Below are 57671 nucleotides of genomic sequence, written 5' to 3'. Positions count from 1 at the left end.
CGCGACCGGTGGGGGAACTGCGCGCGACCTTCGAGCGCGCGGGCCTGCTCGACCCGGGGGTGACCCCGGTGGCCTACTCCGGCCACGGCATCGCCGCGACCGGTGCGGCGTACGCGCTGGTGCTGGCGGGTCGCAACGACGTCGCCGTCCATGACGGTTCGATGGCGGCGTGGGCGGCGGACGACGCGCTGCCGTTGGTCACCGGTGACTCCCCCGGCGGCGACGCCTGACGGGACCGCCGGGTCGGCGTCCTCCCCGGATGCGTCGAGACCCGCGCTCCCCCCGACGAGGCGAACGCGTGGTCGCACCATGCCCGCCCCGGTGCCGCCCGGCATTGGACGCACGGGGGCTTCCGGCCGCACGGGCCCCGGTCGCGGCGGGAGCGCGGACGGCGCTCCCGCCGGGACCGGTCCCGAACACGAGCGCGCGGGACACGGGGCACTCGGTGTGAGGCGGGCCACGAACCGAACCGTACTCGGGAGTAGAGTCACCTCGTACCCAGCACCGACTCGGGCCGGGGTCCCCGGCCCTCACGGGAGGACGCATGCGCATCTCGATGCCGCTCCAGTACGCGGGCGATCCCAAGGCCGCCGTCGACCAGATCATCGAACTGGAGAAGGTCGGCCTGGACACCGTCTGGGTCGCCGAGGTCTACGGCTTCGACGCCCCCACGCTCATGGGCTACATCGCCGCCCGGACCGAGACCGTCCAGATCGGTTCGGCCATCCTGCCCCTGTACAGCCGCACACCGACCCTCATCGCGATGACCGCGGCCGGGCTGGACGACCTGTCCGGCGGACGGGCGATCCTGGGGCTGGGCGCCAGCGGACCGCAGGTCATCGAGGGCTTCCACGGCGTCCCCTACGTCAAGCCGTTGGCCCGCACCCGCGAGACCATCGAGATCTGCCGCAAGGTGTGGAGGCGCGAGGAGCGCCTCACCCACGACGGCGCGGTCTTCCAGCTGCCGCTGCCCGCGGAGAGGGGCACCGGGCTGGGCAAGCCGCTCAAGATCATCAACCACCCCGTGCGCTCGGAGATCCCCGTCTACGTGGCCTCCCTCGGCGTCAAGAACGTGGCGATGACCGCGGAGATCGCCGACGGCTGGCTGCCGCACCTGTTCATCCCCGAGAAGGCCCACACCGTGTGGGGCGAGGCCCTGGCCGAGGGTCGGGCCAAGCGGGACGCCTCCCTGGGCGAACTGGAGGTCTCCGCCGGTGGCCTGCTCGCCATCGGGGAGGGCGAGGACACCAAGAGGCTGCTCGACCTCGTGCGGCCGATGATCGCCCTGTACGTGGGCGGGATGGGCGCCAAGGGCAAGAACTTCTACAACACGGTCGCCCGACGCTACGGCTATGAGGAGGCCGCCGAGAAGATCCAGGACCTCTATCTGGCCGGGAAGAAGGACGAGGCGGCGGCCTCCGTACCGGAGGAGTTCGTGGAACTCACCAACATGGTCGGCCCCGAGTCCTACGTCCGCGAACGCGTGGAGGCGTTCCGGGCCGCCGGGGTCACCCGCCTCAACGTGATCCCCGTGGGCGAGGACCCCGTCGCCCTCATCGAGAAGGTCAAGGGCTGGGCCTCGTCGACGTGACCCGACCCTGAAGGGCCCCGCGGGCGTTGACGCGCCCACGCCGGGCGCCGGGTCGGGGTACCCCGGCCCGGCGCCCGGCCACGGACGGCCGACGTCCGTGTCGCGACGGTTCCCGGAATCCGTCGGCTCCTCCCGGCCCGGCGGCCCCGCTCACGGTCCGGTGATCCGGATGCCCGCGTGGGTCTTGTAGCGGCGGTTGATCGCGATGAGGTTCGCGGTGAGCGCCTCCACCTGGTGGGCGTTGCGCAGCCGCCCGCCGTAGACGCCCCGGACACCCGGGATGCGCTCGGCCAGGGCCCGCACCGTGTCGGTGGCGCCCCGGTCCTCGCCCAGCACCAGCACGTCCAGGTCCACGCTCTCGACCTGCGGGTCCAGCAGGAGGACGGCGGACACGTGGTGGAACGCGGCGACCACGGTGCTGTCGGGCAGCACGGCGGCGGCCTGCTCGGCGGCGCTGCCCTCGGGCACGTCCAGCGCGAACGGACCGCGCTTGTCGAAGCCCAGCGGGTTGACGCAGTCCACGACGATCTTTCCGGACAGCGGACCGGCCAGATCCTCCAGCAGCTCCTTGTGACCGTCCCAGGGCACGGCGACGATGACGATGTCACCCTCGGCCGCGGCGGCGGCGTTGTCCAGCCCTCGGACGTCGATCGGAGTGGATTCGGCCTCCACCAGCTCGCGGGCCGTCTTCTCCGCGCGTTCGGTGTTGCGCGAACCCAGGTACACGGTGTGCCCGGCCAGGGCGAACCGGCGGGCCAGTCCGCGGCCCTGGTCACCGGTGCCGCCCAGGACGGAGACGGTCCGTCCCGTGATGTCGGTGCTGTCGGGTGTGCTCACTTCGGTCATGGGCCGATCCTGCCAGAACGCGATTCGGAACCGGTCGAGCACCCCGTCACCAACGGTCCTCCTCCTCGTCGGAGTCCCACGCGTCGTTGCGCTCGGCCGCGATGCCCAGCGCCCGCGCGGCGGTCGCCTCGTCCGGGTAGGGGCCCATCCGCTCCCGGTTGGGGCAGCCCGCGCCGTGCTCGACGGTGTTGTGCTTGAGGCAGTACCACCAGGCATCGTTCTGTACGTCGGCCACCGCGTTCACCTTTCGTCGGTCCTCATCGGGCACCTACCCGCGGCACGGATGTTCCTCACACCGGGAGGGGTCCTCGGAGGGCACCGGCGGGTGGGCGCCACGAACTACAATCCGTGTTCATGACTACTCCGCTGGTTCCCGGGCGCATCTCGCCACAACGTTCGGTCCCCTCCCACATCGTCCGACCGGAGTACGTCGGGCGGAAGCACCCCGTGGAGGGTGTCCTGGGCGACGTGCAGACCCCGGAGACCATCGAGAGGATGCGCGCCACCGGCCGGATCGCCGCGCAGGCCCTGGAGGAGGTCGGCAAGCACATCCACCCGGGAGTGACCACCGACGAGCTGGACCGGGTCGGGCACGAGTTCCTGCTCGACCACGGCGCGTACCCGAGCACGCTGGGGTACAAGGGTTACCCCAAGTCACTGTGCTCCTCGCTCAACGAGGTGATCTGCCACGGCATCCCCGACGACAGGCCCATCGCCGACGGCGACATCGTCAACATCGACATCACCGCGTACAAGGACGGCGTGCACGGCGACACCAACGCCACCTTCCTCGCCGGGAACGTCTCCGAGGAGCACCGCCTGCTGGTGGAGCGCACCCACGAGGCCACGATGCGCGCCGTCAAGGCCTGCCGTCCGGGACGGCGGATCAACGTGATCGGCCGGGTCATCGAGTCCTACGCCAAGCGGTTCGGCTACGGGGTGGTCCGCGACTTCACCGGTCACGGCGTCGGGCCGGAGTTCCACTCGGGCCTGGTGGTGCCGCACTACGACGACCCGCGCGCGGACACCGTCATGGTGCCGGGGATGACGTTCACGATCGAACCGATGATCACCCTGGGCGGCGTCGACTACGACATGTGGGACGACGGCTGGACCGCGGTGACGGCCGACCGCGCGTGGACCGCCCAGTTCGAGCACACCCTGGTCATCACCGACACCGGCGCGGAGATCCTCACCCTGCCGTAGCCGGGGCGGACGCTCCCGTGCCGGGGCGGGCCGGGGAGACCCGCGCCCCGGGCGGGACCGCACACCGGCGAGCGCCGAGGAGGAGGCCCCACCCGGCGATCGACGTGATCCGTTCAGGGCACCAGGACGACTTTCCCGGTGCCCTGTCGTGTTCGCGGGAGCCGGTGGGCCCGCGCGGCCCGGTCCAGGGGGGACCGGGGTCCCGCCGGGGCGCACCGCCCGCCGGGCCGCCGCCCGATCTGCGGGCGGGCACGGCCACGTCTGGCGCGGTCCGGACCGCGACGGCTAGGGTCGGACCGGTGAAGATCCTCATCTCCGCGGACATGGAGGGCGCCACCGGCGTCACCTGGCCCGCCGACTGCGAACCCGGCACCGAGCAGTGGCGGCGCTGCCGCGCGATGTTCACGAGCGACGTCAACGCCGCGATCGCCGGCCTGTTCGACGGCGGCGCCACCGAGGTCCTGGTCAACGAGGCCCACGCCACCATGCGCAACCTGCTGCTGGAGGAGCTGGACGAACGCGCCGGCATGATCACCGGTCGGCACAAGGAACTGTCGATGGTCGAGGGCGTCCAGCACGGTGACTGCGACGGGGCGGTGTTCCTGGGCTACCACTGCGGTGCCGGGGAGGAGGGGGTCCTCGCTCACACCTACCTGCCCAACGCCGTCACCGGCGTGTGGCTGAACGGCGAGCCCGCGAGCGAGGGCCGGCTCAACGCCGCCGTGGTCGCCGAGTACGGCACCCCCGTCATCCTGGTCACCGGCGACGACCGCGCCTGTGAGGACGCCGAGACCTACGCGCCGTTCGCCCGGACGGTGGCGGTCAAGGAGTACGTCAGCCGGTACGCCGCACGCTGCCGCCCGCCCGCGCGCACCGCCGAGGAGATCCGGCTGGCCGCCTCGAAGGCGACGATGCTCGCCGGTCGTCTGGATCCGGCCGAGCCCTCCCCCAAGGCCGTGGAGATCGAGGTGGACGCCGCCCACCTCGCCCAGGACGCCGCCCTCGTCCCGGGCGTCAGCCGGATCGGTGCGCGTCGCGTCCGCTACACCTCACCGGACGCCTACGAGATGATCCGCTGCTTCAAGACCGTGACGACGATGATCGCCCGGTCGATGGAGAAGGACTACGGCTGACCGCCCCCTCCCCCGCCCTCCTGGCGCGAGGAGGATCCTTCCCGTTCGTCCGAAACCGAAGACGGAACCCCGTCGGAGCAGGTAGAACTGTGGCGGAACCCGTGTCGCGTCCGGCCGTCGCCCCCGCCCGTCCGTCCCCGCGCGTCGACCCGCACCCCGCAGAAAGGCCGCACCGTGGGCCCCATCGCCCCCCTCACCGACACCGCCCGGGCCGGTGAGGACGCCGTCCTCCTCACCCGGGAGCTGATCCGCAGGGACTCCACCAACCGCGGCGGGGGTCAGGGGGACGAACGGGCCGCGGCCGAGTACGCGGCCGAGGCGCTGACCGACGCCGGACTCGCCCCGGTGGTGCTGGAGTCGAAGGAGCGGCGGTCCAATGTGGTGGTCCGGGTACCGGGCACCGACCCCGACGCACCCGCCCTGCTCGTCCACGGCCACCTGGACGTGGTGCCGGCCGACGCCGCCGCCTGGACGGTGCCCCCGTTCTCCGGGGAGATCGCCGACTGCCCGGTCACCGGACTGCCCGCCCTGTGGGGGCGCGGCGCCGTGGACATGAAGAACACCATCGGCATGGTCACCGCCGTCGTCCGGGAGTGGGCCCGCACCGGGGCGCGTCCGCGCCGCGACATCGTGCTGGCGTTCGTCGCCGACGAGGAGGACAGTTCCGCACACGGCGCCGAGTTCCTGGTGCGTCGGCGTCCCGACCTGTTCGAGGGCTGCACCGAGGCCATCGGCGAGGGCGGCGGTGAGACCGTCCACGCCCGCACCGCCACGGGCGGCACGGCGCGGCTGTACCCCGTGGGCGCCGCCGAGCGGGGCAGCGCCTGGCTGACCCTGCGCGCCGAGGGCACCGCCGGGCACGGATCGCGTCCGCCCCGGGACAACGCCGTCGCCGCGTTGGCCGAGGCGATCGTGCGGATCTCCGGGCACCGCTGGCCGCTGCACCCGACCCCGGTCACGCGGGCGGCCGTCGACGGGATCGCCGCGGCGCTGGGGGTGGAGCGCGGCCCCGACGACACCGGCACCGACGAGGCGATGGAGACGTTGCTGGCCCGGCTGGGCACGGCCGCCCCGCTGGTCTCCCCCGCCGTGCGCAACAGCGCCGCGCCCACGATGCTCTCCGCCGGGTACAAGGTCAACGTCGTGCCGGGTGAGGCCACCGCCGGGGTGGACGGTCGCGTGTTGCCCGGGGCGGAGAAGGCTTTCGAGGAGACCATGGACGAGCTCACCGGGGACCGGGTGAGCTGGGAGTACGCGCACTCCTCGCCACCGGTGTCCGCCCCGGTGGACGCACCCGTGTTCGAGACGCTGCGGGCCGCCCTGCTGGCCCAGGACCCGGACGCGCACGTGGTCCCGGTGTGCCTGGGAGGCGGGACCGACGCCAAGGTGTTCTCGCGGTTGGGGATCGACTGCTACGGCTTCTCACCGCTGTGGCAGCCGGAGGGGATGGACTACGCCGGGCTGTTGCACGGGGTGGACGAACGGGTGCCGCTGGAAGGGCTGCGGTTCGGCGTCCGGGCCTTGGACGTGTTCCTGCGGGCCTGAACGACCGAGCGTCGTAGGTGGCGGGCGTGCGCCACGGTGGCGGGCGCCGGTGGGCGATGACCGATGTCCGGAGGGGGACGTGTGACGGAATCGATGACGGTGAACGATGAGGGCGTGGTGGCGGGGGTCAGGCCGCCGCGGCTGCGGGCGGGCGACCGGGTGCGGCTGGTGGCACCGTGCAGCCCGGTCCCGGAGCCGATGCTGGAGTCGGCCGCGGAGGAACTGCGCCGGTGGGGGCTGGTCGTGGAGTTCGGGGCGCACGTGCGCGACCGACATCCGGTGCTGCCCTACCTGGCGGGAGCGGACGCCGACCGGGCCGCCGACCTCCAGGACGCCTGGTGCGACCCGGACGTGGCCGCGGTGTTCTGCGTACGGGGCGGCGACGGGGCGCACCGGACCCTGGACCTGCTCGACTTCGCCGCGCTGCGCGCGGCCGTGCCCAAGGCCCTGATCGGTTTCAGCGACGTCACGGCCCTGCACGAGGCGTTCTCGGTGGAGCTGGGTGTGGCGACGGTGCACGGGCCGGTGATCGGCACCAAGTACTTCGTGGGCGACCCGGTGGCGCAGGAGGAGCTGCGGTCGACCCTGTTCGAGCCGGAGCGCCGCACGGTGCTGACCTCGCCGGGGGCGCACGCCCTGGTGCCCGGACGCGCCGAGGGTGTGCTCTTCGGAGGGAACCTGAGCCTGCTCAACGACGGTCTGGGGACACCGCACAGCCGGGCGTCGGCGGCCGGGGGCATCCTCGTGCTGGAGGACATCGGCGAGGACGTGGCGCGGCTCGACCGGATGGTCACCCACCTGCTGCGCACGGGGTGGACGACCGGTCTGGCCGGGGTGGTCCTGGGCACCTGGACGGACTGCCCGCCGGGCCCGGGGGTGATCGCCGACCTGATGCGCGAACGGCTCACCCCGCTCGGGGTGCCGGTGCTGTGGGGACTGGAGACGGGGCACTGCGCCGCCCAGCTGACGGTCCCGCTGGGGATCCCGGCCCTGTTGGACGCCGAGAACGGCGTCCTGGAGCTGGCGGTCCCCGGCCTGGCATGACCCGGGTGCCGGCGGGGGCACGGTCCGGGCCGGCGGTGGCGCGGTCGGGTTCGGCGAGGTCGCGGGTGGTGGCCGGGGCACGGACGAGGATCGGGCGGCGGCGCGCGGCGTACCGGCTGACGTGCTCCTCGACCGCCACCGTCCGGGCGAGCGGCGCGTAGGTCTCGGCGTCCTGGCCATCCCGGTCGTCGCCGGTGACCGGGATGGCGGGGGCGCCGCACCCGGCGACCACGGCCCTTCCCCGCGTTCGGCCGGTCGTACCGGTACGACCGTAGGACCTCGGAGGGGGAGTCTAGACTCGACGCCATGGTGAGAGAGCCGCTGACCCAGAGCCAGATCGAACGCGGACGCCTGCTGGGCGGTCTCCTGCGGCGGGCCCGCGCCGACCGCACCATGGTCGACGTGGCCCGACAGGCCGGGATCTCGGTGGAGACGCTGCGCAAGATCGAGGGCGGGCGCATCCCCACCCCGGCGTTCTTCACCGTCGCCGCGATCGCCGCCGCCCTCGACCTGTCCCTGGACGACCTGTTCCGCCGGGTCGACGAGGCCGCCGCGACCCCCGTGGGGGCCTGAGGTTAGGTTGGGATGACACGGCCTTCCCGGGCGTGTTCCCGACCCCTCCGGCCGTGCGGGTGGTAGGCACGAGGGGGCCGCGTCGACGAGGACCAGCAGGGGGAGAAGATGAGCGAACAGGCGTTGCGGGTGGACGAGGCCGAGCTGCGGGGCCTCGTGGACGGCCGGTGGGCGCACGTGCGCGAACGCGCCCGTGATGTGATCCGGGGCGAGCTGTACGCCCCTGTGTACGGCCTGTCCGTGGAGGAGCACCGCGAGCGCACCCTCGCTCAGCTCTCGGCCTTGGCCAAGACCGACATGCCCTCCTACGGGTTCCCCGCCTCGGTGGGCGGCAAGGACGACGTGGGGGCCTCGGTGGTGGCCTTCGAGATGCTCGTCGCGGACCTGTCCCTGATGGTGAAGATGGGCGTGCAGTGGGGGCTGTTCGGCGGGGCGATCCGTGCCCTGGGCACCGAGCGCCACCACACCGAGTACCTGCCCCGGGTGATGTCGATGGAGCTGCCCGGCTGCTTCGCGATGACCGAGACCGGCCACGGTTCGGACGTGCAGCAGCTGCGCACCACCGCCACCTATCACCCGGTCACCGAGGAGTTCGTGGTCCACACGCCCGACGAGGCGGCGCGCAAGGACTACATCGGCAACGCGGCCAGGGATGGTCGGATGGCGGTGGTGTTCGCCCAGTTGCGCGCCGATGGCGAGGACCACGGGGTGCACGCCCTGTTGGTGCCGATCCGCGACGAGGACGGGAACCCGATGCCGGGGGTCCGGATCGAGGACTGCGGGCCCAAGGCCGGGCTCAACGGTGTGGACAACGGCCGGTTGTGGTTCGACGGTGTGCGGGTGCCGCGCGTCAACCTGCTCAACCGGTACGGCACCGTGGCGCCCGACGGCACCTACTCCAGTCCCATCCAGAACCCCGGTCGTCGGTTCTTCACGATGCTCGGCACCCTCGTCCGAGGCCGGATCAGCGTGGCCGGGGGCGCGGGGAGCGCCACCAAGGCGGCGTTGACCATCGCGCTGCGCTACGCCGACACCCGGCGCCAGTTCACCCGTCCGGGCATCGACGGCGCGCCCGAGCAGGAGGTGCGCATCCTCGACTACCTGGCGCACCAACGTAAGCTGCTGCCCGCCCTGGCCCGCACCTACGCGTTGCACTTCGCCCAGGAGGAGCTGGTCACCAGGTTGCACGAGCTGTCGCGGGCACCGCGACGGGACGAGCACGCCCAGCGGGAACTGGAGTCGCGTGCCGCCGGGTTGAAGGCCATCGCCACCTGGCACGCGACCGAGACCATCCAGACCTGTCGGGAGGCGTGCGGAGGGGCCGGGTACCTGGCGGAGAACCGGATTCCGCAGTTGAAGGCCGACTCCGACATCTTCACCACGTTCGAGGGCGACAACACGGTCCTGTTGCAGCAGCTCACCAAGGGCCTGCTGACCAACTTCCAGGACTCGTTCGGCGACCTCGACACGATGGGGCTGGCCCGGTTCATGGCGGGCAGGGTGTTCGAGACGGTGATCGAGCGCACCGCGGCGATCCCGTTGATCGACCGGCTCATCGCGGCCTCTCCCGGACGCGGGGACGAGGCCGACCTGTACAACCGGGGCTGGCAGCTGGAGCTGCTGGAGGACCGGGAGAAGCACGTCATCGAAGGGCTGGCGGGGCGGTTGCGCCGGTCCGGTAAGGACGGCGACGCCTTCGAGGTGTTCAACCGGGCCCAGGACCACGTGCTGGCCGCGGGGCGGGCGCACATGGACCGGGTGGTGCTGGAGGCGTTCGTGGCGGGTATCGACCGCTGCGGCGACAAGTCGACGGCCAAGCTGCTGAACCGGCTGTGCGACCTGTACGTGATGTCGGTGATCGAGGAGGACCGGGCCTGGTTCCTGGAGCACGAGCGGTTGTCGACGGGTCGGTCCAAGGCGGTGACGCGGGCGGTGGACGACCTGTGCCGGGGGCTGCGGCCGTACGCGGTGCGGTTGGTCAACGCGTTCGGGCTGCGCGACGAGTGGCTGGGGGCGCCGATCGCGCTGGGCGCCGAGCACGCCCGGCAGGGCGACCCGGCCCCGGACCGGGGGTGACCCCCGGGTGCGGTCTCGATGCCGGGGCCGCACCCGCGCCGTGCTAGTCAAAGTTTAATAGAGACGCGGAGTCGAACGGGGAGGGTGGGGCATGTCGGCCATTCGGCTGCTGGTCCTGGGGGTGGTCCGCCTGCACGGGCGTGCGCACGGCTACCAGGTGCGCAACGACCTGGAGTTCTGGGGCGCGCACGAGTGGTCCAACGCCAAACCGGGGTCGATCTACCACGCGCTGAAACAGATGGCCAAGCAGGGACTGCTCATCGCGCACGACGTGGCCCCCTCCACGGTGGGCGGCCCGCCCCGCACCGAGTACGAGATCACCCCCCGGGGGGCCGAGGAGTACTTCGCCCTGTTGCGACGGTCGTTGTCCGAGCACGACGCACGCCGGGACATGCTCTCGGCCGGACTGGGCTTCATGGCGGACCTGCCCCGCGAGGAGGTGCTCGACCTGCTGAGCAAGCGGGAGGAGGGCCTCAGGACCTGGCAGGACTCGGTCTCCACGCACTACCTCCCCGAGGAGCACGCCGAACAGATGGGCCACATCGGGGAGATCATGGAGATGTGGCTGCACATGGCCAAGGCCGAGACCCTGTGGACGCGACGGCTCATGGAGCGCATCGAGTCGGGCGCCCACACGTTCGCCGGCGAGGCGGGCGAGCCGTTCGCGGAGGTGTTCGCCGAGGACCACCCCGACCTCATGGCCGCCTGGCGCATCGGCGAATCCTGAGCCCCACGGGCCCGAGGCCGCCGAAGCTCCGAGACCGAACGATCGGGGGAACGCGGCGTACCGGGACGGACGCCCAGGACGGCGACCGCCCCCGGCCTCGGAGACCGGACTCCCCGGAAGGGACGGCCCACCGGCACGGACGACCGGAACGGGGCGGACCCCGCCCCGCGTCGACCCGGTGTCACGGGGCGAGCGGACCGCGTGACGGCCCCCGTGCGACCTCCGGCGCAGCCGGAGACCGATCGCCGGAACACCTTTCCGCGCGCCGGAACGGGTCCGGAGTGGACGCGGACGGTAGTCCATGAGGGCCCCTCCTTCCCGGCGCGGGAACGAGGCGCCGGGAAGGGCCGCCCGGGATCAGCGGGACAGGGAGCGGAACCGGCCGGCCGCCATCGGGCAGGCGACCACGAGCAGCAGGACCGGCCACAGCACCGCCAGGAACAGGGCGTGCTCCGCCGCCCACGAGGTGCCCGCGACCCCCGGGTTCCCGAACAGGTCGCGCACCGCCGTGGCGGTGGCCGACATCGGGTTCCACTCGGCCACCGCGCCCAGCCATCCGGGCATGGACTCGGGCGAGGCGAAGGCGCTGGAGGTGAAGGCCACCGGCCAGACCAGGATCTGCACCGCCATCACCAGTTCCGGGCGGCCCACGACCAGTCCGAGCCAGATACCGCAGGCCAGCATCGCCGCGCGCAACAGGAGGAGCAGGCCCACCGCGCCCAGCGCGGCGCTCAGGGTGCCGTGCCAGCGCCAGCCGAGGGCGAACCCGACGGCGAGCACGATGAGCAGGGCCGCGACGGATTCGAGCAGATCGGCGACGCCGCGGCCGACCAGCACGGCGGTGGGCGCCATGGGCAGGGATCGGAACCGGTCCAGGACACCGCGTCCCAGGTCACGGGTGATCGCCGTCATCGTGCCCTCCAGGCCGAAGGCCATGGTGAGCACGAGCAGACCGGGGACCAGGAACTCGGTGTAGTCCCCTCCGCCGGCGACGGTCATGCTCCCGCCGAGGAAGAGCGCGAACATCACCAACATCATCACGGGGAAGAACAGGGCGAGGAGCACCCCGGCGGGGTTGCGGGCCCAGCGGGCGAACTCGCGCCGGGTCATCGTCCAGGAGTCGATCACCCACCGGGCCGCGTCGCCGGACGTTTCCTCGTGCGCCCGGTCCTCCCGTACATCGGTCATCCGTGCCATCTCCCTCTCCCATCGTCGTCGCCGACCCGGGCCCAGCCCGGGTGGTCGCCCTTCCTCCCCCGCCCGAGCCCGAACGGGGCATCGGTCGCGGACCCGCGGCCGGACCCGGGGCGCGCTCCTCCCCGCAGGGTCTCGGGAGGTCCGTCCGGGCCCGCTCCACCGCCCCGGGCGCGGCTCCCGCCCCAGGCCGGCACGGACCAGGCGGGCACAGCCCGAACGGGCACGGCCCAAGCCGACACGGACCGGACGGGCACGGCCCAAGCCGGCACGGACCGGACGGGCACGGACCGGACGGGCACGGACCGCAACGCCCTCCCGGGGGTCACCCGGAGCCCTGAGGAGCGCCCACCGGGCCGGCGGAGACATCCCCCGCGGCGCCGGTACCGGAGTTCGCCGAGGCGTCGGGATCCGGAAGGACGCCGGCAGCGCCGTCGGCATCGGTGCCGGTGGTCCCGGTGAGGTGGAGGAAGACCTCGTCCAGGGTGGGGCGACGGAGGGCCAGGTCGTCGGCCTCGATGCCCGCCCCGTCCAAGGCGCGGACGGCACGGGCCAGGGCGCCGCGCCGATCGGCGACGGGAACGCTGACACGACCGGAACGAGTATCGACCCCCGGCGAATGGTCAAATTTGATCAGTTGGCCGAAGGCGGCACCCCGGGGATGGCCGAAGAGCCTCGCCAGCAGTTCGGCGGCCTCGGCGAGGCGGGCCGGATCGGTGACGATGACGTCCAGGCGGTCGCCGCCGACCATCGTCTTGAGCCGATCGGCCGTACCCTCGGCGATCACCCGACCGCCGTCGATCACGCTGATGAGATCGGCCAACCGATCGGCCTCCTCCAGGTACTGGGTGGTGAGGAGGACCGTCGTGCCACCGCCGACCAGGGAGTGCACCGACTCCCACACCTCGGTGCGCCCGCGCGGGTCCAGGCCGGTGGTGGGCTCGTCGAGGAACAGCACCCCGGGGTCGACGATGAGCGACGCGGCCAGGTCCAACCGGCGCCGCATGCCGCCGCTGTAGCCGGACACGGGTCGGCCACCGGCGTCGCCCAGCCCGAACCGCTCCAGGAGTTCGTCGGCGCGGGCGCCCGCACGACGGCCGCCCAGGTGGTGCAGGCGGCCGAACAGTTCGAGGTTCTGGCGACCGGACAACTCCTCGTCCAGGGCGGCGTGCTGCCCCAGCAGGCCGATGCGACGGCGAACGTCGCGTGGACGTGCGGCAACGTCGATCCCGTCGACCTCCACGCGCCCCTCCTGGACCCGGAGCAGGGTGGCCAGGGTCCGCACCAACGTGCTCTTGCCCGCCCCGTTGGGGCCGAGGATGGCGTGCACCGTGCCGCGCGCCACCGTCATGTCGAGGCCGTCCAGCGCCCTCTTCACCCCGTAGGACTTACACAGTCCCGCCACCAGGACGGCGGGATCCTCCCGTTCCACCATGACACCTCCCACTCATTGATCAAGCTTGACTACTGGAGGAGGGTCGTTCCCCGGAAGCTCATTGGTCAAACTTGATGAGTCAATTCTTCCGACAGGACACGACACCACTCCGCTCATCGTTCGCCACCCGCCAGACTCGCCGGCGGACAGCCACGCACGCCGGAAACACCGACGGAGACCGGCCACCCACACCCATCACTCGCCGCCCCGGGCAGACCCGGCGGCGGACACGCGTCTCCGCCCCGGGGAACACCGGCGGAGACCGGCCTCCGCGCACCCCCTCGGCGGACGCGGCCGTGACGGGCACCGGGGGGTCAGAACCCCCTGGAGGCACACGTCAGCGGGATCGTCCGGAGAGCCAGTGCTCCAGTTCCTCGGCGTTGCGCAGCTCGCCCTCCACCCGCCGACGCTCCTCGACGGTGAGGTCGATGGCTTCGAGCGCCTCGGTCCACTCGGCCCGGCGCTCGTGCTCGTCCAACGCCACCGAGAGCTCGATGAGGGCGGCCAGCGCCATCGCCCGTTCCACCGCGGGGGCGTCGTCCCCGTGTCGGCGCAGCGCGGAGCGGAGGTAACGCCACGCGGCCCGGTCGTCGAGCTTGATGTCGCGGAGGACGCGGGCCCCGTCCAGCGCGCGGGCCAGACCCTCCAGCTCGGCCGAGCCGCCGTACTCCCACTCCTCGGATTCGTCGCGCTGGATGAAGATGATCGAGTTGCCCGAGGGGTCCACCACCGTGAAACGACTCGCCCCCGAGCGGTAGCGGGTGATCCGGGGCGCCCCCTTGGTCGGAACCCGACCCTCGGCCGACCTCATCCGGGCCGACAGGACGGCGTGATAGGCCGCCACGTCGTCCACCATGACCAGGCAGCCGCCCCCGTCCTCCCTCGACGGGTCGAATCCCCTGGGCGCCCGGCCGTAGTGCAGGTGGACACCGCCCCACCGGAAGGCGAGGTAGAGGTAGGGCCGGTCCTGCTCGTAGGTCACCTCGAACCCGAGGGAGCGGAAGAAGCCCAGGGTCTCCTCCGCCGACGCGCACGGCAGCAGCGGCACCATCGTCTCGTTCGCCCGCACGCCGGCTCCGGCACCCGCGGCCTCCCCGCCTCCCGGGCCGGTCGTCCCGGCTCCCACCGCCCGCCCCTCGCCTTCCGAAGGCCCCACCGCGCCCCGCGCCCCCGACTCGACCGTTCCGGCCGACGGGTCGGTCCTCGGGCCGGACCGGGGCCCCGACGCCCGGACGGCCTCGGCGCCCTCGGTCGGCCCCGAACCGGCGGCCTCGTGGTGCGTTCCGGTGTACGTCATCGCCACCTCCGCCTTCATTAATCAAGTTTGATCAGTATCCGAGGCTATCCTCCTCGTGAGATCTGGTCAAAATTGATCAGTCAGGCCCGCCGCACCTTCGGGTCTTCCGCTCGCGCATGTGACCCACATAACATGAAGACAATTCACGTTAGGCAGGTGACACGTGCGCCCACCCCCCGCGCCCCCGCCCTCCGAACATCCCCCGTCACGGCCCACCCCGATGGTCGAGGCACTCGCCGAGCCCACCACCCCCGTCGGCGCGCCGTGGGTGGCCGGGATCAGCCTGGCCAACCTCGGCATGTGGATGGCGTTCTTCGGCCCCCTCCAGGTACTCCTCCCCGAGCAGGTCGGGGCGATCGTCCCGGAGGACAAGGAGACCGCCCTGGCCTGGGTCACCGGTATCGGCGCGCTCGTGGCCACCCTCGGCACGCCCCTGGCCGGGGCCCTGTCCGATCGCACCACCGGCCCGCTGGGACGCCGCCGCCCCTGGGTCCTGCTCGGCGCGGTCCTGGGCGGGATCGGTCTCACCGTGCTGGGCCGCCAGGACACCGTCACCGGCGTGCTCGTGGGCTGGTCGTTCGTGCAGGCGGCCCTGTCACTGCTCAACGCGACCCTGCTGGCGGCCATCCCCGACCGGGTCCCCGTCCGTCAACGCGGCGCGGTCTCCGGCTGGGTCGGCATCCCCCAGTCGGCGGGCGTGGTGATCGCCGTGGTGCTGGTGACCGTGGTCGTCACCCGCGTCGCCCCCGGCTACACGCTCATCGGCGTCCTTCTCATCGCCTGCGTTCTGCCGTTCGCCCTGACCGCCCCGGACCCGCCACTGCCGCACGAGGCCCGACCGCCCTGGCGCGAGTTCGTCCGCGGGTTCCGGGTCCCCCTGCGCGATCACCCGGACTTCGGCTGGGCCTGGCTGACCCGGTTCCTCATGCAGACCGGCAACGCGATGTTCACGCTCTACCTGCTGTACTTCCTGCGTGACGGGATCGGTTACGAGGACCTCTTCCCCGGTTCGTCCGCCACCGACGGTCTCCTGCTGCTGATCCTGGTCTACACGGGGGCGGTCGTGGCCACCACGGTGCTGGCGGGCGTGCTCTCCGACCGGTGGGGGCGGCGGCGCGGCCCCGTGTGCCTGTCGGGGATCGTGTGCGCGATCCCGGCGTTCCTGGTGGCGGCGTTCCCGTCGTGGCCGATGCTGATCGCGGGGGCGGTGGTGCTGGGTGTCGGGTTCGGCATCTACCTGTCGGTGGACAACGCCCTGGTCACCCAGGTCCTCCCGGCCGCGGAAGGGCGGGCCAAGGACCTGGGGATCGTCAACATCGCCAGCGCCGGCCCGCAGGTGATCGCCCCCGCCCTGGCCGGCCCCATCGTGGTGCACCTGGGCGGTTACCCGGTGCTGTACACCGTCTGCGGGCTGCTCACCCTGCTCGGCGCCCTCCTGGTGTGGCGCATCAGGGGTGTGGCCTGACCCGCTCCCACCCGCTCCCACCCGCTCCCACCCGAGAAGACGCCCTCCCGCCCCGGGAGGGCACGACACGTGCACGAAGGGATCCGTATGTCGTCACCGTTCCTGTGGGGTACGGCCTCGGCCGCGTTCCAGGTGGAGGGCGCCCTGTCCGAGGACGGTCGCGCCCCGTCCGTATGGGACGTCTTCGCCGCCCGCCCCGGGGCGATCCGCGACGGGCACAGCCCCGCCGCGGCCTGCGATCACTATCACCGCTGGTCCGAGGACGTGGACCTGCTCGATCGCCTGGGCGTGAACGCCTACCGGTTCTCGATCGCCTGGCCCCGGGTGGTGCCGCGCGGGTCGGGGGCGGTGAACAAGGCGGGCCTGGACTTCTACGACCGTTTGGTGGACGCCCTGGTGGAACGGGGCATCACACCTCTCCCCACCCTGTTCCACTGGGACCTGCCCCAGGCGCTGGAGGACGCGGGCGGGTGGCTCGCCCGGGACACCTCGAAGGCGTTCGCCGACTACACGGCCGTCGTCGCCGACCGGCTGGGCGACCGGGTGGGGCGGTGGATCACCCTCAACGAACCGGTGGTCCACATGGCCTACGGCCACGCGTTCGGGATCCACGCCCCGGGTCGGACCCTGGACGTACCGGAGGTGCTGCGGGTCGCCCACCACCTGCTGCTCGCCCACGGCCTGGCCGCCGCCGAACTGCGCTCGCGCGGTCTGGAGGCGCTGTTGACCAACAACCTCTCCCCCGTGCGGGCGCCCGAGCACGCCACCGACGCCGATCTGGCGGCCGGGGCGGCCTACGACGCCCTGCACAACCGGTTGTTCACCGACCCGGTGCTCACGGGCGCCCACCCGGACCTGTCGGCGTTCGGCGTCCCGGAGGTGCCGGGGGTGCGCGAAGGCGACCTGGACCTCATCAGCGGCAGCGTGGACGGCATCGGCGTCAACTACTACAACCCGAGCCTGGTCCTGGCCCCCGAGGAGGGCTCCGGTCTGCCGTTCGCCCTGGGGGAGATCACGGGGGTGCCGACCACGGCGTTCGGGTGGCCGGTGGTCCCGGAGGGGCTCACCGAGACCCTGGTGGGGCTGACGGACCGCTACGGGAGCGCGCTGCCGCCGTTGTACGTCACGGAGAACGGGTGCTCGTGCCGCGACGAGGTCGAGGACGGCCGGGTGACCGACCCCGAGCGGATCGCCTACCTGGAAGGGCACATCGCCGCCGTGGACGCGGCCCGGGAGCGGGGCGCGGACGTGCGCGGTTACTTCGTGTGGACGCTCACCGACAACTTCGAGTGGGCGGAGGGCTACCACCAGCGTTTCGGTCTGGTGCACGTGGACCACGCCACCCAGACGCGCACGCCCAAGGACTCCTTCGCCCGCTACCGCGACATCATCGCCGCCCGCACCGCCGTCCCCTGAGGGTTCATTCGGTGACGGCGTCCAGGGGTCCGCTGTCGAACCGTTCGGGGGCCTGCTCGCCGCGTCGGCGAGCGGGCTCCCACCACCACCAGTGCGAATCGGGCACCCAGGAGGGGACCTCCTCCTCGGCGGTCGAGACGGCGGTTTCGGCGACCGCCTCCAGGGCGTCGTCGATGCGGGCGACCGCCTCCAGGTCCTCCTCGCGCAGGAACTCACGCCAGGGCACGAACTCCTCGGCGAGGATCTGGAGCATGGAACGGCGCCAGCAGGCGGGCCGATAGCCCTCGTAGCGGCCGTTCTCGGCGGCGGTCTGACTGCGCACGACGTACAGGCCGAGACGGTCGGGGTTGTTGCCGCCCACCAGCAGTTCGGTCAGGGTGGCGATGAACTCGCGGCCCGCCGGGGACCGGCGCTCGGCGCGGTTCGTCGCCCGGTAGAGGTCGAACAGGGCGGCGAAGGCGTCGTCCATCAACGCGTCCCGGTCCCTGCGACGCGCGGCGCTCTCGGCGAAGGCGTCCAACGCTCTCCTGGCCAGGGTGGAGATGTCCCTGCCCATGTCCGGAACCACCTGTTCCACCGCCTTCTCCTGTTGTGGGGGTCACGCTCGCACGGCCGGTGCGGTCGGGCTTTCGATCATAGACACCGTTCGCGGGCGACCGCCATCGGCCGGGGCTCCGGCCGCCGTCCTCATCCGGTCAGGACCGCGTCGAGCATCCCGGCCCATTGGCGGACGATGCGGCGGCGACGTGCGCTGTCGTCGGTGAGCAGGTTGGCCAGACCCAGGCCCCGGGCCAGGTCCAGGGTGGCCTGGACGGCCTCGCGCACCCCGGGTCGGGACTCGTCGGCCCCCAGCAGGCCCACGGCGGCCCGGTGCAACTCGCGTCCCACCCGTTCCTCCATGGGAAGGATGCTCTCGCGCAGCGCCGGATCGTTGGCGGCGGCGGCCCACAACTGGAGGGCGGCGCGGAAGTCCTCCCCGGTGAAGGCGTCCACGGCCATCTGCACCACGGCCTCGGTACGGCCGGGGCCTTCGGGGACGGTGGCGATGCGGCGGCGCAGCTCCTCTCCCCGGCTGTCGAGGACGTGCCGCATGACCGCCAGGTACAGGTCCTCGCGGGTCGGGAAGTGGTGCTGCGCGGCACCCCGGGAGACCCCGGCGGTCTCGGCGACCGCGCCGACGGTGGCCCCGGCCACGCCGCTCTCGGCCAGGCGGGTCACGGCCGCCTCCAACAGCCGGGCCCGGGTGGCCCGACTGCGCTCCTGTCTGGGTTCGCGCTCCGCTGCGGTCCCCACCCGTCGCTCCCTCGCTGTGTGGCCGCGCGGGCGCCCGGGGTCCGGGTGTCCGCGCGCTCCGATCAGTACGACCTGGGCAGGCCCAGGGACTGCTGCGCCACGTAGTTGAGGATCATCTCCCGACTGACCGGGGCGATCCGGGCCAGGCGGGCGCTCGCGATCGCCGCTCCCAGCCCGTACTCACCGGCCAGCCCGTTGCCGCCGAGGGTCTGCACGGCCTGGTCGACGGCCCGCACACACGCCTCGGCGGCGGCGTACTTGGCCATGTTGGCCGCCTCGCCCGCCCCGGCGTCGTCGCCGGAATCGTAACGGAACGCGGCGTGCTGGGTCATCAGCCGGGCCTGTTCCAGTTCGATCTTGACCTGGGCGAGGGGGTGGGCCAGTCCCTGGTGGGCTCCGATGGGGGTGTCCCGCCAGACCCTGCGCTCCTTGGCGTAGGCGACGGCCTTGTCGAGGGCGTGTCTGGCGCTGCCGGAGGCCAGGGAGGCGGCCATGATGCGTTCGGGGTTGAGTCCGGCGAAGAGTTGCAGGAGTCCGGCGTCGGGGTCGCCGACCAGCGCGTCGGCGGGCAGGCGGACGTCGTCCAGGAAGAGCTGGTACTGGTGGTCGGGGCTGAGCAGGTCCATCTCGATGCGCCGCGCCTCGAACCCGGGGGTGTCGGTGGGCACGATGAACAGGGCCGCGGACAGTCGGCCGGTGTCCTGGTCCTGGACGCGGCCCACCACCAGGACGGCGTCGGCGACGTCCACCCCGGAGATGAAGGTCTTGCGGCCGTCGAGGACCCAGTGGTCCCCGTCACGGCGGCCGGTGGTGGTGATGCGGTGGGAGTTGGACCCGGCGTCGGGTTCGGTGATGGCGAAGGCCATGATGGTCTCGCCGGTGGCCAGTCCGGGCAGCCATCGCTTCTGCTGCGCGGGGGTGCCGAACCGGGACAGGACGGTGCCGCAGATGGCCGGGGAGACGACCATCATGAGGGTGGGACAGCCGGCGGCGCCGAACTCCTCCAGGACGGCGGCCAGGTCGCCGATGCCTCCTCCGCCGCCGCCGTGCTCCTCGGGGAGGTTGACCCCGAGGTAGCCGAGCCTCCCGGCCTCCCGCCACAGCTCGGTGAGGTAGGCGCCCTCCTTCGCCTTGGCCCTGTAGTAGGCGGATCCGTAGTCGCGCGCGAACGCGGAGACCGCGGCGCGCAGTGCTCCGCGCTCGTCGGATTCGTTGAAGGTCGTGGCCCCGGTCGTCAACTGCTCCGCCCTTCGTAGTCGAGTACGGCGAGGGGTGTTCCGGCGGACACGCGCCGGCCCGCCGCGACCGGGATCTCCCGGACGGCACCGGCGGCGGGTGCGGTGATGCGGTGCTCCATCTTCATGGCCTCCATCCGCAGGAGGGTCTGGCCCGCGCGGACCTTCTCCCCCACGGTGACGTCGACGGAGGTGACGGTGCCCGGCATGGGCGCGGGCAGCGCGCCGGGGTCGACCGCGACCTCGGGTGCGGGCAGGGGGTCGACGGGGGTGAGGGCGACGGATCCGTTCGGTGTGTCGATGTGGACCCGGCCGCCGGCGAAGTGGACGGTGTGGGCGCGGCGCAGTCCGTCGACCTCCAGGACGACCCGGTCCGCGGCGACCGACCGGACGCGGGTGCCGGGTCGCTCGGGGAGGGGCGCGCCGCGCACGGTGCGGTGGGACGCGGAGATCTCACGCCCGTCGTCGGTGGTGTAGCGGCGCACGTGCGGCCCGGAGGGGAGGTTGCGCCAGTGCGCGGGGATCCCCGGCGGAACGGCCGTTCCGGTCCGGGCGGCCTCGGCGGAGGCCAGGGCTGCCGCCAGGGCGGCGAGTTCCTCGGTGTCGGGGGCGGCCAGGGGGGCGGCGAGCGCGGTGAGGCGGTCGCCGGTGAGGAACCCGGTGTGCAGGTCCCAGGGCCGGTCTGCGGCGTCGACGAATCCGGGGTGACGCAGGGTGCGCACGAGCAGGTCGCGGTTGGTGCCCACGCCGTGCAGGCGGGCCCCGGTGAGGGCGGCGGCCAGCCGGCGCAGGGCGTCGCGGCGGTCGCGGCCGTGCGCGACGACCTTGGCGAGCAGGGGATCGAAGTCGGTGCCGACCTCGTCCCCGGCCTCGACTCCGGCGTCCAGGCGCACTCCGAACCCGGTGGGAGGGGCGAAGCGGGCGGTGGCGGCGGGGACGTCGAAGGCGGTGAGCACACCGGTGCGGGGCCGCCAGCCGCCGCGCGGGTCCTCGGCGTACAGGCGGGCCTCGACGGCGTGGCCGACGGGCGGGGGCGGGTCCGCGGCGGGCAGCCGGTCCCCCTCGGCGACGCGGATCTGCCATTCGACCAGGTCGAGTCCGGTGACGCATTCGGTGACGGGGTGCTCGACCTGGAGTCGGGTGTTCATCTCCAGGAAGACGGGGACCCCGAAGGCGGTGGGGTCGTCCTCGGCGGGCGGGTGGACGGGGACGAGGAACTCGGCGGTGCCCGCGCCGACGTAGCCGATGGCCGCGGCCATCCGTCGGGCCGCCTCGTGGAGGTCGCGGCGCAGGTCCCCGGGCAGGCCGGGGGCGGGGGTCTCCTCGATGACCTTCTGGTGGCGGCGTTGCGCCGAGCAGTCGCGTTCGCCGAGGGCCCACACGGTGCCGTGGGCGTCGGCGAGGATCTGCACCTCGATGTGGCGACCGCGTTCCACGTACGGCTCGCAGAACACGGTGGGGTCGCCGAACGCGGACGCGGCCTCGGTGCGGGCGTCGGCCGCCGCCGCGGGCAGGTCGGCGAGGTCGTGGACCACGCGCATGCCCCGGCCGCCGCCTCCGGCGGAGGCCTTGACCAGGACGGGCAGGTCCTCGACGCGCACGTCCTCGGGGTTCAGGGCGTCGGCGACGGGCACTCCGGCGGCGCGGGCGATCTCCTTGGCGCGGGTCTTGGCGCCCATCCGTTCGATGGCGTCGGCGGAGGGTCCCACCCAGGTCAGTCCGGCCTCGACGACGGCGCGGGCCAGGGCGGGGTTCTCCGACAGGAACCCGTAGCCGGGGTGGACCGCGTCGGCACCGGCGGCGCGGGCGGCGGCGACGATCGCGGCGGGGTCGAGGTAGGCGTCCACGGGTCCGCCTCCCGGGGGGACGGGCAGGGGGACGGCGGTGTCGGCCTCGACGACGTGCGGGGCCGTCTCCTCACGGGGGGCGTGCACGGCGACGGTGCCGATGCCCAGGGCACGGCAGGTGTGGATGACGCGGCGGGCGATCTCGCCGCGGTTGGCGACGAGGAGGGTGGTCACGGGTGGGGTGTTCACGGGTGCCCTCACATTCGGAAGACGCCGAAACGGTCGGTGCCGCGCACCGGGGCGTTGTGGGCGAAGGACAGGCACAGTCCCAGGACGGTGCGGGTGTCGCGGGGGTCGATGACGCCGTCGTCGTAGACCCGTCCGGACAGGAACAGGGGCAGGGACTCGGCCTCGATCCGGTCTTCGACCATCTGCCGGACAAGGGTGTCCTGTTCCTCGTCGTAGGGCCGCCCCTTCCGGGCCGCGGACTGCCGGGCGACGATGGAGAGCACCTCGGCGAGCTGCTTCGGGCCCATGACGGCGGAGCGGGCGCTGGGCCAGGCGAACAGGAACCGGGGATCGTAGGCACGGCCGCACATGCCGTAGTGGCCGGCCCCGTAGGAGGCGCCGACGAGCACCGAGAAGTGGGGGACCGTGCTGTTGGAGACGGCGTTGATCATCATCGAGCCGTGCTTGATGATGCCGCTCTGTTCGTACTCGCGGCCGACCATGTAGCCGGTGGTGTTGTGCAGGAAGATCAGGGGGGTGTCGGCGCGGTTGGCGAGCTGGATGAACTGGGTGGCCTTGTGCGCCTCGGCGCCGAACAGCACCCCGTGGTCGTTGGCGAGCACGCCGACGGGGTATCCGTGCAGGTCGGCCCAGCCGGTGACGAGTCCGGTGCCGTAGGAGGGCTTGAACTCGTCGAACTCCGAGCCGTCGACGACGCGGGCGATGATCTCGCGGGGGTCGACGGGGATCTTCAGGTCGGGCGGCATGACGCCGATGAGTTCCTCGCCCGGGTGGAGGGGCTCGCGGGCGGCGGCGGGCGGCGGCCCGGCCTTGCGGTGGCCGAGCCGGGCGACGATGCGGCGGCCGATGCGCAGGGCGTCGTGCTCGTCCTCGGCGAGGTGGTCGGCCAGGCCGGAGACCTCCGCGTGCATGCGGGCCCCGCCCAGGGACTCGTCGTCGCTCTCCTCGCCGGTGGCGGCCTTGACCAGGGGCGGTCCACCGAGGAACACCTTGGCGCGGTCGCGGACCATGACGACGTGGTCGCTCATGCCGGGGATGTAGGCGCCGCCCGCGGTGGAGTTGCCGAACACGAGCGCGATGGTGGGGATGCCGTCGGCGGACAGGCGGGTGAGGTCGCGGAAGGTGCGCCCGCCGGGGATGAAGATCTCCTTCTGGGAGGGCAGGTCCGCGCCGCCGGACTCGACGAGGCTGATCATCGGCATGCGGTTCTGCGCGGCGATCTCCCCGGCCCGCTGGGACTTCTTCAGCGTCCAGGGGTTGCTGGCCCCGCCGCGCACGGTGGGGTCGTTGGCGACGATGACGCATTCGACGCCGGAGACCACGCCCACGCCGGTGATGAGGCTCGCGCCGACGGTGTACTCACTGCCCCAGCCGGCCAGGGGGGACAGTTCGAGGAAGGGGGAGCCCTCGTCGAGGAGGAGTTCGACGCGTTCGCGGGCGGTGAGCCCGCCCCGGGAGCGGTGTCGCTCGACGTACTCGCCGCCACCACCGGCCAGGGCCTTGGCGTGTTCGGCGTCGATCTCGCCCAGGGCGGCGAGCATGCTCTCCCGGGCTTGGGCGAACTCGGCGGAGGCGGTGTCGATCCGGCTGCTCAGTACGGTCACGGGCGGGCCTCCTCGGGCAGCAGGGTGACGGGCAGGGGGACCCGGCGGGCCCGCAACCATTCGCCCAGCCCCTTGGCCTGGGGGTCGAGCCCTTCGCGGCGCGCGGTGCCGGGGGCGAGCATGCCCTCGATCCAGAAGTTGGCGGCGCGCAGTTCGGGCAGCAGGTGGCGGGTGACCTTGAGGTCGGCGGTCTCGGGCAGCAGTTCGCGCAGGAGGTCGACGGTGAGGTGGTGGGCGATCCACCGCCAGGCGTCCTCGCTCTGATCGCGGGCCCAGACCCCCAGGTTGGCGTCGGCGCCCTTGTCGCCGCTGCGGGCGCCCAGGATCAGTCCCAGCGGGGCTTCGCGTACCGGCCCTGCGGGCGGGGGCGCGGGCGGCGCGGGTTCGGGGACCTCCACCAGGGGTCGTGTGACCTCGGCGGGGGCGATGGTCAGCCGGTCCCCGTCGGGGAGGATCGCGAGGTGTTCGACCTCGGAGGCGGGTACGAGGGCGTGGGTCGCGGCCACCCCGTCGGGGCGGGCGTCGCGCGGCGGGGCGGTGAGGTGGAACCCCGCGTAGCCCGACAGCGCGAGCTCGACGGCGGCGGCGCCGAAGGGACGCCCGATGACGGTGGGCTCGTGATCGCGGGCGGTGACGCGCAGGCGGGCGGTGGCCTTGTCCTGGGTGTCCCCGTGGGGGTCCTCGGCGGGGACGAACTCGAAGCGCAGTTCCTCGGGGCGGCGACGGGCCAGTGCGGCGCGCAGTTGGCGTTCGGCCAGGGCCGCCTTGGTCTCGGCGTCCAGGCCGGTGATGAGGAACTCGACGTCGTTGCGGAAGCCGGTGAGACCGGTGAGGCCGACCTTGAGGTCGGGCGGCGGCGCCTCGCCCCGCGTGCCGGACAGGCGCACCCGGTCGGGGCCCTCCTGGACCAGGCGGACCGTGTCCAGGCGGGTGGTGACGTCGGGGCCGGGGTAGCGGGCGCCGGCGATCTCGTAGACCAGTTGGGCGGTGACGGTGCCGACGGTGACGGCGCCGCCGGTGCCGGGGTGCTTGGTGATGACCGCGCCGCCGTCGGCGTGGATCTCGGCGATGGGGAAACCGGGTCGGGTCGGGTCGTGTCCGTCGCGGACCAGGTCGTCCAGGAGCGCGTAGTTGCCGCCGGTGGCCTGGGCGCCGCATTCGATGACGTGTCCGGCGACGGTGGCCCCGGCCAGGGCGTCGAGGTCGTCGCGGGTCCAGCCGAAGTGGGAGATGGCGGGGCCGACGGCGAGGGAGGCGTCGGTGACCCTGCCGGTGACGACGATGTCGGCGCCGGCGTCGAGACAGGCGGCGATGCCGAAGGCGCCGAGGTAGGCGTTGGCGGTGAGGGGTCCGTCCAGCCCCAGTTCCTCGGCGCGGTGAAGGAGGTCGTCGCCGGTGACGCAGGCGATGCGGGGGTCGAAGCCGAGGGATTCGGCGAGTTCGGTGAGTCGGTCGGCCAGCCCCCGGGGGTTGAGGCCACCGGCGTTGGTGACGACCTTGACCCGGCGCTCCATGATGAGGCCGAGACTGTCGCGCATCTGCCGCAGGAAGGTCTTGGCGTAACCGCGGGAGGGGTCGGCGAGCTGGTCGCGACCGAGGATGGCCATGGTGAGTTCGGCCAGGTAGTCACCGGTGAGGACGTCGACCGGTCCGTCGGTGAGCATCTCGTGGACGGCGCAGAGGCGGTCTCCGTAGAAACCGGAGGCGTTGCCGACCCACAGCGAGGGCGTATCGGTCATGACCACGAGAGTGACATCGGGCACAGGAAAGAACAAGCAGTCGTGATTGTTTTTCTGCGAACCGCCCCTTTCATTACGATATGGCCGAAAGTGGCCACGGAGCGTGGGTTACCACCCTCGGAGAACCGGGGAGGGGCCGGATATTTTGTCCGGGTGAGCACCTCCGAGAACACCACCCCAGCCGACGACTCCACCGCCACCCCGGCCGAGGAGACCACCACCGAGGACGGCACCACCGCCGAGGACACCCCGCCGGGCCCCGACGCCTTCCTGGCCGGCGTCCGCCCCGAGAGCAGCCCGAGAGTGCTCTCCGCCGAGACCTTCGCCCTGACGGGTCTGCTGCTGATCCTCCCGGTGGTCGCCACCGGTCGCCTGTTCGAGCTGTTCGGCTGGTTCGCCCTCACCGACCTGACCCTGGAGGACCCCCGCCAGGCCGTGGTCGTCAACGCCGACCTCGTGGTCGCCGGCGGCCTCAGTGTGCTGGCCGTACTGTCGGGCTCGCTGTCCCTGATCATGGGTCGGGCGACGAACGGGGCCCGCCGGCTCGCCTCGGCGACGGTGCTGACCGGCGCGCTGTTCGTCGTCCTGGCCATCGTCACCTACGTCATCGCGGCGGGGCGGATCTGACGGGTTCTCCGGGGTCGGGGCTGCCAGGATGCGCAAACCCTGACAAGCAAGGCATAAGCCACATAACGGCAGCCTCCTCCCGTGTCCCGGAGAACACCCCTTGGCATCCCCCTCTCTGGTGCGCCGTCCACGGCTCCTCATCGGCGCCTGCGTCGGCGCCGCCCTCACCATCCGCGCCCACCGCAGGAAGACCGGCTCCCGATGGCGGCGACTTGACCCGGCACAGCAGGCCCTGCTCGTCCTGGTCCACCTGCGCAAAGGAGAGCCTCTCATCCGGGTCGCGGCCGGTTTCGAGGTCGGCACCGCCACCGCCTGGCGGTACGTGCGCGAGACCACCCGCCTGCTCGCCGAGCAGGCACCCACCCTGGAGCAGGGACTACGCCGCGCACGCCGTCAGGGCTGGGGGTAGGTGATCGCGGACGGCACCCTCATCGCCTGCGACCGCGTCGCGGCCGACCGGCCCTTCTCCTCGGGCAAGCACAAGCAGCACGGCATGAACATCCAGGTCGTCGCGGCCCCGGACGGCGAACCCCTGTGGATTTCGTGGTCGCTGCCCGGCTCGGTGCACGACACCCGGGCCGCCCGGGTGTGGAAGATCGGCGAGCGCATCGCCTCCTCGGGTCTGCTCGGCCTGGGCGACAAAGGGTACGTGGGGCTCTCGGACGTGGTGTTCTGCCCGTTCAAGGGCCGGGGCAAGCCGCAGTGGAAGAAAGACGCCAACTCCGGACACGCCAAGCTCCGCGTCTAGCCGTACGCCCGACTCTCGTGCTATTCACTGACCTATGGCATTGAAGACGAAGGAAGGGACCAAGGTGGGCATCGGATCTACAGTGTGGTCCCAAAACGGGGACGGACCTTTCACCATTCGCCGGCACCCCCTCGGCCAGGGTTTTCTGCTGTTGGTGGGGAGCGCAGAGGAACGGACGCACAAGCCTGAGGACATAGAGCGCTATTACCATGCCCACAGGTCGAGCTGAGTCGGGCCGTCGGTTCGTCTCAGCACCACTCCGAAGGCCCCTCGGTGCGTGAAGGCACTCATCCCCTTGCTCCATACTTCCAGTTGGAACGCTCTGGCGAGAACCGTTCGGTCCCTCCCCCTGGAAAAGCGAACGCAGCTGGTTTTCCATTGGTGCGCCAAGAGGACGACATAGCAGAGGAGAATCACTGTGCAGTTCCGCGGACTACTCATCGGGCTCGTCGGACTCATCGGTCTGACGATCATCGTCTGCGCCATCAGGGGCCTGTCCGGCACGAAGAGCTCGGCCCCTGGCAATGGCGAGAGCGTACGGCCGCCACGCACCGGACGAAGCGATGGCGACGCCCGCGGTGGTCGAGGCCTCACCGATGGTGATGGGAACGGAGGCGGCCAGGGTCGCAGTGACGACGATTAGATCGCGAACCGCGCTCGCTCCTGGGCACCCACAGACCAACCCCCGAGCGCCGAGGCCCCTAGCCGACGGCCTACGACCGGTTCCACCTGTGACCCACCACGGCCCCTTCCGCAAGCTCATGGACGGAATTGACCGCCCAGGCCGCGCCACCCACGGCGGCATCGACCTGGGCCAAGCCACGAGGGACTCCGCCATCATCCGCACCCGCCATGCCGCGGACTTCACCGCCCGGGACGCAGCCGAGGCCGAGCGGGCACGGTGCCGCTACGGAGCCCGATGCAAGACCGCCGGCCCGGGCCGCCCTGAAATCGCGGGGCCAGAACCACGCGGGCGCTGATCAGACAGGGCGTTGAAGAAGCGGGAGACCGTGGGTGACCCGGCCCTGCCCGGTCACCCACGACGCGCCGGGCAGGGTCAGTAGATGCCCTGTCGGGCATCATCGAACCAAATATGCGCGCGCTTTCTGTGAGGCAACTGTGGCGACGAAGAGACAGGTCACCCTCCGAGCCCAGTGGATCGGGAAGACCTTCAAGGAACTGCGACTGCGCAACGGCATGACCTTGCAGGAGGTCGGGGAGTACCTCGGACGGGACCAGTCCTCCGTGAGCCGCTTTGAGGCGGGCATCCATCCACCGCGCAAGGACGACGTCATAGCGCTGATGGACCTGTTCGGTGTGGAAGAGGAACCCCAACGCCAGGCCACCTTGCACATGGTGGACGAGGTTTCCAAGACCGGTTGGTGGGCCAAACACACCAAAGACGTCGATGGATGGATGATCGACTGGCTGTGGCTTGAGGAACGCTCCGAAGAACTACGCGAGTTCGGCGTGCTCGCCGTCCCCGGCCTGCTTCAGACTCCCCGTTATGCGGAGTCCATCATTCGGGCAGACGACCCCAGGGCTCCAAAACAGCAGATCAAACGCTGGGTCGACTTGCGCGTCAATCGTCAGCACACCCTCAGGCAAAAGGACTTCAGAATCTCGGTCGTCCTCGACGAAGCCGTTCTCCGCAGACCCGCCGGGGACAGCTCGGTCATGTCAGAGCAGATCAAGCACCTGGTCGCCTCCAGCCAGCACGAGAATGTGGACATCAGGGTGCTTCCGTTCTCGGCTGGTGCCCATTGCGGAGGCGCTGGTGCATTCAGGATCATTCTGATGCCCGAGCCCTTTCCGGTCGTAGCCCACGTGGACAGCCCGGCAGGAGCGCTCTTCGCTGAAGCAGCGAGCGCCCATGAGTTGGCGGACCGATACGATCGCCTGCACCAAGGGAGTCTTGACGCGGAAGCATCTCGTGAGTTCCTGCGCAAGGTCGAACAGGAGTTGCGATGAACCGGGACACGTCGACCGTCACAGGTTGGCGCACCAGCAGCTACAGCACCAGCACTGGTGGCAACTGTGTCGAGATCGGTTGGCACATCAACAGCTACGGTTCCGACAGCGATGTACAGCGCGTCGAGGCAGGTCCCTTCCTCAACAAGTCCCAGAAGTTCGCTGTCCGCGACTCCTCCCGGCGCGAACTCGGCCACCTCTCCTTCCCCTCCTCCGAGTGGGCGGCCCTGCTCCGCAGCGCTCGCTGACGTTCAGCGCACAACGCCTGTGGGGCGGCCCCCGGGGGCCCGGGGGCCCCCCCCACGGGTGTCGGGCTCAGGCGATGCGGTCGATGACGATCGGTCCCGGCTCGAAGACGCCGTCCGGGTCGATGTCGAAGGCGCCCTCCAGGGCGTCCGCGCCGCGCTCGAACCGCTCGGGTTCGTCGGCGTGCAGGGTGAACAGCGGTTCGCCCGCCTTGACCGTCTCCCCCGGCTTGGCGTGCAGGGTCACGCCCGCGCCGAAGGACACCGCGTCCTCCTTGCGGGCCCGGCCGGCGCCCAGGCGCCAGGCGGCCAGGCCGACCTGGTAGGCGTCCAGTCGGGTGAGCACGCCCGAGGTCGGCGCGAGCACCGTCCGGCGTTCGGCGGCCTGCGGCAGCGGCGCGTCCGGGTCGCCGCCCTGGGCGCGGATCAGCCGCTTCCACGCCTCCAGCGCGCTGCCGTCCCGGAGTGCCTCGGCCGGGTCCTTGACGCCGTTCTCGCCCGGGGTGAGCCCGGCGGCGGTGAGCATCTCCCGGGCCAGGGCGACGGTCAGCTCCACCACGTCGGCCGGGCCGCCGCCGGAGAGCACCTCCACGGACTCGGCGACCTCCAGGGCGTTGCCGACCTGCCGTCCGAGCGGCACGGACATGTCGGTGATGAGGGCGACCGTGCGCACACCGTGGTCGGTGCCGATGTCCACCATGGTGCGGGCCAGCTCGCGCGCGGAGGCGACGTCCTTCATGAACGCCCCCGAGCCCGCCTTGACGTCCAGCACCAGGGCACCGGTGCCCTCGGCCAGCTTCTTGCTCATGATGGAGGCGGAGATCAGCGGGATCGACTCCACGGTACCGGTGACGTCGCGCAGCGCGTACAGCTTGCGGTCGGCCGGGGCCAGCCCCTCACCGGCCGCGCAGATGACACCGCCCGTCTCGGAGAGCACCGCGCGCATCTCGTCGGTGCTCAGCGACGCCTGCCACCCGGGGATGGACTCCAGTTTGTCCAGGGTGCCGCCGGTGTGGCCCAGCCCCCGACCGGACAGCTGGGGCACCGCCGCGCCGCAGGCGGCCACGGTGGGGGTGAGCGGCAGGGTGATCTTGTCGCCCACCCCGCCGGTCGAGTGCTTGTCGGTGGTGGGCCGGTCCAGGTCGGAGAAGTCGAGCCGGACACCGGAGGCGAGCATCGCCTCGGTCCAGCGGGCCACCTCGGCGCGGTTCATGCCGCGCAGGAAGATCGCCATGGCCAGCGCCGACATCTGTTCCTCGGCGACGTCGCCGCGTGTGTAGGCGTGGATCACCCAGTCGATCTGCTCCGGGGTGAGCTCTCCCCCGTCGCGTTTGGCGCGGATGATCTCGATGACGTCCATGTCAGGGTCCTTCCACCGGCGGAAAAAGGGTCTCCCCGGTCGTCGCCGATCGGGCGACGCCGGGGAGAGGGGTGGCGCTGTCGTGTGATCAGGCCAGGTCGTGCGGCCCGAAGGCCTGCGGCAGCACCCGGTCCATGGTGAGGATCCCCTCGGGGGTGTCCACCAGCAGATCGGGGCCGCCGTGTTCGTACAGCAGTTGGCGGCAGCGCCCGCACGGCATGAGGGTCTCCCCCCGGCCGTCCACGCAGGCGAACGCCACGAGGCGACCGCCGCCGGTGGCGTGCAGGGTGCTGACCAGCCCGCACTCGGCGCACAGCGCCAGACCGTAGGAGGCGTTCTCCACGTTGCAGCCGCTGACGGTGCGACCGTCGTCGACCAGCGCCGCCGCGCCCACCGGGTACTCCGAGTAGGGCGCGTAGGCGTGGGTCATGGCCTCCCGGGCCGCCGCGCGCAGGGCCGCCCAGTCCACGTCGGCGGGGTCGAGGGCGCTCATGACCGGCTCGCCCGCCACTGCTTGCCGATCCCGGCGGGCGGTCGCAGACGCTGGGAGGCCAGCGAGAGCACCAGCAGGGTGGCGATGTGCGGGCTGTAGGTGGCCAGCTCGCGCGGCAGCGAGTCGGTCGTGAAGTACCAGGCCAGCAGCAGCACGGCCGCGATGACGCCGGCGATCGCCAGGCCCTTGCGGTCGTGTCGGATCTGCCACAGGGCCGCCAGGAGCAGGACCGCGGCCAGCAGGAGCAGCAGGGCGTGGATCGCCGCGCCGCCGCCGCGGATCTGGAGGGCGTCGGTGTAGCCGAACAGGCCGGCGCCCATCGCCAGACCGCCCGGACGCCAGTTGCCGAAGATCATCGCGGCCAGACCGATGTAGCCTCGGCCACCGGTCTGCCCCTCCTGGTAGATCTGCGAGGCGACGATGGACAGGAACACGCCGCCCATGCCGGCCAGGCCGCCGGAGATGACGACCGCGATGTACTTGAAGGTGTACACCGGCACACCGAGGGACTCCGCGGCGTCGGGGTTCTCACCGACCGAGCGCAGTCGCAGACCGAACGAGGTCCGCCACAGCACCAGGTAGGTCAGCGGGATCATGAGGATCGCGATGACGGTGAGCGCCGACATCCGGGTGGTGAGCCCGATGACCAGCGACGCCAGGTCGGCGACGACGGGGATGCCGCCGGCCGCCACCGGGCCGAGCGCGTCGGCCACGAAGGGCACGTCCAGCACCGGGAACCGGGGAGTGGTGGGCGACTGGGAGGCGCCCGCGCCGGGCACGTCGGCGTACACCAGGATGGACAGGTAGCGCATCGCACCGAGCATGAGGATGTTGATCGCCACGCCGGAGACGATGTGGTCGACCGCGAAGGTGACCGTGGCGATGGCGTGCAGCAGACCGCCCGCCATCCCGGCCAGGACACCGGCGATGAGACCCATCCAGGGGTCGCCGGTGGACCAGGCGAAGTAGGCGCCGAACCAGGTCCCGAGGATCATCATGCCTTCGAGACCGATGTTGATGATGCCCGCGCGTTCGGCCCACAGACCGCCCAGCGCGGCCATGGCGATGGGCACCGCGAAGGTGATGGTGGTGCGGACGGTGCCCGCGTCGGTCAGCATGTCCTGGCCGGTGATGATCCGCAGACCGGCCAGCGCCACCAGGACCGCGCCGAAGAGGCTGAGCAGCCGCCAGACCGACCGGCCACCGCGGACCGGGGGCTTGGCCACCGGTCGCATCACGTTGAGTTCCTGGCTCACTTCGCCTCCCCGCCGCGGGTGCCGGCCTCACCGGGGGTGTCGTCCCCGGAAGGCGCGTCGCCGCTGTCGGACGCCGTGCCGGCCGGCACGGTCGTCTCGGTCTCGACGGGCCCGGCGACGGTGGTGCCGAGCTCCTTGCCGATCTGTTGCTGCTGGTAACGGCGGCCCCAACGGTGGACGACCTCGTAGACCACGACGACCGTGAGGACGATGGTGGCCTGGGCGATGACGGCGATCTCCTGGGGGATGCCGTCGAAGGGCAGGATGCCCGACGCCTGGTTGAGGAAGGCCCAGAAGAGGGCGGCGAAGGCGATGCCCACCGGGTGGTTGCGGCCCAGCAGCGCGATGGCGATGCCGATGAAGCCGATGCCGGTCGGGAAGTCCAGCGCGTAGTAGTGGGAACTGCCGAGCAGCTGCGGCATGCCCACGAGGCCGGCGACCATGCCCGAGAAGAGCATGGACAGGAACACCATCTTCTTGACGTTGACACCGCTGGCCTCGGCGGCGCTCTGCGACTGGCCGGTGGCCCGCAGCTCGAACCCGAAGCGGGTCCGGTTGAGCATCACCGCGTAGCCGACGCCCACCCCGATGGCCAACAGCACCAGGCCGAAGATCTCCCGCTCCGAGCCGAGGAAGCCGGCCGGGATACCGGGCACCCAGGACCCCTCCGGCAGCGGCGGCGTGCCGATGTTGTTGGTGCTGATCTCCACCGCCAGCCGGTTGGTGTTGAGCAGGTAGGCGGTGATGCCCGTGGCCACGGCGTTGAGCATGATCGTCGAGATGACCTCGGACACGCCGCGCGCGACCTTGAGGTAACCGGCGATGCCGGCCCAGGCCCCGCCGACGGCGACCGCGACGACGATCATGACGATCTGGCTCAGCACCGGCGGCAGCACGAAGTGGCCGCCGACGGCGGCGGCCATCAGTGCGGCGAGCCGGTACTGGCCGTCCACGCCGATGTTGAACAGCTTCATCTTGAAGCCGATCGCCACGGCGACGGCGGCCAGGTAGTAGGTGGTGCCGTCGTTGATGATCTGCACCAGGCTGTTGGGCCGGGTGCCGTACTCCATCATCCGGGCGAAGGTGGCGCCCGGGGCGATCCCGCTGAGCAACAGCACCAGCGCGGTGACGGCGATCGCGATGATCCCGGCCGCGAACACCGCGGCGAAGGACAGCGCGAGCATGGCCGACAGGCGGCGGTACAGCAGGAAGGCGACCGCGGAGCCGACGAACGCGCCCAAGGCGGCGGCCACCGGTTCGATCAGGGACAGGTCCAGGAACCAGGCCGACAGCAGGCCGGAGACCACCGACAGCACCAGGGCGGTCGGGACCACCAGGGTGCGGTGCAGGGTGGTGCCCTCCTCCTTGGTGCCGGCGGCACCGGCCCGGCCCACCTCGGGCATCCGCCGGTCCACCAGGACGACGGCGGCGAACGCCAGGCCGACGCCGATGATCAGCGCCGCCCACCACAGCAGCGCCATGTCGAGGGCCACGGTCACGAGAACGCCCAGGAGGGCGATGAGGAGCGCCGGGAACAGGCTCCGCGACGCACCCGCGCGGGTGGTCTCACTCATGCCCCACCCCCGTTGCGGTCGGCGGTGTCGTCACCGCTGTCACCTTCTGTGTTGTCGATGTCCTCGTCACCGTGGAGTCCGGCGCCGGTCATGGCGGAGCCGAGCTGTTCGGGGGTGACGGAGGTCGGATCGGCCTGGGCGACCAGACGGCCGCGCAGGATGACGTGCAGTGTGTCGGACATGCCGATGAGCTCGTCGAGGTCGGCGGAGATCAGCAGCACCGCCAGGCCGGCGGCGCGGGCCTCGCGCAGCTGCTCCCAGATGGCGGACTGGGCGCCGACGTCCACACCCCGGGTGGGGTGGGCGGCGACGAGGAAACGGGGGCTGCCGCTCATCTCCCGGCCGATGATGAACTTCTGCTGGTTACCGCCGGACAGGGCGTCGGCGATGACGTCGATGTTGGGCGTGCGCACGTCGTACTCGGCGACGATGCGCTCGGCGTCGGCGCGCGCGCCGGCCTTGTCGATCCAGGGGCCGCGCACGCTCGGCGGCTTGGTCTGGTGGCCCAGGATGCGGTTCTCCCAGAGGGAGGACTCCAGCAGTACGCCGTGGCGGTGTCGGTCCTCGGGGATGTAGCCGACCCCCGCCTCGCGGATCTTGAGGGTGTGCCATCCGGTGATGTCCTCGTCGCCGAGGTGGATGCGGCCGGAGGCGACCGAGCGCATGCCCATGATGGCCTCGATCAGCTCGGACTGGCCGTTGCCCTCGACGCCGGCGATGCCGACGATCTCGCCCTCGTGGATGTCGAGGGTGACACCGTCGATGACGGCGCGCCCGTCGCCGGAGTGGACGGTGACGCCGTCCAGGGACAGGACGGTGCGGTCGGTGACCGTGGAATCGCGCAGCTCGGGCACCGGGAGTTCGCCGCCGACCATGAGCGTGGCCAGTTCCCGGGCGGTGGTGGTGCGCGGGTCCGCGGTGGCCACGGTGGTACCGCGACGGATCACGGTGATCTCGTCGGCGACGGACAGCACCTCGTCCAGCTTGTGCGAGATGAAGATGACGGTGAGGCCCTCGCGCTTGAGTTCGCGCAGGTTGTCGAAGAGTTCGTCGACCTCCTGCGGGACCAGGACCGCGGTGGGCTCGTCCAGGATGATGGTCCGCGCGCCGCGGTAGAGGACCTTGAGGATCTCCACGCGCTGGCGGTCGCCGACGCCGAGGTCCTCCATCAGGCGGTCCGGGTCCACCCCGAGCCCGTACTGCCCGGAGAGGTCGCGGATCCTCGCGGCGGCCCGGTTGCCGATGCCGTGCAGGCGTTCGGCGCCCAGGACGACGTTCTCCAGGACGGTGAGGTTGTCGGCGAGCATGAAGTGCTGGTGCACCATGCCGATGCCGTTCTTGATGGCGTCGGAGGGGGAGGAGAACCTGACCTCACGCCCCTTGACGTGGATCGTGCCCTCGTCGGGACGGTGCATCCCGTACAGGGTCTTCATCAACGTGGACTTGCCCGCACCGTTCTCGCCGACGATGGCGTGCACGGTGCCGGGGGCCACGGAGATGTTGATGTCGTGGTTGGCCACGACCCCGGGAAAACGCTTGGTGATCCCGCGCAGCTCAACGGCGGGGGGCGCCTGCCCCTCCTCGCCCGATGGCGTGCTGCTCATCTCTCTCCTTGTGGAAATGCGGAGCGGCGCGGGGCCGGTCGCCGCCGCCGGACGCCCTCGTCCGCGTAACGACGGCCGGGACGACGGCCGGAGCGGGGATCTCCCCGTCCGGCGGCCGTCCCAGGCCGTGATCATCACGGGTCCTACCCGTGGTGGGGGTGCGCGATCGCGCGTTTACGGCTCGGTGGGAACCTCGATCTCGCCGTCGATGATCTGCTGCTTGATCTCGTCCAGCTCGGTCTGGATCGGGCTGATCAGCTCTTCGTTGGAGGTGGTGTAGTCGACACCGCCACCGGAGAGGTCGAAGCGCTCGATACCGGCGGCGACGTCACCGTCGACGGCGGCCTGGATCAGCTCGAACACGGCCACGTCCACCTGCTTGATGGCGGAGGTGAGCACGAACGGCTTCTGGGCGTCCTCGGCGTTCTCGTACTGGTCGCTGTCGACGCCGATGAACAGGAAGTCGTTGTCGACGGCGGCTTCGAGGACGCCGTTGCCGGAGGCGCCGGCGGCGTGGTAGATCACGTCGGCGCCGCGGTCGTACTGGGCCTGCGCCAGCTCACGGCCCCGGGCGGGGTCGCTGAAGCCGCTGAAGTCCGGCGGCTGGCTGAGGTAGTCGACCTCGACCGTGATGGAGTCGTCGACGTGCGCGACGCCGGCCTCGTAGCCCGCCTGGAACTTGTGGATCAGCGGGGTCTCGACGCCGCCGATGAAGCCGACGTGGTCCTCTTCGGTGCTCAGCGCCGCGGCGGCGCCGGCCAGGAAGGAGGCCTGCTCCTCGGCGAAGACCAGGCTGGTGACGTTGTCGATGTCCGCGATCTCGGAGTCCACGATGGCGAAGTGGACGTCCGGGTACTGCTCGGCCGTCGCCAGGACGGCCTCGTTGTAGGCGAACCCGACGGCGATGACGACGTCGTAGCCCTCCTCGGCCATGGTGGCGAGACGCTCCGCCTTGGCGGACTCGGCCTCGCCGTCGGCGGGCTCGAACTCCTGGGCGTCGACGCCCAGTTCGTTCATCGCCTGCTCCAGGCCGCGGTAGGCCGAGTCGTTGAACGAACGGTCGCCACGACCGCCGACGTCGTAAGCCAGGCCGACCCGGAGCTCGGAGCTCTCGTCGCCGCCGTCGGCACCGTCGCCGGACCCCTCCTGTGCCGCGTTGTCACACGCGGTGAGGGCCAGCACACCGGCCGCCGCGATGGCGGCGAACCTGACCGTGTTGCTGCGCTTCACTTGTTAACTCCCCTTCGCCCTCTCAGTGGCCCGCTTTCACGCGGGGTCCGAACTGAGTTCTGCGGTCGGACGATATCCGGTGGTGGAAAGTACACCCAACCGGCGCACAGAGTTGTTATGAAGGCGAGAGCTGAGTGACACGGGGCCTTACTCGGAAGTTACCAATCGCACACCGAGAGGGGGGCAACCCGCTTTGTCCCGAGGTATTCTGCGGGCCATCTCGGGCCTCCCACGAGCCACTACTACGCAAGGTCTCCAATTGAGTGCCCTGGGTCACAACACCACGTGAAACGGTGCCGGTCTAGACCGGTCTGGACTCCGATGGGGATCCCATCGGAGCCCGACCGCACCCGGGGCCCGGCGTGGGAGCGGCGGACCGGACCGGGTGTGTTCCGCACCCCTTCAGGAGGTGAGGAAGTCGATGACGGCCTGCTTGAAGACCCGCGAGGAGACCGCGTTGAGGTGGTCGCGTCCGGGCACTTCGACGTGGGCCCCCTCGACCGTCGCCGCCAACTCGCCGGCGCCCGCCGCGATCGCGTCCTTGGCGCCCGCGACCAGCAGGGTCGGCACCCGGACCGGGGGGTCGGCGCGGAAGGGGCGCCCGGCCTGTCCCCGGGCGCAGGCGGCCAGCGCGGCGGGGTCGTTGCCGGGGAGCGCGGAGACCGTGCGGTAGACGTGGTCGAAGGGGGTCGTCCCCTCCCCCGGCGCGGACAGGTCGGCGTCCTCGAAGGCGTTGACCGGTCCGAATCCGCCCAGGACCAGGCGGCGCACCCGCTCGGGTCGGGTCAGCGCCAGTTCCCAGGCCAGCCGGGAGCCCATGGAGTAGCCGACGACGTCCACCCGGGCGATGTCGAGTTCGTCGAGCAGGGCGAGGAGATCGGACACGAAACGTTCGGGCAGGTAGGAGCCGTCATCGGTGGGTTTTCCGCTGGCGCCGTGGCCGCGCAGGTCGGGGCCGATCACGCGCAGCCCCTCGGCGCCCAGCGCCTGGGGCCACCCGGCGGCCTGCCAATTCATGCCGAAGTTCGTCCCGAAACCGTGGAGCAGAAGCACCGGTGCGGCGTCCGCCGGGGACTGCGGACGCAAATCCGCATAGCGCATTGTCACGTCGCCGACGAGATTCGCAGACATGAATCCTTCAATCCTTATGCGGCCGGATGGATTAACAGAAGACGGAACGGGGCCTTTTCGGAGGTTCCGATAAAAGATGGACGGTGGGAACCGCCATCGTTCGTGGATTCCTCCGAACAGGCCCCGTCGCCGAAGCCCGGATCAGTCCGTTGGAGGCTTGAGCCGGACCCGGCGGGCGGGCCTGGCCTCCTCCGTGGGCACCTTGCCGACGATGCCCGCCTGCGGCGCGTCGTCACCGATCGTCACCGCGAAGGTGACGAGGGGGTCGCCGACGGGGACGACCTGGTCCTCCTCGGCGTGCAGGGAGACGATCCGCCCGGCCTTCGGGGAGGGGATGACCACGGCCGACTTGGTGGTCTCCACCTCCACGAGCGGGGCGTTGCGTTCGATGACGTCGCCGACGGACACCTGCCATTCCAGGACGGTGGCCTCGACGAGGCCCTCCCCGAGGTCGGGAAGGGTGAAGGTGACGTTCTCTTCAGCCATGGTCGCTCTAGTACTCCAGGGTTCTCTGCACCGCGAACAGGACGCGGTCGATCGTCGGCAGGTACTGCGGCTCCAGCGGGCCCGCGGGATAGGGGACGTCGAATCCGGTGACGCGCTGGACCGGGGCGGCCAGGTCGCGGAAGCAGTGCTCGGTGATGAGCGCGGCCACCTCGGCACCGAGCCCGGCGGTCAACGGGGCCTCGTGGACGACCACGGCGCGCTTGGTGCGCGCGACCGAGGCGGCCAGTCCGGCCGCGTCGATGGGCTTGAGCCAGCGCAGGTCCAGCACCTCCAGTTCCACACCGTCCTCGGCGGCCAGTTCGGCCACCTGGAGGCACTTGTGGACCATGGCGCCCCAGGCGATGAGGGTGGCGTGGCGTCCGGGTCGGACGATACGGCTGGTGCCGATGGGGTCGGTGGGTTCGGCGAGCCGGACCGGCCTACGGTCCCAGTAGCGGGCCTTGGGCTCCATGTAGACGACGGGATCGTCGGAGCGCACCGCCTGCAACAGCAGGCTGTAGGCCTCGGCGGGGTCGGAGGGGGCCACGACCTTCAGCCCCGGGGTGTGGGCGAAGATCGCCTCCAGGCTCTCCCCGTGGTGTTCGGGGGCCTGGATGCCGCCGAAGGAGGGCAGCCGCAGGGTGATCGGCATGGGTGCCGAGCCGCGGGTGCGGTAGTTCATGCGCGCCACCTGGTTGACGATCTGGTCGATCGCCGGATAGGCGAAACCGTCGAACTGGAGCTCGGGGACGGGGCGCCAGCCGTTCATGGCCAGGCCGACCGCCATGCCCATGATCGCGGACTCGGCCAGGGGGGTGTCGAAGACGCGCCGGTCGCCGAACTCCTTCTGGAGGCCGTCGGTGACGCGGAAGACACCGCCCAGGGCGCCCACGTCCTCACCGAAGACCAGGACGTCCGGGTCCTCGGCGAGCAGGACGCGCAGGGCCCGGTTGATGGCCTGCTGCATGGAGAGTTCGAGTGCGGGGGTCTCTGCGGCGGCGTCGGCGCGGTCGATGAGTTCGGTCACGGCTGGACCTCTTCCTCCCAGATGCGGCGCTGCCGGGTCAGCTCCTGGGTGGTCTCCCGGAAGACGTGCGTGAACAACTCGGTGCCCTCGGGTTCGGGGGCGGCGGAGACGCCGTCGCGGATCTCCTCGGCACGTTTCTTCGCCTCGGCGTCGATGGCGGCGAGTTCGTCGGCGTCGGCGTGGCCGGCCTCGATGAGGGCGGCGCGCAGCAGCGCGACCGGATCGCGGTCCGTCCGCCAGCGGTCGGCCTCGGTCTCGTCGCGGTAGCGGCCGGTGTCGTCGGAGGTGGAGTGGGGCTCCACGCGGTAGGTGAGGGCCTCGATGAGGGTGGGGCCCTCACCGCGGCGGGCACGGGCCACGGCCCGGGTGACGGCGTCGTGGACGGCGGCGGCGTCGTTGCCGTCCACCACGACGCCGGGCATGCCGTAACCCTCGCCGCGCGCGGCGACGGAGCCGCCGGCGACCTGGCGCTCGTTGGGCACCGACAGCGCCCAGCGGTTGTTCTGGCAGAAGAAGACGACGGGGGCACCGTAGACGCCGGCGAAGTTCATGGCCTCGTGGACGTCGCCCTCGGAGCTGGCGCCGTCACCGAAGTAGGCCAGGGCGACACCGTCGTCACCGCGCATCCGTTCACCGACCGCCCAGCCGACGGCGTGGGGGACGGGGCCGCCGACGACCGCGTTGACGGCGCCGAAGCGGGACTCCATGACGTCGTAGAGGCCGCCGTGCCACAGGGCCCTGTGGGTGGCCATGTAGCCGACCATCTCGACCCCGTAGGCGAGCGCGGAGGCCATCTCTCGATAGGTCGGGAAGACGAAGTCGCGCCGGGGGTCCAGTGCGGCCGCGCTGGCGACCTGGGCCGCCTCCTGCCCGCGGACGGACACGTAGGCGGGGAAGACGCCCTGGCGCTGGAGGGCGACGGCCTCGGCGTCCAGGTCGCGTGCGGTCCGCATGTGCGTGTACAGCGCGCGGGTGAGGTCCGGGGGCAGGTGGTCCACGGTGACGGTCCCCTGACCCGCTGGCTCGTGGGTCGACATGTGCAGCGGCTCCCAACGTGGCCCGGCGCGGTGGTGTGGCGCGTCGGACTCCGGGCGATCTGTTAACTGATGAGGCAGATTGTCCGGATCATTCGACACTCGCGCTAGATAATCTCGAAAACTTGATACATATGAGAACGAAAGCCCCTCTCATGTTCGCCATCGTCCAGCACCCGAGAGGCGTGAGCAGGAAAAACGACAGGTCGGTCTGTACACCGCGAATCGGGACTCACCATCACAGATGGATCGCAGTTGGCCACGACGGGTGCCCGTTCGACGATGGAGCGCATACCTTCGGATGCATTCAGGCACTCCGACACGGAAAAGGCGACAAGGCACGACAAAGACGAACGAAAGCAGCCGTCACGCGAGAAGGCCGGCCATCTTCTCGGAACTCGCGCGTGATCACCTCCCGGCCCGGGAAAACCCCCGGACCGACCACCGCGTCAACCATGGGTACAGTCGGATACCCCTCGGCACCCCTGCGCGCCGGGGCCGCGAGAGCAAGATTCCGCCATGTGAGACCGCCCACGCGCCTCCCCTGGTGATCGGGCGAATACGCAGATGGACATCATCTCGCCGACTGAGACTCCCATGGAAGCAAACAGCGTTTACCTGGTAGTTCGTTAGCCCCGGTCGATGACGATGAGAGGGGCTTCCACTGGAACGAGAAGACACGAGGAGCACCCACATGGCCATGGGCGAGCAACGCAGGAACGGCCGGCGGCCGGATGCGACCGACCAGACGATCCTCAGTGCTCTCGCCAAGGACGCGCGGACCGGGATCACCGAGATCGCCGCACTGGCCAATGTCTCCCGGGCCACGGCCTACAACCGGATCAAGCGTCTGACGGACGAGGGCGTCATCCGCGGTTACTCCGTGGTGACCGACCACTCGAAGATGGGTCTGGGCGTGACCGCGCTCGTGCTCATCTCCGGCAGCCAGCCGGACTGGCGGGCCAACCGGGAGATCCTCTCCTCCTACCCCGAGATCGAGTACTGCTGGTACGTGGTCGGTTCGGCGGACATCGTCCTGCTGGTCCGCGTCGCCAACACCAACCAACTGCGGGATCTGATCCTGACCCGCCTGCAATCGCTCCCCGGTGTGACGTCCACGCAGACGCTCACCGTCATCGACGAGGTCGTGCACCGGCCCGTCGTGGAGCCCGGCGACCTCGACTGAACGGACGACCCTAACCTCCGACCACCTCGGCGACCGAGGCCATCAGTTCGGCGAGCAACGCCGAACCCTGCGCGCGGGTGGCCGCGACATCGCCGTCCACGTCCATGACCACCTCGGCATAGGCCTTCAACTTGGGCTCGGTGCCCGAAGGCCGGAGCGTCACACGCCCCCGGGCCCCGCCCTCCAACCGGAAGCGCAGGGCATCGGTCGGCGGCAGACCCGCGTGTCCGGCGGCGAAGTCGTCGACCCCCGCGACCTTCAGGGGGCCGAACGCGGCGGGCGGTTGGGCGCGCAACCGCCGCATCGCCGCGTCGATCAACGACAGGTCCGACACCCGCACCGACAGTTGGTCGCTCAGGTGCAGGCCGTACGCGCGCGCCTGGTCGTCGAGCAGGTCGAGGAGGGTCCGCCCCTCCGCCTTCGCCCGCGCGGTCAGGGTCACCGCCATCAGCGCGGCGCCGATGCCGTCCTTGTCGGCGACCGGGCGACCCGCGTCACCACCGATGCAGTACCCCAGTGCCTCCTCGTACGCGAAGACCCGTCGGGTGCCGGGGCCGCCGGCCCGGGCCAGCCACTTGAACCCGGTGAGGGTCTCCTCGTAGTGCACCCCCCGGCCGCGGGCGATCATGCCGAGCAGGCTGGAGGAGACGATGGTGGTGGCCACCACCCGGTCGTCCCCGGTCGTGTGGTCGAGCACGAACTCGGCGAGCAGACCGCCCACCTCGTCGCCGGTGAGCGGCCCGTGCCCGGGGATCGCCAGGGCCAGTCGGTCGGCGTCGGGGTCGTTGGCCACGACCAGGTCGGCGCCGATCGCCTCCCCCGCGGCCATCGCCAGGTCCAGGGCCCCGGGTTCCTCCGGGTTGGGGAAGGACACCGTGGGGAAGTCGGGGTCGGGGTCGAACTGGGCGCCCACCACCTCGGGTGCCGCGAACCCGGCCCGTTCCAGCGCCTCGACCAGCACCCGGCCGCCGACACCGTGCATGGCGGTGTAGACGATCGACAGGTCGCGCGGGCCCGCGGGCACCGGCGCGGTGACGGCCGCCAGGTACCGTTCGACGATCTCCCGACCCAGGACCGTCCACTCCGTGCCCGACGGCAGGTCGCCGACGGGGCCGACCTCGTCGATGGCCTCGGAGATCTCGGCGTCGACCGGGGCCACGATCTGGGCCCCGGCCTCGTCCCCGTCACCGCCCACATAGACCTTGTAGCCGTTGTCCTGGGGCGGGTTGTGGCTGGCGGTGACCATGATCCCGGCGTCGGCGCCCAGGTCCCGCACCGCGAAGGCCAGGACCGGGGTGGGCAGGGGGGCGGGCAGGAGGGAGACCCGGTGTCCGGCGCCGGTGAGGACCGCGGCGCTGTCGCGGGCGAAGTCCGCCGACCGGTGTCGGGCGTCGTAACCGATGACGACGTGCCCGGCGCCGCCGCGCGCGTGCAGCCAGGCGGCGATCCCGGCGGCGGTGCGCATGACCACGACACGGTTCATCCGGTTGGGGCCGGCGCCCAGCGCGCCGCGCAGTCCGGCGGTGCCGAACTCCAGTCGCCCGGAGAAGCGGTCGCCGAGGTCGGCGGCGGCCTCGACGTCACCCGCGGCGACCCGCTCCAGCAGGGCGGCCAGTTCGTCACGGGTGGCGGGGTCGGGGTCGCGCTCCATCCACGCGCGGGCGCGGGCGACGGTGTCGGTGGTCATGGCGGATCTCCTCGGCTCGGGCTCAGACGCGGGCGACGATGTCGGCGAGCAGCCGACCCACGGTCTCGGCGGCGTCGCGACCGGCGGCCAGCACCTCCTCGTGGTCGAGGTTGGCACCCTCCAACCCGGCGGCGATGTTGGTGACCAGGGACATGCCCAGCACCCGGGCCCCGGCCTCGCGGGCGGCGATGGCCTCCAGGACGGTGGACATGCCGACCAGGTCGGCGCCCATGGCACGGAGCATGCGGATCTCGGCGGGGGTCTCGAAGTGCGGGCCGGGCATGGCCGCGTAGACGCCCTCGGCCAGGCTCGGGTCCACTTCGAGGGCCAGGGCCCGCAGCTCGGCGGAGTAGGTCTCGGTGAGGTCGACGAAGGTCGCGCCGACCAGCGGTGAGCGGGCGGTCATGTTGATGTGGTCGGCGATGAGCACCGGGGTTCCCACCGTGTAGGTGGCGTTGATGCCGCCGGCGGCGTTGGTGAGCACGATGGTCCGGGCCCCGGCCGCGACGGCGGTGCGCACGTTGTGCACGACGGAGTCGGTGCCGTGCCCCTCGTACAGGTGGGTGCGGCCCAGGAACGCGAGCACGTTGCGGTCGCCGTCGACGATGCCGCGCACGGTGCCGCTGTGCCCCTCCACACCGGGGGGGAGGAAGCCGGGCAGTTCGGCGGTGGGCAGCTCGTCCCGCCCCTCCCCCAGGAGGTCGGCGGCGGGCGCCCAGCCCGAGCCCATGACCAGGGCGATGTCGTAGGCGTCCACCCCGGTGCGCGAGCGCAGTGCGTCGGCGGCCTGCTCGGCGATGGCCTTGGGTCCAGCGGTCACAGCGTGTTCTCCGTTCGTTCGTGCCGCGGGAGCGGCGCGGGGTGCGCCCCGGTGGACAGGGGGCGCGACATCACGTGTTGCGGGCCCGCGTCACCGGAGATGACGCGCCCGGTCGCGGTGTACCCGGCGGCCTCGTAGACCCGCAGGGCGACGTGGTTGCCGACGTTGACGCACAGCACGACCCTGTCGGCGTGCGGCGCGATCTCGGTGACCAACCGGTCCAGCAGGGGCGCGGAGCAGGAGGCCCGGCCCAGGCCCCGGCCCTGCCATTGTGGCGTGACGTAGTAGGCGCGCAGCAGCACGGCGCGCTGGGGTTCGGCGACCATGTCACGCGTGCGCAGGGCCCGGTCCAGCACCCCGAACCCGACCGCCGCCGCCCGTGCGTCGGCCGCGTCCCCGACCGGCCCCAGCACGATGGCGAAGGGCACCCGGGCGGGGTCGGCGTCGGCGGCGGGCAGGGTGGCCACGGGCAGCCCGGTGAACCGGGACTGCCCGGGGGCCAGCCGGTGGCGCGACACGGCGGTGCGCAGCAGGGCGACCTCGGCCGTGTCCTGGTCCAACCGCACCAGGCGCGGCACGAGGGCCCGATCGGTCGGTGCCTCGGGGCCGGCCGTGTCCACCGCGTCGTTCACCGCATCGCTCCTCTCCCGGACGTGCCCCTTCGGGCCCGTCGGAGTCCACGGGGCTCGGCGCCGGACGCGCTCCGCCCCTGGACTCAGACTGGCGTTCGCCCCGGGCCCGCGCAAGCCGCCGTCCACGGCCTGTGGACGGCCCGGGTCGTCGGCGCCTCGTCCCCGCCCGGCTCAGACGCCGATGGGGTGCCAGACCGTCTTGGTCTCCAGGAACGGCGTCATCCGGGAGGTGCCGGGGTCGGGGTCGAGCCAGGCCTCCTCGCCGCCGTCGGCGTCGGGACCGCGGCGCAGCACCCGGGTGAGGGTCTGCGCGGCGGCCTCCTCGAAGGCGGTCGCGTCCTGCCCCGCCCCGGTCAGGTCCAGGGCGTTGACGTCGGCGTGCGCGGCCAGGTGCGGGCCCAGCTCGGGTACCCGACCGGTGAGCAGGTTGACCACTCCGCCGGGCAGGTCGGAGGTGGCCAGCACCTCGGCCAGGTCCACGGCGGCCAGCGGCGCGGCCTCGGAGGACACCACCACGGCGGTGTTGCCGGTGGCGATGACCGGGGCGACGACCGAGGTGAGGCCGAGCAGCGGAGCGTTCTGCGGAGCGAACACGACGACCACACCGGTGGGCTCGGGGGCCGAGTGGTTGTAGTAGGGACCGGAAACGGGGTTGGCCCCGCCCAGGACCTGGGCGACCTTGTCGGTCCACCCGGCGTAGTACACCCACCGGTCGATGGCCGCGGAGACGACCTCCTCGGCCCGGGCCCTCGTCAGGCCCTGGGCCGAGGCCGCCCGGGCGACGAACTGGTCGCGCCGGCCCTCCAGCACCTCGGCGACCCGGTACAGGATCTGTCCCCGGTTGTAGGCGGTGCGTCCGGACCACCCGGAGAACGCCTTGCGCGCGGCGGCGACCGCCTCACGGGCGTCCTTGCGGGAGGCCAGGGCGGCGTTGGCCAGGTGCGTTCCGTCGGTCGAGGTCACGGCGTAGCTCCTGCCCGACTCGGAGCGGGGGAAGGCCCCGCCCAGGTAGAGCTTGTAGGTCTTGCGGACCGCCAGGCGGGCGGGGACGGCGGGTGTCCTCGCCGCCTGGGCCGCGCCGCCCTTGTCGGCCTTCTTGCCGCCGCGTCGTTCAGCCAACGTAGGCCTCCAATCCGTGCCGTCCGCCCTCGCGGCCGTAGCCCGACTCCTTGTAGCCGCCGAAGGGGCTGGTCGGGTCGAACTTGTTGAACGTGTTGGACCACACGACCCCGGCGCGCAGCCGTTCGGCGGTCCACAGCATGCGCGAACCCTTCTCCGTCCACACGCCCGCCGACAACCCGTAGGGGGTGTTGTTGGCCTTGCCGACGGCCTCCTCGGGGGTGCGGAAGGTCAGCACCGACAGGACCGGGCCGAAGATCTCCTCCCGGGCCACCCGGTGGGCCTGGCCGACGCCGGTGAAGATCGTGGGCGCGAACCAGTAGCCGTTCTCCGGCAGGTCGCAGGCGGGCGACCAGCGCTCGGCGCCCTCGGCCTCGCCGGAGTCCACGAGGTCGCGGATGCGCTCCAGTTGGGCGGCGGAGTTGATGGCGCCGATGTCGGTGTTCTTGTCCAGCGGGTCGCCCAGGCGCAGCCTGGACACGCGCTCCTTCAGGCGGGGCATCAGCTCGTCGACGATGGACTCCTGCACCAGCAACCGGGATCCGGCGCAGCACACGTGGCCCTGGTTGAAGAAGATGCCCGAGACGATGCCCTCGACGGCCTGGTCGATGGCGGCGTCGTCGTAGACGATGTTGGCGCCCTTGCCGCCCAGTTCCAGGGTGAGGCGCTTGTCGGTGCCGGCGACGGCGCGGGCGATCTGTCGCCCCACCTCGGTGGAGCCGGTGAAGGCGACCTTGTCGACGTCGGGGTGCTCGACCAGGGTGCGGCCGGTCCCCCCTTCGCCGGTGAGGATGTTGACCACGCCCGGGGGCAGGTCGGCCTCCTGACAGATCTCGGCGAAGACCAGCGCGGTCAGCGGGGTGGTCTCGGCCGGTTTGAGGACGACGGTGTTGCCGGTGGCCAGGGCCGGTGCGATCTTCCACGCGAGCATGAGCAGCGGGAAGTTCCACGGGATGACCTGGGCGGCCACACCGAGCGACCGGGGGGCGGGGCCCAGGCCGGCGTGGGCGAGCTTGTCGGCCCATCCGGCGTAGTAGAAGAAGTGGGCGGCGACCAAGGGCAGGTCGACGTCGCGGGTCTCCTTGATGGGCTTGCCGTTGTCCAGGGACTCCAGCACCGCGAGTTCGCGCGAGCGCTCCTGGATGATGCGCGCGATGCGGAACAGGTACTTGCCGCGTTCGGCGCCGGACATGCGGCTCCACACGGTGTCGTGGGCGCGGCGGGCCGCGGCGACCGCCCGGTCCACATCGGCGGGACCGGCGACGGCGACCTGGGCGAGCTTGGTCTCGTCGGCGGGGTTGAGGCTGGTCAGGTGTTCGCCGCTCTCGGCGGGGGTGAACTCCCCGTCGATGAACAGCCCATAGGACTCGCGCAGGGTGACGACGGAGCGGGACTCCGGTGCGGGCGCGTACTCGAAGATCACGGCTTCAGTCCAGCGTGTAGTAGTCGGGGCCCGGGTAGGTGCCGGTGGTCAGCCTGGTGCGCTGCATGAGCAGGTCGTTGAGCAGGCTGGAGGCGCCGATCCGGAACAGGTCCGGGGTGAGCCATGCGGGTCCGGCGGTCTCGTTGACCAGGACCAGGTTGCGGATGGCGTCCTTGGTGGTGCGGATGCCGCCGGCCGGTTTGACGCCCACGCGGCGACCGGTCTCGGCGAAGTGGTCGCGCACGGCCTCCAACATCACGAGGACGACGGGCGGGGTCGCCGCCGGCGAGATCTTGCCGGTGGACGTCTTGATGAAGTCGGCGCCGGCGCGCATCGCCAGGTGGGAGGCGCGGCGCACGTTGTCGTAGGTGACCAGCTCGCCGGTCTCCAGGATGACCTTGAGGTGGGCGTCACCGCAGGCCTCCTTCACGGCGACGATCTCCTCGTGCACCTTCAGGTAGTCGCCGGCGAGGAAGGCGCCGCGGTCGATGACCATGTCGATCTCGCTCGCGCCGTCGGCGACGGCGGCGGCGGTGTCGGCGATCTTGACGGACAGGGGCGCGCGACCGGCCGGGAAGGCGGTGGCGACGGAGGCGACCCCGATACCGGTGCCGCGCAGCGCCTCGACGGCGATGGGGACCATGTCGGGGTAGACGCAGACGGCGCCCACGCCGGGCACGGTGCGGTCGGCGGGGTCGGGCAGCGCGGCCTTGGTGCACAGCGAGCGCACCTTGCCGGGCGTGTCGGCCCCCTCCAGCGTGGTCAGGTCGATCATGGAGATGGCCAGATCGATGGCCTGGGCCTTGGCGGTGGTCTTGATGGACCGGGTGGACAGATCCTGGGCCCGGGCGCGGGCACCGACCTCGTCGACGCCCGGGAGTCCGTGCAGGAACGTCCGGAGCGCGCGGTCGGTCGTCGCCTCGGGAGCGGATGCGGTGTGGGGCACGGGCACCTACAGCTCGGTCGAACGATGTGACTGCCCCCCGCCGGGGTCGGCGGGGGTGGCCCGGCACGGGATCGGTGATCCCCTCCGGGCCGTCAGGTGGTCACCATAACCCCGGAGGGCCGGGCCACCGGTACCCCTCGGGAGCGCATCGCCGAAGGTTGGAGAAGAGTCCAACCGAAGCTTGACCAAGGAATGGTCTTTTCCTCCAACAAGAGGGCGAGAACCCCCGAGAACAGCGTTTCCCGACATTCGGGATCCCCACCCCCGGACCTTCGCGGTCTAGACCGGACTCGTCCTCCGGGCCCCTCCCGCCGGCTCCGCCCGGGCTCGCGCGGACGGCGCGGATGCGTACCCTGTCCCCATGGCGGAGTTCCGGATCAGCAGCGATGACGAGCAGGTCGACCTGCGCAGGATGGCGACGGCCCTGGCCGAGTCCCAGGGGTGGGCGCGCGAGGACGTGGGCGTCTGGGACAACCGGCGCGGCGAGGTCATCGTCACCATCGACGACTCCCTGCTGCGCCGATCCGCTCCGGACCCGCGCACCCGGCCCCTGCACACGCCGCGCGACGTGCACAGGGCGTGCGAGGCGATCCACACCGAGGACGCCTCCCTGCGGGGCGTGGACTTCGCCTCCCTGCGCGACGAGGCGGCCCGGCTGTTCTCCGCCGGGTGGACCACCGAGGACGTGCTCCACGCGCTGGGTCACCGGCCCGACGGCGAGGCGTGGCCGCAGGGGGCCGACCGGCGGGGGACCGAGTGGATGCTGCACCGGTTGCGCGCCTGGCGCACCCCCGACGGGGACATCCGTCCCTCCCGTTCGCAGGAGGGCGCCCAGTTGCGGGTCATCGGCAAGGCCGGGCTGCCGATGGACATCGGCCTGCCCGAGGACGCCGAGTCGGCCCAGGGGCCGGTGGCCAGCCCGGCGGTGGCGCGGTCGGCGGCCGACGACGCCCGCAGGCTCATCCGGCAGAACGCGCGCACCACCTCCGACACCCTGGCCCACCGGGATCGGACCTCGGCGACGATCCGCCGACCGGAGTAGGGCGTGTTCTACGCACGCCCTTCGCGCCCTCGGGGGTCGTGAGGACTCCCACGGGGGTTCCGGAGGTCGGCGGAGGAGAGACGGTCCGGGGGAGCACGGCCGAGGGCGCCCACGGGGTCCTGGAGCCCTGGAGAGAGCGCCCGGGGAACGAGGACACGAGCGCGGGGCGAAGGTCGCCGTCCTCCGGGCGCGCCGGGCACGAACCCGAGCGCGGGTTCGAAGGAACACGTCCCGGCCCGCCCGGCCGATGCCCGGGACACCGCCGGGGCGGTCCTACCTCCGGTCCTCGCGCAGGGAGTCCACCAGGCGGACCGCGCCGTCGGCGGCCTCGCCCAGGACGATCTCCGCCGGGCCCCGCCCCACGACGAGCCGCCACAGAGTGGCGAGGACCAGCGACCACAGGACGAACTGCTCCAGCAGCCACGGGGTGTGGAACTCGTACCCGACCGCGGAGATGATCAGCGCGAGCGCCACCAGGTGCCCGGTGTAGACGGTCAGCGGCATGCGGCCCACCGAGGTCAGCGGGTACATGATGATCCGCGCCCGGTCGCACAGCCACATGCACAGGACCATCACCACCAGCCCCTGGCCGATCGCCTCCAGTATCTCGAAGGTGGTCCCGGTGTGCGGGGTGTTGACCGCCAGCCACCACCACGAGTCGGTGGGCACCTGGCCCGAGATGGACTCCGCCTCGTCCCGGACCAGGTAGCGCAGTTCCTCGACCAGGGTCGGATCGGTGATCGTCGACAGCGGAGCGCCGAGCAGCTCGGGGGCGCGCACCTCCATCAACCGGTCCATCCCGCCCAGCGGGCCCAGGGCCAGCCACGAGCCCAGGTGGCCGCAGGCGGCGGCCACGGCGCCACCGACGAGCAGCCGCAACCGCGTCCCCGTGGCGGTGAGGTCCAGTCGGCCCACCGCCATTCCGGCGATCACGAAGACCATGAAGGTCACCGCCGGGTAGTACCCGGTGAGGAAGAACTCGGTGAACGAGGTGAGCGCCCCGGTCCGGGGCACGGCCGGGAAGAAGGCGTCGCGCAGCAGGAACGACAGTGGCGGACCGACGACGGCCAGGACGCCGGCGACGGTCCACAGTGCCCCCGAGCGCAGCTTGACCAGGGGCAGGGCGAGCAGGAAGAACCCGCCGTAGTAGGTGAGGATGACGGCGACGGGAACGGCCATCATGTCCAGGATCAGACCGAGCAGCGCGATGAGCACGGCGCGGGTGACGATGCGCACCACGGACCGGAAGAGCGGTTCGCCCGAGATCGGCCGGGTGCGGCCGGTCATCATGGCCAGGGAGACCCCGGCCAGGAAGGCGAAGAGCGCCGACGAGTTCCCCCGCACCACGCCGTGCAGGTCCCAGGCGTAGTTCTCCGGGGACAGGAGGCCCATGGAGTCCACCCCGAGGTGGACGACGAACATACCGAAGACGGCGAGGGCCCGGGCCGCGTCGATGCCGTCGATACGGGTCTTGGCGGAGGCCGGACCGGAAGCCGGTTCGGCGAGGTCGTCAGGTCGCTTCTGTGCCACGCGGGCCAGGTTATGCCCCCTGGCGTAGGGCCACGATCAAGACACTTCGCCCCGGTGTGGCCGGCTCCGGCCAACATGCCCGGTAGGCGACCGGTCGATGGGCGTGGTGCCGCCCGACAGCGTCCGGTTCCCGGGGCCGGGCGGCCCCGGGAACCGGACGCGGTCAGCCCACGAGGGTGCTGAAGTGATCCAGTGCCTCCGGGTCGGCGAGGGAGTCGCGGCTGGCGACCTTCCCCGGGGCCTCACCCATGAGGATGCGCTTGACCGGCACCTCCAGGATCTTGCCGGAGAGGGTGCGCGGCACCGCCGGGACGACCCGCACCCGGTCGGGCACGTGCCGGGGGGAGCAGTCGGTGCGCACGCGCCGGGCGATCTCCTTGACGAGGGCGTCGTCGAGTTCGGCGCCCTCGCGCAGGACGACGAACAGTTCGATGCGCGAGGAGCCGTCGCCCTGGGGCACGTCGACGACCAGGGCGTCGGTGACGTCGTCCACGGCCAGGACGGCGCGGTAGATCTCGCTGGTGCCCATGCGGACGCCGCCGCGGTTGATGGTGGAGTCCGAGCGGCCGTAGATGATCGCGGTGCCCCGGTCGGTGATCTCGATCCAGTCACCGTGCCGCCAGACGCCCGGGTACATGGAGAAGTAGCTGTCGCGGAGGCGCTCGCCGCCCTCGTCCCCCCAGAAGAAGACCGGCATGGACGGGGCCGGGCGGGTGACGACCAGTTCGCCGACCTCGCCGATGAGCTCCTTGCCGTCGGGGTCCCAGGAGGCGACGGCCATGCCCAGGGCGCGGGACTGGATCTCGCCCTCGTACACCGGGAGGGTGGGGGTACCGCCCACCAGGCAGCTGCACACGTCGGTGCCGCCGCTGGTGGAGAACAGCCACAGGTCGTCGCCGAACTCCTCGTAGGCCCACGCGAACGCCTCGGGGCTGAGCGGGGAACCGGTGGAGCCGATGGCCTTGAGGCGGGACAGATTCCGGCCCCGGCGCGGGTGGACGCCCTCCTTCATGCAGGAGGACAGGAACCCGGCGCTGGTGCCGAACACGGTGATGCCGGCCTCGTCGGCCAGGTCCCACAGCGTGTCCAGCTCGGGGGCGGCCGGACTGCCGTCGTACAGGACGATGGACGCCGGGGTCAGCAGCACGCTGACCAGGAAGTTCCACATCATCCAGCCGGTGGTGGTGAACCAGAAGACCCGGTCGTCCTCCTGCGCGTCCAGGTGCAGGTGCAGGTTCTTGAGCTGTTCGAGGAGGATGCCGCCGTGCCCTTGGACGATGGCCTTGGGCAGTCCGGTGGTGCCCGAGGAGTAGAGCACCCACAGGGGGTGATCGAAGGCGACGGGGGTGAACTCCAGGTCCGCTCCGGCCCCGGAGGCCTCCAGGGCCGACCAGGCCAGGGTGCCCTCGACGGGGTCGGCGCCGGGCTCCAGGTGGTCGAGGAGGACGGTGTGCTCGACGGTGGGCAGGGCGGCGCGCAGTTCCTCGACGACGGGGCGGCGGTCGAAATCCTTGCCGCCGTAGCGGTAGCCGTCGACGGCGAGCAGGACCTTGGGTTCGATCTGGGCGAAGCGGTCGATGACGCTGCGCACGCCGAAGTCGGGGGAACAGGAGGACCAGATCGCGCCCAGGGAGGCCACGGCGTAGAACGCGGCGACGGTCTCGGGCAGGTTGGGCAGGTAGGCGACGACCCGGTCGCCGGGGCCGACGCCGAGTGCGCGCAGACCGGCGGCGATCGCGGCGGTGCGTCGGCGCAGTTCGCCCCAGGTCCACTCGGCCAGGGGGCGCAGTTCGGTGGCGTGGCGGATGGCGACCCGATCGGGGTCGCGGCCCTCGAAGAGGTGCCGGGCGTAGTTGAGGGTGGCACCGGGGAACCAGCGCGCGCCGGGCATGACGTCCTCGGCCAGGACCCCGTCGTGGGGGGTGTCGAAGCGGACGCCGTAGTACGCGCGGATCGCGTCCCAGAAACCGTCGACGTCGGTGACCGACCAACGCCACAGGGCGTCGTAGTCGAAGTCGCCGTCGTCCCCGAAGGCCTCGACGCCCTCGTGCTCGGCGGCCCATCGGGCGAAGGCGACGATGTTGGAGGCCGCCACCGTCGTCTCGTCGGGTTCCCAGAGCACACGGGGCACGCTGCTCTCCGTCATTGGCCCGCCTTCCCATTCGCGTGGCTGTGTGTTGCGGTGAGGTCCATCTAACAACACACCATGACCGGGGTCATGCCCCGGGCGCCCCTTCGCGAAGGCCGGAGGACTCTGGGAAGTACGCAGGTCACACCGTGTTCACGGGGCCTGTGGAAGGTCCACTGCCGAGCGCGGCCCAACCGTGGGGAACCCCCATTGACAGGCCCCGGCGGATCTCCGCGATCGACCGAGAGGGCCGGTCATGGGTTCTTTCGGTCGATCGCGGAAGGAGGTTCACAGCCCGCGCAGGGCGCGGACCGCGGCCACCGGGGACTCGACCACCGGCGAACCGGTGGCGACGAGCCGCTCGGGGGCCATCAGCCCGGTGGCGACCAGGATCGAGTGCGCGCCGGCCTCTCGGGCGGCGCGGGCGTCGTCGTCGATGTCGCCGATGAGCACGACCTTGGCCGGGTCGATGTCCAGGCCCCGAAGGTGGTGTACCAGGTGCTCGGCCTTGGAGTCGTGCTCGGTGTCGTACCTGCGGCCGTCGATCCTGGTGAAGTGCGGGGTCAGCCCGCGTTCCGCGACGAGCGGGACCAGGTGGTCGTGGGAGGCCATGGACAGCAGCGACTGGGTGCGGCCGTCGGCGCTCCAGTCGTGCAGCACGTCCGGGACGCCGTCGGTCAACTCGCACGTGGGCAGGTGACGCAGGTAGCCCTCGTCGTAGAGCTTCTCGGCGCGCGCCCACTCGCCCTCGGCGAAGGTCCGACCGAGCAGTTCCTCGTAGCAGGGGATGAGGGGCCGTCGGAAGACGGTGCGCCAATGGTCCAGTTCGACCGGTTCACGGCCGAAGGACGCGCAGACGGCGTTGACCGCCGCGAGGTTGGCGTGGTTGTCGTCGAGGAGGGTGCCGTTCCAGTCCCAGACGATGTGCGCGATGTCGTTCGGGTCGAAAGTCATCTCTGTCATTACGTGCATTTTACGTGTCCCGGACCGGTCGTGGCCGTGCGGTTCCGGTCACATCAGGCGGGTGCCCCGGGGTCCACGGCCTCTCGGCGTTCGGCCCGCGATCGGCGGCTGCGCCGCACCAGCCACACCCCCGCGACGACCAGTGCCGGGAACACCACCAGGATGAGCACCGGCAGCAGGATCGCGACGATCGAGGTGAGGAAGCTGACGACGTCCTCGAAGAAGGAGACGAACGGGGCCGCGCAGCCGGCGCTCATCGAGTTCGCGGCCAGTCGGCCCAGGGACTTGACGAGGTGGAAGCCCAGGGCGATGACCACGCCCGCGATCACCGGGCCCCAGGAGAACCCGTCCCCGGTCGCCGCGCCGGAGGCGGCGCCGGTGATCTCGGAGAGTTCGACACTGGAGGCGCCCGCGCCGAAGACGATGCCGCCGGAACTCGGACGCACGACGGTCTGGATGATGTCGTTGACGCTGTCGACGGCCGGGAACTTGTCGGCCAGGAACTCCACGACCAGGAGCACCGTCAGCACGATCAGGGTGATCGGGTGCTCCAGCCACGTCCAGGAGTCGCCCAGGGGGAGCAGGTCGGTGAAGCGGGCGATCAGACCCACCAGCAGCAGGGGGATGTAGGCGTTCAGCCCCGCCGCGGAGGAGAGACCGATGCCGGTGAGTGCAGTGAGCAAGGGGGCCCTTTCCATGGTGCGAACGCGTGGGGCGGGCCCGCGCGCTCACGCCGGGCCCGCCCCCGCCGGTTCACCCTGGTTGATGCCCGCCGACGGCCCGCGGTTGCGGTCGGTCCGGCTTCACTGGCGGTAGTTCTCGACCTCGGCCACCGAGCGGGCCTCGGCCTCGTCGGGGTCCCGTCCGAACTCTTCGCGGGCCCGTCGCTGGCGGAGCAGGTCCCAGCACTGGTCGAGGGCCTCCTCGACCTCCTTCATCCGCCCACGCTCCACGGAGGACAGGGCCCCGGGGGTGTCGCGCAGGGCGTGCTCCTCCTTCATCAAACCCTTGATGGTGGTCAGGATGTCCTTGTCGCCGCTTCGGCCCATAGGGACATGGTGGGTTCGGCACGGGACACGGGCAAGAGCCTTGCCCCGGGCTTACCCAGATCAGGCCCGACGTTTACGGACGGCGGCCAGCAGCGCGATCGCGGCGCCGACGGTGATGAGACCGCCGGAGAGCAGGGCGGCCAGGCCGGGGCCGGTGACGGGCAGCTTCGGTTCGGCGGGCGGAGCGGGCTCGGGGTACGGGCCCGGGGTTGGCTTCGGTGACGGGCTCGGGCCGGGCGAAGGAGACGGATCCGGACTCGGGCTGGGACTCGGGCTCGGAGACGGCGACGGGTCCGGGCTCGGAGACGGCGACGGGTCCGGAGAAGGTGACGGACTCGGACTGGGCGAAGGAGACGGATCCGGACTCGGAGAGGGGGACGGACTCGGCGACGGGTCGGGCGACGGACTCGGGCTCGGACTGGGAGTCGGGCCGGGTGAAGGAGACGGATCCGGACTCGGGCTCGGGCTCGGAGAAGGTGACGGACTCGGGCTGGGGGTGGGCGAAGGAGACGGGTCCGGACTCGGGCTCGGAGACGGCGTAGGGCTCGGGGAAGGTTCCGGAGGGCGGCAATCGGCCGTCACGTCGCCCAGGACCAGATCGAACAACGTCACCGGATCCCCCACCGGGTTCCCGTCCCCGTCGTAGCGCTGGGCCGTCGCCGTGTAGTCGGTCTCCACATGGCCGTGGTACGGGTGATCCTCCTCCACGACATGGCCGATGACCGTCTCCACTCGGACCAGGGTGGCACCGTCCCCGAAATCCCCCGGGAAGGTCGTCAGGGTGGAGGCGGTACCGGCCTGGTTGGGAGGCGGGGCGTCGAGAGGCCGCCCGAACAGGGTGGGCGCCGTGGTCGAGGTCTGGGCGATGACACCGTTCGGGGGGTTGCACTGCACCCGGTTGCTCCAGGTGGCGACCCGCAGGACCACGTTGCCGTCGGGCGCCTGCCCTTCCACCAGCCGCGCGACCCAGGGCACCGCGGGCGTCGGTACCGCCAGTCCGGTGAAGGCGCCGTCGGCGTTGGTCATCGCGCTCTCGGGGGCGGTCACGGCGCTCACCGCGCCGGTCGCCGTCGCGGACGTCAGGTGAGGGGAGGAGGGGAGCCCGCTCCAGGAGTCGGCGTCGTCCCCGGAGACCTCGATGACCTGGAGGGTCTCCTCCACCGGCGTCCCGTACACGGACCCGTCGAGCGTCAGCCGCCCCCAGGTGCTCGACGCGTAAGGGGTGACCGGGGCGGCCACCACGTCACGGGCGCCGAAGGTCGCACCCGCCGCCACAGCGCCGGATGCCACAAGAACCGAGGTGACGACGGCGATGCCGACCTGCCGTCGTCCCACCGAGCGAACTCGCAACGCGACCAATTCATTACTCCAAGTAGTCAATTTTCACCGTGAGCAACACTCTAGGTAACGGACGGGCGCGATGTCCGGAGGACTCGACGGTCCACCCATGACGTCTTACGCCCCTGTTCGTCTGGGAAACTCCTACCTGAGGACCCAACGGCGGAATGCCTTGCCGAAGGGGACCGTTCAATACCTCAAGGGGGTATTGTTCATGGCATCTGAGCAGGAACGACACGGAAGCGGGACCATGGCTGCGACCCACGGTTACAGCAATGACAAGCAGAGCCACATCAATCGGTTGCGCCGCATCGAGGGACAGATCCGCGGTCTACAGCGCATGGTCGAGGACGACCAGTACTGCATCGACGTCCTCACCCAGACCTCGGCCGTGAACAGCGCCCTGCGCTCCTTCGCCCTGGCCATGCTCGACGAGCACCTCAAGCACTGCGTGGCCCACGCCGTCGCCAACGGCGGCGAAGAGGCCGACGCCAAGGTCAAGGAGGCCTCCGAGGCCATCGCCCGGCTCGTCCGTTCCTGATCCCCTCCCCCGTCCCGCACCGTTCCGGGGGCGGCGGACCGCAGCGGTCCGCCGCCCCCGTCGTGTCCGGGTCAGATGTCCCCGTACCGGGCCTTGAGGTTCTCCAGCAGCCGGGCGCCCTCGCGCCCCGCCGCCTCCGCGTCGAGGTAGTCGACGTTGTCGTTGGCCACGAACGAGGACGGGCGCCCGTGGTCCGCGAAGCCCATCCGGGACACGTCCCCTCCGATGAACGCCCGGATGCCCCAGTTGGCCAGGATGCGCGCCCGCGCGTTGGGCGAGGGCACCGCCATCAGGTGGTAGCCGCGGGTCGCGCCCAGCGCGGGCAGTCCGCTCAGCTCCAGGTCCATCACCCGGGCCAGCGCGTCCCTGCCGCTCAGGTCCACGACCAGGCCCAGGTCCCGGTGGCGGAACTCCCGCAACGGGCGCCCCAGGATGGAGGCCACCACGTTGTGCGCCACCGTAGTCGCCTGCCGGGTCGCGTACTGGGCCGTCGGCGGACAGTAGGGCGACTCCCCCGCAAGGTCGGGCACCGACACCGCGTCGCCGAGGGCGAACACCTCGGGCTCCCCTGGCACCCGCAGGTCGGCTCCCACCTCCAGGCGGCCCCTCGGCGTGGGTGCGCCCAGGTTCTCCATGAGCGGGCTCGGGGAGACCCCGGCCGTCCAGATCAAGGTGCGGCAGGGCAGGGCGCGTCCGTCGGTGAGCACCACCTTGTCGGCGGTGACCTCGCGGACCGACACCTTGAGCTTGACCTCGATGCCCAGATGGCGCAACAGGTCCAGGGCCTTGCGGCCGAGCCGGTCCCCCAGTTCGGGCAGCACCTTGGGCGCGATGTCGACCAGGTGCCAGCGGATCACCGAGCGCAGTTCGGGGTAGCGTTTGGCGGCCTCCTCGCACAGGCGCATCAGCGACGCCGCGGTCTCCACTCCCGTGTAGCCGCCGCCGACCACGATGAACCGGCAGCGCTCCTCGCGTTCGATCGGGTCGACGCTGTCGTTGGCCATCTCCAGCTGGGCGAGCACGTGA

General features: G+C 71.6%; 54 protein-coding genes (2 of these 54 cut by a window edge). 20 read left to right on the top strand and 34 right to left on the bottom strand.

Going from position 1 to position 57671, the window contains the following annotated elements; genetic code table 11:
• Both RM479_RS09980 and RM479_RS09975 read left to right on the top strand, forming a co-directional pair.
• Positions 1-230, top strand: partial view of a sulfurtransferase gene (locus RM479_RS09980; RefSeq protein WP_311511440.1) — the 3' portion only. 661 nt of this gene lie to the left of the window's left edge; 230 of the gene's 891 nt are visible here — the last part of the coding sequence; its start codon lies beyond the left edge, outside the window; its stop codon occupies positions 228-230.
• A gap of 314 nt (positions 231-544) precedes the next feature.
• Complete coding sequence (locus RM479_RS09975; protein ID WP_311511439.1) at positions 545-1591, top strand: LLM class F420-dependent oxidoreductase; 1047 nt, start codon at positions 545-547, stop codon at positions 1589-1591.
• A 150-nt stretch (positions 1592-1741) separates the two neighbouring features.
• On the opposite strand, the gene npdG is transcribed toward RM479_RS09975, so the two are convergent.
• On the bottom strand, positions 1742-2437 hold the full coding sequence (gene npdG, locus RM479_RS09970) for an NADPH-dependent F420 reductase (RefSeq protein WP_311511438.1): 696 nt from the start codon (positions 2435-2437) through the stop codon (positions 1742-1744).
• Between the two features lie 46 nt (positions 2438-2483).
• Positions 2484-2672, bottom strand: coding sequence for a hypothetical protein (locus tag RM479_RS09965; protein WP_311511437.1), 189 nt, complete (start codon positions 2670-2672; stop codon positions 2484-2486).
• A gap of 119 nt (positions 2673-2791) precedes the next feature.
• Between RM479_RS09965 and map the strand changes: the two genes are divergently transcribed.
• The 7 genes from map to RM479_RS09925 all read left to right on the top strand — a co-directional run bounded on the left by map (position 2792) and on the right by RM479_RS09925 (position 10741).
• Positions 2792-3643, top strand: coding sequence for a type I methionyl aminopeptidase (gene map, locus RM479_RS09960; RefSeq protein ID WP_311511436.1), 852 nt, complete (start codon positions 2792-2794; stop codon positions 3641-3643).
• 299 nt (positions 3644-3942) lie between these two features.
• Positions 3943-4776, top strand: coding sequence for a M55 family metallopeptidase (locus tag RM479_RS09955; protein WP_311511435.1), 834 nt, complete (start codon positions 3943-3945; stop codon positions 4774-4776).
• Positions 4777-4950: 174 nt separating this feature from the next.
• Positions 4951-6321: a M20/M25/M40 family metallo-hydrolase gene (locus tag RM479_RS09950; protein WP_311511434.1), complete on the top strand. Its 1371-nt coding sequence runs from the start codon at positions 4951-4953 to the stop codon at positions 6319-6321.
• Positions 6322-6414: 93 nt separating this feature from the next.
• Positions 6415-7365: a S66 peptidase family protein gene (locus RM479_RS09945; RefSeq protein WP_311511558.1), complete on the top strand. Its 951-nt coding sequence runs from the start codon at positions 6415-6417 to the stop codon at positions 7363-7365.
• Positions 7366-7671: 306 nt separating this feature from the next.
• On the top strand, positions 7672-7938 hold the full coding sequence (locus RM479_RS09935; RefSeq protein WP_274811837.1) for a helix-turn-helix domain-containing protein: 267 nt from the start codon (positions 7672-7674) through the stop codon (positions 7936-7938).
• A gap of 108 nt (positions 7939-8046) precedes the next feature.
• Positions 8047-10014 carry an acyl-CoA dehydrogenase family protein gene (locus tag RM479_RS09930; protein ID WP_311511433.1) on the top strand — a complete coding sequence of 656 codons (1968 nt, stop codon included), beginning with the start codon at positions 8047-8049 and terminating at the stop codon, positions 10012-10014.
• Between the two features lie 91 nt (positions 10015-10105).
• Positions 10106-10741, top strand: a complete 636-nt coding sequence (locus tag RM479_RS09925) for a PadR family transcriptional regulator (protein ID WP_311511432.1) — start codon at positions 10106-10108, stop codon at positions 10739-10741.
• Positions 10742-11098: 357 nt separating this feature from the next.
• On the opposite strand, the gene RM479_RS09920 is transcribed toward RM479_RS09925, so the two are convergent.
• The 3 genes from RM479_RS09920 to RM479_RS09910 all read right to left on the bottom strand — a co-directional run bounded on the left by RM479_RS09920 (position 11099) and on the right by RM479_RS09910 (position 14667).
• A complete protein-coding gene (locus tag RM479_RS09920) occupies positions 11099-11929 on the bottom strand; it encodes an ABC transporter permease (protein WP_311511431.1) in 831 nt (276 codons plus the stop codon).
• A 331-nt stretch (positions 11930-12260) separates the two neighbouring features.
• Positions 12261-13367, bottom strand: a complete 1107-nt coding sequence (locus RM479_RS09915; protein WP_397221845.1) for an ATP-binding cassette domain-containing protein — start codon at positions 13365-13367, stop codon at positions 12261-12263.
• Between the two features lie 340 nt (positions 13368-13707).
• The gene (locus tag RM479_RS09910; protein ID WP_311511429.1) at positions 13708-14667 is read right to left on the bottom strand and encodes a VOC family protein; all 960 of its coding nucleotides are present in this window, start codon (positions 14665-14667) and stop codon (positions 13708-13710) included.
• A 220-nt stretch (positions 14668-14887) separates the two neighbouring features.
• Here RM479_RS09910 and RM479_RS09905 point away from each other — a divergent pair, with 220 nt between their 5' ends.
• Together RM479_RS09905 and RM479_RS09900 are read left to right on the top strand one after the other, a co-directional pair.
• Positions 14888-16132 (top strand): MFS transporter, encoded by a 1245-nt coding sequence (locus RM479_RS09905; RefSeq protein ID WP_311511428.1) that lies wholly within the window; start codon positions 14888-14890, stop codon positions 16130-16132.
• A gap of 87 nt (positions 16133-16219) precedes the next feature.
• Positions 16220-17548, top strand: coding sequence for a GH1 family beta-glucosidase (locus RM479_RS09900; protein WP_311511427.1), 1329 nt, complete (start codon positions 16220-16222; stop codon positions 17546-17548).
• Between the two features lie 4 nt (positions 17549-17552).
• On the opposite strand, the gene RM479_RS09895 is transcribed toward RM479_RS09900, so the two are convergent.
• The 6 genes from RM479_RS09895 to RM479_RS09870 all read right to left on the bottom strand — a co-directional run bounded on the left by RM479_RS09895 (position 17553) and on the right by RM479_RS09870 (position 25479).
• A complete protein-coding gene (locus RM479_RS09895) occupies positions 17553-18104 on the bottom strand; it encodes a hypothetical protein (protein ID WP_274811889.1) in 552 nt (183 codons plus the stop codon).
• A gap of 131 nt (positions 18105-18235) precedes the next feature.
• Complete coding sequence (locus tag RM479_RS09890; protein WP_311511426.1) at positions 18236-18841, bottom strand: TetR/AcrR family transcriptional regulator; 606 nt, start codon at positions 18839-18841, stop codon at positions 18236-18238.
• A gap of 62 nt (positions 18842-18903) precedes the next feature.
• A complete protein-coding gene (locus tag RM479_RS09885; protein ID WP_311511425.1) occupies positions 18904-20079 on the bottom strand; it encodes an acyl-CoA dehydrogenase family protein in 1176 nt (391 codons plus the stop codon).
• Positions 20076-22124, bottom strand: coding sequence for an ATP-binding protein (locus RM479_RS09880; RefSeq protein ID WP_397221775.1), 2049 nt, complete (start codon positions 22122-22124; stop codon positions 20076-20078). The genes RM479_RS09885 and RM479_RS09880 overlap by 4 nt, the downstream gene beginning before the upstream one ends.
• Complete coding sequence (locus RM479_RS09875) at positions 22121-23716, bottom strand: acyl-CoA carboxylase subunit beta (protein WP_311511423.1); 1596 nt, start codon at positions 23714-23716, stop codon at positions 22121-22123. The genes RM479_RS09880 and RM479_RS09875 overlap by 4 nt, the downstream gene beginning before the upstream one ends.
• The gene (locus tag RM479_RS09870; protein WP_397221772.1) at positions 23713-25479 is read right to left on the bottom strand and encodes an acyclic terpene utilization AtuA family protein; all 1767 of its coding nucleotides are present in this window, start codon (positions 25477-25479) and stop codon (positions 23713-23715) included. Before RM479_RS09870 ends, RM479_RS09875 begins: the two co-directional genes overlap by 4 nt.
• Before the next feature lie 129 nt (positions 25480-25608).
• On the opposite strand from RM479_RS09870, the gene RM479_RS09865 reads away from it, so the two are divergent.
• From RM479_RS09865 to RM479_RS09845, 5 genes are all read left to right on the top strand, one after another.
• Positions 25609-26082, top strand: a complete 474-nt coding sequence (locus tag RM479_RS09865; protein WP_311511421.1) for a hypothetical protein — start codon at positions 25609-25611, stop codon at positions 26080-26082.
• A 100-nt stretch (positions 26083-26182) separates the two neighbouring features.
• A complete protein-coding gene (locus RM479_RS09860) occupies positions 26183-26491 on the top strand; it encodes a helix-turn-helix domain-containing protein (protein WP_311511420.1) in 309 nt (102 codons plus the stop codon).
• A complete protein-coding gene (locus RM479_RS09855; RefSeq protein ID WP_311511419.1) occupies positions 26492-26830 on the top strand; it encodes a transposase family protein in 339 nt (112 codons plus the stop codon).
• Between the two features lie 1119 nt (positions 26831-27949).
• Positions 27950-28801: a helix-turn-helix domain-containing protein gene (locus RM479_RS09850; RefSeq protein ID WP_311511418.1), complete on the top strand. Its 852-nt coding sequence runs from the start codon at positions 27950-27952 to the stop codon at positions 28799-28801.
• Positions 28798-29049 (top strand): DUF397 domain-containing protein, encoded by a 252-nt coding sequence (locus tag RM479_RS09845; RefSeq protein ID WP_311511417.1) that lies wholly within the window; start codon positions 28798-28800, stop codon positions 29047-29049. The genes RM479_RS09850 and RM479_RS09845 overlap by 4 nt, the downstream gene beginning before the upstream one ends.
• A 67-nt stretch (positions 29050-29116) precedes the next feature.
• Here the strand turns inward: RM479_RS09845 and RM479_RS09840 are convergent, their stop codons facing one another.
• From RM479_RS09840 to RM479_RS09795, 10 genes are all read right to left on the bottom strand, one after another.
• Positions 29117-30406 carry a thymidine phosphorylase gene (locus RM479_RS09840; RefSeq protein WP_311511416.1) on the bottom strand — a complete coding sequence of 430 codons (1290 nt, stop codon included), beginning with the start codon at positions 30404-30406 and terminating at the stop codon, positions 29117-29119.
• Positions 30407-30494: 88 nt separating this feature from the next.
• On the bottom strand, positions 30495-30917 hold the full coding sequence (locus RM479_RS09835) for a cytidine deaminase (protein WP_274811854.1): 423 nt from the start codon (positions 30915-30917) through the stop codon (positions 30495-30497).
• On the bottom strand, positions 30896-32155 hold the full coding sequence (locus tag RM479_RS09830; RefSeq protein WP_311511415.1) for an ABC transporter permease: 1260 nt from the start codon (positions 32153-32155) through the stop codon (positions 30896-30898). The genes RM479_RS09835 and RM479_RS09830 overlap by 22 nt, the downstream gene beginning before the upstream one ends.
• Complete coding sequence (locus RM479_RS09825) at positions 32152-33729, bottom strand: ABC transporter permease subunit (protein ID WP_311511414.1); 1578 nt, start codon at positions 33727-33729, stop codon at positions 32152-32154. Before RM479_RS09825 ends, RM479_RS09830 begins: the two co-directional genes overlap by 4 nt.
• Positions 33726-35333: an ABC transporter ATP-binding protein gene (locus RM479_RS09820; RefSeq protein ID WP_311511413.1), complete on the bottom strand. Its 1608-nt coding sequence runs from the start codon at positions 35331-35333 to the stop codon at positions 33726-33728. Before RM479_RS09820 ends, RM479_RS09825 begins: the two co-directional genes overlap by 4 nt.
• Before the next feature lie 174 nt (positions 35334-35507).
• Positions 35508-36563: a BMP family lipoprotein gene (locus RM479_RS09815; RefSeq protein WP_274811858.1), complete on the bottom strand. Its 1056-nt coding sequence runs from the start codon at positions 36561-36563 to the stop codon at positions 35508-35510.
• Between the two features lie 402 nt (positions 36564-36965).
• Positions 36966-37694: an alpha/beta fold hydrolase gene (locus RM479_RS09810; RefSeq protein ID WP_311511412.1), complete on the bottom strand. Its 729-nt coding sequence runs from the start codon at positions 37692-37694 to the stop codon at positions 36966-36968.
• A gap of 141 nt (positions 37695-37835) precedes the next feature.
• Entirely contained in the window at positions 37836-38180 is a 345-nt protein-coding gene (locus tag RM479_RS09805) for a biotin/lipoyl-containing protein (protein WP_311511411.1), read from the bottom strand.
• Between the two features lie 7 nt (positions 38181-38187).
• Positions 38188-39207 carry an alpha-ketoacid dehydrogenase subunit beta gene (locus RM479_RS09800; protein WP_311511410.1) on the bottom strand — a complete coding sequence of 340 codons (1020 nt, stop codon included), beginning with the start codon at positions 39205-39207 and terminating at the stop codon, positions 38188-38190.
• The gene (locus RM479_RS09795; protein ID WP_311511409.1) at positions 39204-40244 is read right to left on the bottom strand and encodes a thiamine pyrophosphate-dependent dehydrogenase E1 component subunit alpha; all 1041 of its coding nucleotides are present in this window, start codon (positions 40242-40244) and stop codon (positions 39204-39206) included. The genes RM479_RS09800 and RM479_RS09795 overlap by 4 nt, the downstream gene beginning before the upstream one ends.
• A 691-nt stretch (positions 40245-40935) precedes the next feature.
• Here RM479_RS09795 and RM479_RS09790 point away from each other — a divergent pair.
• Positions 40936-41427 (top strand): Lrp/AsnC family transcriptional regulator, encoded by a 492-nt coding sequence (locus RM479_RS09790; RefSeq protein ID WP_274811863.1) that lies wholly within the window; start codon positions 40936-40938, stop codon positions 41425-41427.
• Positions 41428-41437: 10 nt separating this feature from the next.
• Here the strand turns inward: RM479_RS09790 and RM479_RS09785 are convergent, their stop codons facing one another.
• The 6 genes from RM479_RS09785 to deoC all read right to left on the bottom strand — a co-directional run bounded on the left by RM479_RS09785 (position 41438) and on the right by deoC (position 48060).
• Entirely contained in the window at positions 41438-43114 is a 1677-nt protein-coding gene (locus tag RM479_RS09785; protein WP_311511408.1) for a phospho-sugar mutase, read from the bottom strand.
• 22 nt (positions 43115-43136) lie between these two features.
• A complete protein-coding gene (locus tag RM479_RS09780) occupies positions 43137-43934 on the bottom strand; it encodes a purine-nucleoside phosphorylase (protein ID WP_311511407.1) in 798 nt (265 codons plus the stop codon).
• A complete protein-coding gene (locus RM479_RS09775; protein ID WP_311511406.1) occupies positions 43931-44566 on the bottom strand; it encodes a GNAT family N-acetyltransferase in 636 nt (211 codons plus the stop codon). The genes RM479_RS09780 and RM479_RS09775 overlap by 4 nt, the downstream gene beginning before the upstream one ends.
• A gap of 171 nt (positions 44567-44737) precedes the next feature.
• Positions 44738-45685, bottom strand: coding sequence for an aldehyde dehydrogenase family protein (locus tag RM479_RS09770; protein ID WP_311511405.1), 948 nt, complete (start codon positions 45683-45685; stop codon positions 44738-44740).
• A complete protein-coding gene (locus RM479_RS09765; protein ID WP_311511404.1) occupies positions 45678-47108 on the bottom strand; it encodes an aldehyde dehydrogenase family protein in 1431 nt (476 codons plus the stop codon). Before RM479_RS09765 ends, RM479_RS09770 begins: the two co-directional genes overlap by 8 nt.
• A 4-nt stretch (positions 47109-47112) precedes the next feature.
• Positions 47113-48060 carry a deoxyribose-phosphate aldolase gene (gene deoC / locus RM479_RS09760; protein ID WP_311511403.1) on the bottom strand — a complete coding sequence of 316 codons (948 nt, stop codon included), beginning with the start codon at positions 48058-48060 and terminating at the stop codon, positions 47113-47115.
• A 355-nt stretch (positions 48061-48415) separates the two neighbouring features.
• Between deoC and RM479_RS09755 the strand changes: the two genes are divergently transcribed.
• Positions 48416-49096 (top strand): hypothetical protein, encoded by a 681-nt coding sequence (locus tag RM479_RS09755; protein ID WP_311511402.1) that lies wholly within the window; start codon positions 48416-48418, stop codon positions 49094-49096.
• A 273-nt stretch (positions 49097-49369) separates the two neighbouring features.
• Here RM479_RS09755 and RM479_RS09750 read toward each other — a convergent pair whose 3' ends face one another.
• The 6 genes from RM479_RS09750 to RM479_RS09725 form a co-directional block, all read right to left on the bottom strand.
• Positions 49370-50626, bottom strand: a complete 1257-nt coding sequence (locus RM479_RS09750) for a heparan-alpha-glucosaminide N-acetyltransferase domain-containing protein (protein ID WP_311511401.1) — start codon at positions 50624-50626, stop codon at positions 49370-49372.
• A 163-nt stretch (positions 50627-50789) separates the two neighbouring features.
• Positions 50790-52772, bottom strand: coding sequence for an acetoacetate--CoA ligase (locus RM479_RS09745; RefSeq protein ID WP_311511400.1), 1983 nt, complete (start codon positions 52770-52772; stop codon positions 50790-50792).
• 270 nt (positions 52773-53042) lie between these two features.
• Positions 53043-53717, bottom strand: coding sequence for an HAD family hydrolase (locus RM479_RS09740; protein ID WP_311511399.1), 675 nt, complete (start codon positions 53715-53717; stop codon positions 53043-53045).
• A 53-nt stretch (positions 53718-53770) separates the two neighbouring features.
• Positions 53771-54400: a DUF4126 domain-containing protein gene (locus tag RM479_RS09735; protein WP_311511398.1), complete on the bottom strand. Its 630-nt coding sequence runs from the start codon at positions 54398-54400 to the stop codon at positions 53771-53773.
• 120 nt (positions 54401-54520) lie between these two features.
• A complete protein-coding gene (locus RM479_RS09730; protein WP_311511397.1) occupies positions 54521-54766 on the bottom strand; it encodes a DUF2630 family protein in 246 nt (81 codons plus the stop codon).
• Between the two features lie 73 nt (positions 54767-54839).
• Positions 54840-55337, bottom strand: coding sequence for a hypothetical protein (locus RM479_RS09725; protein WP_311511396.1), 498 nt, complete (start codon positions 55335-55337; stop codon positions 54840-54842).
• A 294-nt stretch (positions 55338-55631) separates the two neighbouring features.
• Between RM479_RS09725 and RM479_RS09720 the strand changes: the two genes are divergently transcribed.
• Both RM479_RS09720 and RM479_RS09715 read left to right on the top strand, forming a co-directional pair.
• Positions 55632-55853 (top strand): hypothetical protein, encoded by a 222-nt coding sequence (locus tag RM479_RS09720; RefSeq protein WP_311511395.1) that lies wholly within the window; start codon positions 55632-55634, stop codon positions 55851-55853.
• Between the two features lie 501 nt (positions 55854-56354).
• Complete coding sequence (locus RM479_RS09715; protein WP_274811877.1) at positions 56355-56645, top strand: metal-sensitive transcriptional regulator; 291 nt, start codon at positions 56355-56357, stop codon at positions 56643-56645.
• Between the two features lie 71 nt (positions 56646-56716).
• Here RM479_RS09715 and RM479_RS09710 read toward each other — a convergent pair whose 3' ends face one another.
• Positions 56717-57671, bottom strand: partial view of an NAD(P)/FAD-dependent oxidoreductase gene (locus tag RM479_RS09710; protein ID WP_311511394.1) — the 3' portion only. 419 nt of this gene lie beyond the right edge of the window; 955 of the gene's 1374 nt are visible here — the last part of the coding sequence; its start codon lies off the right edge, out of view; the stop codon is at positions 56717-56719.

The sequence above is a fragment of the Nocardiopsis lambiniae genome (assembly GCF_031845465.1).
GTDB lineage: Bacteria > Actinomycetota > Actinomycetes > Streptosporangiales > Streptosporangiaceae > Nocardiopsis > Nocardiopsis lambiniae.
Note: the sequence above shows the minus strand (reverse complement) of the source record. Positions and strands in the feature narration are given on the sequence as shown.

What these genes read in the sequence shown, in the direction of transcription:
- RM479_RS09805 (WP_311511411.1), bottom strand. Translation starts at nt 38,180, where the DNA reads ATGGCTGAAGAGAACGTCACCTTCACCCTTCCCGACCTCGGGGAGGGC.
- RM479_RS09715 (WP_274811877.1), top strand. Translation starts at nt 56,355, where the DNA reads ATGGCTGCGACCCACGGTTACAGCAATGACAAGCAGAGCCACATCAAT.
- RM479_RS09920 (WP_311511431.1), bottom strand. Translation starts at nt 11,929, where the DNA reads ATGACCGATGTACGGGAGGACCGGGCGCACGAGGAAACGTCCGGCGAC.
- RM479_RS09755 (WP_311511402.1), top strand. Translation starts at nt 48,416, where the DNA reads ATGGCGGAGTTCCGGATCAGCAGCGATGACGAGCAGGTCGACCTGCGC.
- RM479_RS09825 (WP_311511414.1), bottom strand. Translation starts at nt 33,729, where the DNA reads ATGAGTGAGACCACCCGCGCGGGTGCGTCGCGGAGCCTGTTCCCGGCG.
- RM479_RS09740 (WP_311511399.1), bottom strand. Translation starts at nt 53,717, where the DNA reads ATGACAGAGATGACTTTCGACCCGAACGACATCGCGCACATCGTCTGG.
- RM479_RS09820 (WP_311511413.1), bottom strand. Translation starts at nt 35,333, where the DNA reads ATGAGCAGCACGCCATCGGGCGAGGAGGGGCAGGCGCCCCCCGCCGTT.
- RM479_RS09905 (WP_311511428.1), top strand. Translation starts at nt 14,888, where the DNA reads ATGGTCGAGGCACTCGCCGAGCCCACCACCCCCGTCGGCGCGCCGTGG.
- RM479_RS09785 (WP_311511408.1), bottom strand. Translation starts at nt 43,114, where the DNA reads ATGACCACCGACACCGTCGCCCGCGCCCGCGCGTGGATGGAGCGCGAC.
- npdG (WP_311511438.1), bottom strand. Translation starts at nt 2,437, where the DNA reads ATGACCGAAGTGAGCACACCCGACAGCACCGACATCACGGGACGGACC.
- RM479_RS09910 (WP_311511429.1), bottom strand. Translation starts at nt 14,667, where the DNA reads ATGACGTACACCGGAACGCACCACGAGGCCGCCGGTTCGGGGCCGACC.
- RM479_RS09795 (WP_311511409.1), bottom strand. Translation starts at nt 40,244, where the DNA reads ATGTCGACCCACGAGCCAGCGGGTCAGGGGACCGTCACCGTGGACCAC.
- RM479_RS09720 (WP_311511395.1), top strand. Translation starts at nt 55,632, where the DNA reads ATGACACCGTTCGGGGGGTTGCACTGCACCCGGTTGCTCCAGGTGGCG.
- RM479_RS09810 (WP_311511412.1), bottom strand. Translation starts at nt 37,694, where the DNA reads ATGTCTGCGAATCTCGTCGGCGACGTGACAATGCGCTATGCGGATTTG.
- RM479_RS09935 (WP_274811837.1), top strand. Translation starts at nt 7,672, where the DNA reads ATGGTGAGAGAGCCGCTGACCCAGAGCCAGATCGAACGCGGACGCCTG.
- map (WP_311511436.1), top strand. Translation starts at nt 2,792, where the DNA reads ATGACTACTCCGCTGGTTCCCGGGCGCATCTCGCCACAACGTTCGGTC.
- RM479_RS09730 (WP_311511397.1), bottom strand. Translation starts at nt 54,766, where the DNA reads ATGGGCCGAAGCGGCGACAAGGACATCCTGACCACCATCAAGGGTTTG.
- RM479_RS09790 (WP_274811863.1), top strand. Translation starts at nt 40,936, where the DNA reads ATGGCCATGGGCGAGCAACGCAGGAACGGCCGGCGGCCGGATGCGACC.
- RM479_RS09975 (WP_311511439.1), top strand. Translation starts at nt 545, where the DNA reads ATGCGCATCTCGATGCCGCTCCAGTACGCGGGCGATCCCAAGGCCGCC.
- RM479_RS09945 (WP_311511558.1), top strand. Translation starts at nt 6,415, where the DNA reads ATGACGGTGAACGATGAGGGCGTGGTGGCGGGGGTCAGGCCGCCGCGG.
- RM479_RS09895 (WP_274811889.1), bottom strand. Translation starts at nt 18,104, where the DNA reads ATGGGCAGGGACATCTCCACCCTGGCCAGGAGAGCGTTGGACGCCTTC.
- RM479_RS09900 (WP_311511427.1), top strand. Translation starts at nt 16,220, where the DNA reads ATGTCGTCACCGTTCCTGTGGGGTACGGCCTCGGCCGCGTTCCAGGTG.
- RM479_RS09845 (WP_311511417.1), top strand. Translation starts at nt 28,798, where the DNA reads ATGAACCGGGACACGTCGACCGTCACAGGTTGGCGCACCAGCAGCTAC.
- RM479_RS09925 (WP_311511432.1), top strand. Translation starts at nt 10,106, where the DNA reads ATGTCGGCCATTCGGCTGCTGGTCCTGGGGGTGGTCCGCCTGCACGGG.
- RM479_RS09745 (WP_311511400.1), bottom strand. Translation starts at nt 52,772, where the DNA reads ATGACGGAGAGCAGCGTGCCCCGTGTGCTCTGGGAACCCGACGAGACG.
- RM479_RS09840 (WP_311511416.1), bottom strand. Translation starts at nt 30,406, where the DNA reads ATGGACGTCATCGAGATCATCCGCGCCAAACGCGACGGGGGAGAGCTC.
- RM479_RS09930 (WP_311511433.1), top strand. Translation starts at nt 8,047, where the DNA reads ATGAGCGAACAGGCGTTGCGGGTGGACGAGGCCGAGCTGCGGGGCCTC.